This is a genomic window from Streptomyces sp. NBC_01296, from assembly GCF_035984415.1.
Classification (GTDB): Bacteria; Actinomycetota; Actinomycetes; order Streptomycetales; family Streptomycetaceae; genus Streptomyces.
In genome coordinates this window covers 1694342-1751395 of the sequence record NZ_CP130720.1, presented here as the reverse complement: position 1 = coordinate 1751395, position 57054 = coordinate 1694342, and the positions used below count along the sequence as shown (strand labels likewise).

At 73.7% G+C, this 57054-nt stretch carries 49 protein-coding genes and 1 tRNA gene (1 of these 50 running past the window's edge); 29 read left to right on the top strand and 21 right to left on the bottom strand.

Translation table 11 applies throughout. The features are described from left to right. Nucleotides 1–33: 33 nt before the first annotated feature. A complete protein-coding gene (locus OG299_RS08180) occupies nucleotides 34–954 on the top strand; it encodes a LysR family transcriptional regulator ArgP (protein ID WP_266635124.1) in 921 nt (306 codons plus the stop codon). Between the two features lie 46 nt (nucleotides 955–1000). Next, nucleotides 1001–1393 (top strand): TOBE domain-containing protein, encoded by a 393-nt coding sequence (locus tag OG299_RS08175; protein ID WP_266635125.1) that lies wholly within the window; start codon nucleotides 1001–1003, stop codon nucleotides 1391–1393. 30 nt (nucleotides 1394–1423) lie between these two features. On the opposite strand, the gene OG299_RS08170 is transcribed toward OG299_RS08175, so the two are convergent. Then, entirely contained in the window at nucleotides 1424–2026 is a 603-nt protein-coding gene (locus tag OG299_RS08170; protein WP_327361067.1) for a hypothetical protein, read from the bottom strand. A 110-nt stretch (nucleotides 2027–2136) separates the two neighbouring features. On the opposite strand from OG299_RS08170, the gene corA reads away from it, so the two are divergent. The 6 genes from corA (at nucleotide 2137) to OG299_RS08140 (ending at nucleotide 8996) form a co-directional block, all read left to right on the top strand. Next, the gene (corA, locus tag OG299_RS08165; protein ID WP_266635128.1) at nucleotides 2137–3219 is read left to right on the top strand and encodes a magnesium/cobalt transporter CorA; all 1083 of its coding nucleotides are present in this window, start codon (nucleotides 2137–2139) and stop codon (nucleotides 3217–3219) included. Between the two features lie 146 nt (nucleotides 3220–3365). After that, nucleotides 3366–4190: a chitosanase gene (locus OG299_RS08160; RefSeq protein WP_266635903.1), complete on the top strand. Its 825-nt coding sequence runs from the start codon at nucleotides 3366–3368 to the stop codon at nucleotides 4188–4190. 404 nt (nucleotides 4191–4594) lie between these two features. Beyond that, nucleotides 4595–4948 carry a DUF805 domain-containing protein gene (locus OG299_RS08155; RefSeq protein WP_266635129.1) on the top strand — a complete coding sequence of 118 codons (354 nt, stop codon included), beginning with the start codon at nucleotides 4595–4597 and terminating at the stop codon, nucleotides 4946–4948. 224 nt (nucleotides 4949–5172) lie between these two features. Beyond that, the gene (locus OG299_RS08150) at nucleotides 5173–7395 is read left to right on the top strand and encodes an NADP-dependent isocitrate dehydrogenase (protein WP_266635130.1); all 2223 of its coding nucleotides are present in this window, start codon (nucleotides 5173–5175) and stop codon (nucleotides 7393–7395) included. A gap of 162 nt (nucleotides 7396–7557) precedes the next feature. Continuing rightward, nucleotides 7558–8094, top strand: coding sequence for a GNAT family N-acetyltransferase (locus tag OG299_RS08145; RefSeq protein WP_266635131.1), 537 nt, complete (start codon nucleotides 7558–7560; stop codon nucleotides 8092–8094). 77 nt (nucleotides 8095–8171) lie between these two features. Further along, nucleotides 8172–8996: a hypothetical protein gene (locus OG299_RS08140; protein WP_327361066.1), complete on the top strand. Its 825-nt coding sequence runs from the start codon at nucleotides 8172–8174 to the stop codon at nucleotides 8994–8996. A gap of 53 nt (nucleotides 8997–9049) precedes the next feature. Here OG299_RS08140 and OG299_RS08135 read toward each other — a convergent pair whose 3' ends face one another. The 3 genes from OG299_RS08135 to OG299_RS08125 form a co-directional block, all read right to left on the bottom strand. Then, nucleotides 9050–9535, bottom strand: a complete 486-nt coding sequence (locus OG299_RS08135) for a hypothetical protein (RefSeq protein ID WP_266635133.1) — start codon at nucleotides 9533–9535, stop codon at nucleotides 9050–9052. A 209-nt stretch (nucleotides 9536–9744) separates the two neighbouring features. After that, nucleotides 9745–11958 (bottom strand): terpene synthase family protein, encoded by a 2214-nt coding sequence (locus tag OG299_RS08130; protein WP_327361065.1) that lies wholly within the window; start codon nucleotides 11956–11958, stop codon nucleotides 9745–9747. Between the two features lie 13 nt (nucleotides 11959–11971). After that, nucleotides 11972–13384, bottom strand: a complete 1413-nt coding sequence (locus OG299_RS08125) for a family 2B encapsulin nanocompartment shell protein (protein ID WP_327361064.1) — start codon at nucleotides 13382–13384, stop codon at nucleotides 11972–11974. Nucleotides 13385–13717: 333 nt separating this feature from the next. On the opposite strand from OG299_RS08125, the gene OG299_RS08120 reads away from it, so the two are divergent. The 5 genes from OG299_RS08120 to OG299_RS08100 all read left to right on the top strand — a co-directional run bounded on the left by OG299_RS08120 (nucleotide 13718) and on the right by OG299_RS08100 (nucleotide 20937). Further along, complete coding sequence (locus OG299_RS08120) at nucleotides 13718–15073, top strand: NsdA family TPR-like regulatory protein (protein ID WP_327361063.1); 1356 nt, start codon at nucleotides 13718–13720, stop codon at nucleotides 15071–15073. Nucleotides 15074–15182: 109 nt separating this feature from the next. Further along, complete coding sequence (locus OG299_RS08115; protein WP_327361062.1) at nucleotides 15183–16457, top strand: family 2 encapsulin nanocompartment cargo protein terpene cyclase; 1275 nt, start codon at nucleotides 15183–15185, stop codon at nucleotides 16455–16457. Continuing rightward, the gene (locus OG299_RS08110) at nucleotides 16454–17872 is read left to right on the top strand and encodes a family 2B encapsulin nanocompartment shell protein (RefSeq protein ID WP_327361061.1); all 1419 of its coding nucleotides are present in this window, start codon (nucleotides 16454–16456) and stop codon (nucleotides 17870–17872) included. Before OG299_RS08115 ends, OG299_RS08110 begins: the two co-directional genes overlap by 4 nt. 123 nt (nucleotides 17873–17995) lie before the next feature. Beyond that, nucleotides 17996–19666, top strand: coding sequence for a glycoside hydrolase family 71 protein (locus OG299_RS08105; RefSeq protein WP_327361060.1), 1671 nt, complete (start codon nucleotides 17996–17998; stop codon nucleotides 19664–19666). 101 nt (nucleotides 19667–19767) lie between these two features. After that, nucleotides 19768–20937, top strand: coding sequence for an aminotransferase class V-fold PLP-dependent enzyme (locus OG299_RS08100; RefSeq protein ID WP_327361059.1), 1170 nt, complete (start codon nucleotides 19768–19770; stop codon nucleotides 20935–20937). Between the two features lie 6 nt (nucleotides 20938–20943). Here the strand turns inward: OG299_RS08100 and cobF are convergent, their stop codons facing one another. After that, nucleotides 20944–21696: a precorrin-6A synthase (deacetylating) gene (cobF, locus tag OG299_RS08095; protein ID WP_266635149.1), complete on the bottom strand. Its 753-nt coding sequence runs from the start codon at nucleotides 21694–21696 to the stop codon at nucleotides 20944–20946. A gap of 18 nt (nucleotides 21697–21714) precedes the next feature. On the opposite strand from cobF, the gene OG299_RS08090 reads away from it, so the two are divergent. Genes OG299_RS08090 through OG299_RS08075 form a run of 4 tightly spaced genes read left to right on the top strand, consistent with a single transcriptional unit; the run spans nucleotide 21715 to nucleotide 24998 of the window. Beyond that, nucleotides 21715–22470: a (Fe-S)-binding protein gene (locus tag OG299_RS08090; protein WP_327361058.1), complete on the top strand. Its 756-nt coding sequence runs from the start codon at nucleotides 21715–21717 to the stop codon at nucleotides 22468–22470. Nucleotides 22471–22483: 13 nt separating this feature from the next. Continuing rightward, nucleotides 22484–23968 carry a lactate utilization protein B gene (locus OG299_RS08085; protein WP_327361057.1) on the top strand — a complete coding sequence of 495 codons (1485 nt, stop codon included), beginning with the start codon at nucleotides 22484–22486 and terminating at the stop codon, nucleotides 23966–23968. Then, nucleotides 23965–24603 carry a LutC/YkgG family protein gene (locus tag OG299_RS08080; RefSeq protein ID WP_266635153.1) on the top strand — a complete coding sequence of 213 codons (639 nt, stop codon included), beginning with the start codon at nucleotides 23965–23967 and terminating at the stop codon, nucleotides 24601–24603. The genes OG299_RS08085 and OG299_RS08080 overlap by 4 nt, the downstream gene beginning before the upstream one ends. A 5-nt stretch (nucleotides 24604–24608) precedes the next feature. After that, nucleotides 24609–24998, top strand: coding sequence for a VOC family protein (locus OG299_RS08075; protein WP_266635155.1), 390 nt, complete (start codon nucleotides 24609–24611; stop codon nucleotides 24996–24998). 141 nt (nucleotides 24999–25139) lie between these two features. On the opposite strand, the gene OG299_RS08070 is transcribed toward OG299_RS08075, so the two are convergent. Further along, nucleotides 25140–25691 carry a DUF309 domain-containing protein gene (locus OG299_RS08070; RefSeq protein WP_327361056.1) on the bottom strand — a complete coding sequence of 184 codons (552 nt, stop codon included), beginning with the start codon at nucleotides 25689–25691 and terminating at the stop codon, nucleotides 25140–25142. Between the two features lie 108 nt (nucleotides 25692–25799). On the opposite strand from OG299_RS08070, the gene OG299_RS08065 reads away from it, so the two are divergent. Continuing rightward, a tRNA-Pro gene (locus OG299_RS08065) sits at nucleotides 25800–25873 on the top strand. A gap of 155 nt (nucleotides 25874–26028) precedes the next feature. Here OG299_RS08065 and OG299_RS08060 read toward each other — a convergent pair. Next, nucleotides 26029–26619: a TetR/AcrR family transcriptional regulator gene (locus OG299_RS08060; protein WP_327361055.1), complete on the bottom strand. Its 591-nt coding sequence runs from the start codon at nucleotides 26617–26619 to the stop codon at nucleotides 26029–26031. 103 nt (nucleotides 26620–26722) lie between these two features. Here OG299_RS08060 and OG299_RS08055 point away from each other — a divergent pair, with 103 nt between their 5' ends. The 7 genes from OG299_RS08055 to OG299_RS08025 all read left to right on the top strand — a co-directional run bounded on the left by OG299_RS08055 (nucleotide 26723) and on the right by OG299_RS08025 (nucleotide 34572). Further along, the gene (locus OG299_RS08055) at nucleotides 26723–28330 is read left to right on the top strand and encodes a CocE/NonD family hydrolase (RefSeq protein ID WP_327361054.1); all 1608 of its coding nucleotides are present in this window, start codon (nucleotides 26723–26725) and stop codon (nucleotides 28328–28330) included. Between the two features lie 26 nt (nucleotides 28331–28356). Beyond that, entirely contained in the window at nucleotides 28357–29856 is a 1500-nt protein-coding gene (locus tag OG299_RS08050; RefSeq protein ID WP_327361053.1) for a long-chain-fatty-acid--CoA ligase, read from the top strand. A gap of 305 nt (nucleotides 29857–30161) precedes the next feature. Continuing rightward, nucleotides 30162–31817 (top strand): sensor histidine kinase, encoded by a 1656-nt coding sequence (locus tag OG299_RS08045; protein ID WP_266635232.1) that lies wholly within the window; start codon nucleotides 30162–30164, stop codon nucleotides 31815–31817. Then, nucleotides 31814–32221, top strand: a complete 408-nt coding sequence (locus OG299_RS08040; RefSeq protein ID WP_053790034.1) for a roadblock/LC7 domain-containing protein — start codon at nucleotides 31814–31816, stop codon at nucleotides 32219–32221. The genes OG299_RS08045 and OG299_RS08040 overlap by 4 nt, the downstream gene beginning before the upstream one ends. Further along, nucleotides 32218–32577 (top strand): DUF742 domain-containing protein, encoded by a 360-nt coding sequence (locus OG299_RS08035; protein WP_266635233.1) that lies wholly within the window; start codon nucleotides 32218–32220, stop codon nucleotides 32575–32577. Before OG299_RS08040 ends, OG299_RS08035 begins: the two co-directional genes overlap by 4 nt. Further along, nucleotides 32558–33178: a GTP-binding protein gene (locus OG299_RS08030; RefSeq protein ID WP_266635234.1), complete on the top strand. Its 621-nt coding sequence runs from the start codon at nucleotides 32558–32560 to the stop codon at nucleotides 33176–33178. The genes OG299_RS08035 and OG299_RS08030 overlap by 20 nt, the downstream gene beginning before the upstream one ends. A 5-nt stretch (nucleotides 33179–33183) precedes the next feature. After that, complete coding sequence (locus OG299_RS08025; protein ID WP_327364480.1) at nucleotides 33184–34572, top strand: cytochrome P450; 1389 nt, start codon at nucleotides 33184–33186, stop codon at nucleotides 34570–34572. A 2-nt stretch (nucleotides 34573–34574) separates the two neighbouring features. Here OG299_RS08025 and OG299_RS08020 read toward each other — a convergent pair whose 3' ends face one another. The 3 genes from OG299_RS08020 to OG299_RS08010 form a co-directional block, all read right to left on the bottom strand. Next, nucleotides 34575–35693 (bottom strand): terpene synthase family protein, encoded by a 1119-nt coding sequence (locus OG299_RS08020; protein WP_327361052.1) that lies wholly within the window; start codon nucleotides 35691–35693, stop codon nucleotides 34575–34577. Between the two features lie 3 nt (nucleotides 35694–35696). After that, nucleotides 35697–36608 carry an SAM-dependent methyltransferase gene (locus tag OG299_RS08015; protein ID WP_327361051.1) on the bottom strand — a complete coding sequence of 304 codons (912 nt, stop codon included), beginning with the start codon at nucleotides 36606–36608 and terminating at the stop codon, nucleotides 35697–35699. A gap of 178 nt (nucleotides 36609–36786) precedes the next feature. Beyond that, nucleotides 36787–37374 carry a hydrolase gene (locus OG299_RS08010; protein WP_327361050.1) on the bottom strand — a complete coding sequence of 196 codons (588 nt, stop codon included), beginning with the start codon at nucleotides 37372–37374 and terminating at the stop codon, nucleotides 36787–36789. Between the two features lie 130 nt (nucleotides 37375–37504). On the opposite strand from OG299_RS08010, the gene OG299_RS08005 reads away from it, so the two are divergent. Then, on the top strand, nucleotides 37505–38059 hold the full coding sequence (locus OG299_RS08005) for a DUF6434 domain-containing protein (RefSeq protein ID WP_327361049.1): 555 nt from the start codon (nucleotides 37505–37507) through the stop codon (nucleotides 38057–38059). A gap of 17 nt (nucleotides 38060–38076) precedes the next feature. Here the strand turns inward: OG299_RS08005 and OG299_RS08000 are convergent, their stop codons facing one another. Continuing rightward, the gene (locus OG299_RS08000) at nucleotides 38077–39228 is read right to left on the bottom strand and encodes an MFS transporter (protein WP_327364479.1); all 1152 of its coding nucleotides are present in this window, start codon (nucleotides 39226–39228) and stop codon (nucleotides 38077–38079) included. A 126-nt stretch (nucleotides 39229–39354) separates the two neighbouring features. Between OG299_RS08000 and OG299_RS07995 the strand changes: the two genes are divergently transcribed. After that, nucleotides 39355–40110, top strand: a complete 756-nt coding sequence (locus OG299_RS07995; RefSeq protein ID WP_266635239.1) for an AraC family transcriptional regulator — start codon at nucleotides 39355–39357, stop codon at nucleotides 40108–40110. A 12-nt stretch (nucleotides 40111–40122) separates the two neighbouring features. Here the strand turns inward: OG299_RS07995 and OG299_RS07990 are convergent, their stop codons facing one another. After that, complete coding sequence (locus OG299_RS07990; RefSeq protein WP_266635240.1) at nucleotides 40123–40689, bottom strand: dihydrofolate reductase family protein; 567 nt, start codon at nucleotides 40687–40689, stop codon at nucleotides 40123–40125. Nucleotides 40690–40716: 27 nt separating this feature from the next. Here OG299_RS07990 and OG299_RS07985 point away from each other — a divergent pair, with 27 nt between their 5' ends. Next, nucleotides 40717–41772 (top strand): enoyl-CoA hydratase/isomerase family protein, encoded by a 1056-nt coding sequence (locus OG299_RS07985; protein WP_327361048.1) that lies wholly within the window; start codon nucleotides 40717–40719, stop codon nucleotides 41770–41772. Nucleotides 41773–41805: 33 nt separating this feature from the next. Here the strand turns inward: OG299_RS07985 and OG299_RS07980 are convergent, their stop codons facing one another. After that, nucleotides 41806–42729: an SDR family oxidoreductase gene (locus OG299_RS07980; protein ID WP_266635242.1), complete on the bottom strand. Its 924-nt coding sequence runs from the start codon at nucleotides 42727–42729 to the stop codon at nucleotides 41806–41808. A 146-nt stretch (nucleotides 42730–42875) separates the two neighbouring features. Between OG299_RS07980 and OG299_RS07975 the strand changes: the two genes are divergently transcribed. Next, the gene (locus tag OG299_RS07975; RefSeq protein WP_266635243.1) at nucleotides 42876–43682 is read left to right on the top strand and encodes a hypothetical protein; all 807 of its coding nucleotides are present in this window, start codon (nucleotides 42876–42878) and stop codon (nucleotides 43680–43682) included. Here the strand turns inward: OG299_RS07975 and OG299_RS07970 are convergent. From OG299_RS07970 to OG299_RS07935, 8 genes are all read right to left on the bottom strand, one after another. Then, nucleotides 43669–44880, bottom strand: a complete 1212-nt coding sequence (locus tag OG299_RS07970) for an alkaline phosphatase family protein (protein ID WP_327361047.1) — start codon at nucleotides 44878–44880, stop codon at nucleotides 43669–43671. The two genes, OG299_RS07975 and OG299_RS07970, sit on opposite strands and share 14 nt — an antisense overlap. 78 nt (nucleotides 44881–44958) lie before the next feature. Then, entirely contained in the window at nucleotides 44959–45909 is a 951-nt protein-coding gene (locus tag OG299_RS07965) for a galactokinase (RefSeq protein WP_266635244.1), read from the bottom strand. After that, nucleotides 45906–47822 (bottom strand): class I SAM-dependent methyltransferase, encoded by a 1917-nt coding sequence (locus tag OG299_RS07960; RefSeq protein WP_327361046.1) that lies wholly within the window; start codon nucleotides 47820–47822, stop codon nucleotides 45906–45908. Before OG299_RS07960 ends, OG299_RS07965 begins: the two co-directional genes overlap by 4 nt. Further along, entirely contained in the window at nucleotides 47819–49009 is a 1191-nt protein-coding gene (locus OG299_RS07955) for a glycosyltransferase (RefSeq protein ID WP_327361045.1), read from the bottom strand. Before OG299_RS07955 ends, OG299_RS07960 begins: the two co-directional genes overlap by 4 nt. After that, complete coding sequence (locus OG299_RS07950) at nucleotides 49006–49881, bottom strand: alpha/beta fold hydrolase (RefSeq protein ID WP_327361044.1); 876 nt, start codon at nucleotides 49879–49881, stop codon at nucleotides 49006–49008. Before OG299_RS07950 ends, OG299_RS07955 begins: the two co-directional genes overlap by 4 nt. 7 nt (nucleotides 49882–49888) lie before the next feature. Further along, nucleotides 49889–50206, bottom strand: a complete 318-nt coding sequence (locus tag OG299_RS07945; RefSeq protein WP_266635248.1) for an acyl carrier protein — start codon at nucleotides 50204–50206, stop codon at nucleotides 49889–49891. Continuing rightward, entirely contained in the window at nucleotides 50196–54794 is a 4599-nt protein-coding gene (locus OG299_RS07940; RefSeq protein ID WP_327361043.1) for a polyketide synthase, read from the bottom strand. Before OG299_RS07940 ends, OG299_RS07945 begins: the two co-directional genes overlap by 11 nt. Beyond that, nucleotides 54787–57054 carry the 3' portion of an SDR family NAD(P)-dependent oxidoreductase gene (locus tag OG299_RS07935; RefSeq protein WP_327361042.1) on the bottom strand. The gene runs 4884 nt beyond the window's last position, so 2268 of the gene's 7152 nt are visible here — the last part of the coding sequence; its start codon lies beyond the right edge, outside the window; it ends in the stop codon at nucleotides 54787–54789. The genes OG299_RS07940 and OG299_RS07935 overlap by 8 nt, the downstream gene beginning before the upstream one ends.

Genomic DNA, 57054 nt, shown 5'->3' with positions numbered 1-57054 from the left:
GCTAAAGATTTTTACGTACCCTTAGCGCTCGTGATGGACGAACTTCCCCTGGACCAGGTACGGACCCTGCTCGCCGTGGTCGACGAGGGCACCTTCGACGCGGCGGCCGCGGCCCTGCACGTGACCCCGTCCGCCGTCAGCCAGCGGGTCAAGGCGCTGGAGCAGCGCACCGGGCGGGTGCTGCTGATGCGGACGAAGCCGGTCCGGGCGACCGAGTCCGGGCAGGTGGTGGTCCGGTTCGCCCGGCAGCTGGCCCGCCTGGAGCGGGACGCGCGCGCCGAGCTCGGGATGGCGCAGGAGTCGGGCGGCCCGGTGCGGCTGCCGATCGCGGTCAACGCGGACTCCCTCGCCACCTGGTTCCTGCCGGCGCTCACGCAGGTGCCGCAGGATCCGCCGGTCTTCTTCGAACTGCACCGGGAGGACGAGTCGCACACGACGGCGCTGCTGCGGGAGGGCCAGGTGATGGCGGCGGTCACCTCCTCGCCGGACCCGGTCGCGGGGTGCACCGTACGCAGGCTCGGGCTGGCACGGTACCTGCCGGTGGCGAGCCCCGGATTCGTGGCGCGGTACCTGGCCGGGGCGCTCGAGGACGGCCTGCGGGAGGCCCCGGTGATCGTGTTCGACCGGCGCGACGTGCTCCAGGACGTGTTCGTACGGTCGCTGACCGGCGATCAGGACGCCGGGGCGGGGCCGCTGCGCCACCACGTGCCGACCTCGGAGGGGTTCTGCGACGCGGTGGCGGCCGGGCTGGGCTGGGGACTGGTGCCCGAGCCGCAGGCGGAGCCCCTGGTGCGCGCGGGCGGGCTGGTGCTGCTGGTGCCGGGGCGGCCGCTGGACGTGCCGCTGTACTGGCAGCAGTGGAAGCTCGACTCCCCGGCGCTGTCGAGGGTGGCGGAGGTGATCGCGGCCGCGGCGGCCGAGGCACTGCGCCAGGCCGGGTCCCGGCCCGCTTAGGGGGTGTCCGGCGGATCGAGGTCGGGCGGCCCTCTAAGCTGCGGTCATGGAGTCCTACACGATCGGCCAGGCTGCGCGGCTGCTCGGCGTGAGCGTCGACACGGCCCGGCGCTGGGCGGATGCCGAGCGGTTCCCCACCCGCCGGGAGGGCACGCGGCGGATGGTGGACGGGCCGGACCTGGCCGCGTTCTGCGTGGAGGCCGCCCAGGAGGGCGGCGACGCCGAGGACGCCCCGTACACCTCGGCGCGCAACGCCTTCCCGGGCATCGTCACCGCCGTCAAGCTCGGTACCGTCGACGCCCAGGTCGAGATCCAGGCCGGTCCCCACCGCATCGTGTCGCTGCTGACGCGCGAGGCGGTGGAGGAGCTCGGCCTCGAGGTGGGCGCACGGGCCGTGGCCCGCGTGAAGTCGACGAGCGTGTTCATCGACCGGGTCTGACCGAGCGGCCCCGGCGGACCACGCCGGGCGTCAACGACCGCGGCGTCCCGCAGCGGTGAGGCGGCCCGCTGCCTCGCGGGCGGCGTCGACCGCCCCGGCCCGCGCGGCCTCGCGGTCACCGTCGGTGCGGGTGTAGGCAACGGCGACGACCATGTTGCTGCGCCGGAACGTGACTTGTGCGGTGATCCGCCCGCCGGACTGCTGCGCCTGGTAGCGGACGAAGGCCTCCTCGCCCACTCCGGGCACGTCCGCCACCGTGTCCTTCTCCCAGCCCGGCAGGTCGCCGCGCTGCTTGCGGAGGTCCTTGCCGGCCAGCTCCTCCGTGAGGCGGGAGGCCAGCAGATGGACACCGGCCCGGTTCGGGCCCTCTTCGCGCGGGGCGGACCAGCTGCAGGAGGCCGCGTCGGCGCGCCCGCCGTACGAGGTGGGTACCAGCCGGTGCACGGTCTCCGGCGTCAACAGTTCGCAGAACGGCGGATCGGCCGTGAACTCGCCCGGGTGCGCACGTTCCCACGACTTCCACGCGGCGAGCCCGGCGAAGGGTATGAGGAGCAGGGCGAAAGCACAGATCGCGATGATCACTGCAAGCGGCACCCGGGGGCGCGGCGCCGGCGAGGCGGGGGGTGTGGTCACCGCGGCAGCATAGGGGGCGCGCCCCGGTCCTGCGGTGTCCCGGCGTAGGGCCGATCGGCGACGGTGGCAGACTGGCCGCTGAACCGCCGAAGGGAAGTACCTCGTTGTCCATGTTCAGCAACTTGCGCCGGGCCGTGCGTCGCGGCTACCGGCGGGCCGTCGATCTGAGTCACCCGGCCCGCTCCCCACTCGGCAGCGCGGTGGTCAACTGCGTGGTCTACGTGGACGGTGCCCGGCAGGACGGCTGCGCCGAGGTCGAGGAGGCGCTGCGGCGGGTCCGCAAGGCGGGCGACGGGTTCGTCTGGATCGGCCTGCACGAACCGGCGAAGGAGGAGCTCGCCGGGCTCGCCGAGCTGTTCGGCCTGCACCCGCTCGCCGTCGAGGACGCCGTGAACGCGCACCAGCGCCCCAAGGTGGAGCGGTACGACGACATACTGTTCTCCGTCTTCAAGACCGTGCGCTACGTGGAGCACGAGGAGCTCACCGCGACGAGCGAGGTCGTGGAGACCGGCGAGCTGATGGCGTTCACCGGCGATGACTTCGTCATCACCATCCGGCACGGCGGCCACGGCACGCTCGGCCCCGTCCGCGAGAGCCTGGAGGCGGCGCCGGAGCAACTGGCCAAGGGGCCGGCGTCGGTTCTGCACGCGATCGCCGACCACGTCGTCGACGACTACGTGGCCGTCACGGACGCGGTGCAGAACGACATCGACGCCGTCGAGACCGCCGTCTTCAGCGAGTACGGCGGCCGCGGCGACGCCGGCCGCATCTACCAGCTCAAGCGCGAACTGCTGGAGCTGCGCCGGGCGGTGGCCCCGCTGAGCCGGCCGCTCCAGCACCTGGCCACGCAGCCGATACCGGTCATCCCGGCGGAGGTCCGTGCGTACTTCCGCGACGTCGCCGACCACCTGACCCGGGCCACCGACCAGATCGGCGCGTACGACGGCCTGCTCGACTCCATCCTGCAGGCGCACCTCGCGCAGGTGACCGTCGCGCAGAACGAGGACATGCGCAAGATCACGGCGTGGGCGGCCATCGTCGCCGTGCCGACCATGGTCTGCGGGGTCTACGGAATGAACTTCGACAACATGCCCGAGCTGCACTGGACGTACGGCTACCCGATCGTGGTCGGCGTCATGGCCCTCGCCTGCTTCGCCATCCACCGGGGCTTCCGCCGCAACGGCTGGCTCTGAGCCGCGGATTGACCCGCAGCCCCACCGGCCCACGGCGTGCATGGGTATTGAGCTGTCCCGAGCTCTGGTAGTAAAGTTTCCTAACGAAGTCGGGTAAGCCTCAACTCCCCCATGGAGGTCTTGTGTTCACCCCCCACCGCAAGAGAATGGCCATCGGCGCCCTGCTCGGCAGCGCCCTGCTCGCCGTGCCGGTGACCGCCCACGCCACCGCGGCACCCACCCCCGCTTCCGCCCCTGCGTCCGCCGCCGTGTCGGCCGCGGCCGTCGGACTCGACGATCCGGCGAAGAAGGACATCGCCATGCAGATCGTCTCCAGCGCGGAGAACTCCTCGCTGGACTGGAAGGCGCAGTACAAGTACATAGAGGACATAGACGACGGCCGCGGCTACACGGCCGGCATCATCGGCTTCTGCTCCGGCACCGGCGACATGCTCGACCTCATCGAGTACTACACCGACGTCAAGCCGGGCAACGTGCTCGCCAAGTACCTCCCGGCCCTCCGTCAGGTCGACGGCACCGACTCGCACAAGGGCCTCGACCCGAACTTCACCAAGGACTGGGCGAAGGCGGCCCAGGACGGCGAGTTCAAGAAGGCCCAGGACCACGAGCGCGACCGGGTCTACTTCAACCCCGCCGTCAAGCAGGGCAAGTCCGACGGGGTCGGCGCGCTCGGCCAGTTCATGTACTACGACGCCATCGTCATGCACGGCGACGGCAGCGACTCCACGAGCTTCCGCAACATCCGCAAGCGGGCGCTGTCCAAGGCCAAGCCCCCGGCCCAGGGCGGCAACGAGACGACCTGGCTGAACGCCTTCCTCGACGCCCGCGTCTGGGCGATGAAGCAGGAGGAGGCGCACAGCGACACCAGTCGTGTCGACACCGCGCAGCGGGTCTTCCTCAAGAAGGGGAACCTGAACCTCAACACCCCGCTCGACTGGAAGGTCTACGGGGACTCGTTCCACATCGGCTGAACCGGCCGACCAGTCCACGGCGTCCCGTGCCCGGCCCCCTGCCCGGCGCGGGACGTTGGTGCGTGCGGCGGCGGGTTCAGGTCGCAGAGCCGTAACGATGTGGTGGCGGAGGGGCCTGCTCCGGGAGTTGCGGCGGCTCGGGCGTGCCGGCGTCGAGTGCCTCGGGAGGCTCTCCAACCTCACAAATCGGGCTCCGTCACCCCTGTTTCGTCACCCCGGGTGACCTGACACCACCGGGGGGTCCCAAGTGGCGCCCGGTACCGATGTTTTTGGTCGATGAACCGAAGGAAAGCGGCACTTCTGGCGGCATGGGAACTGGCTTGACCGCCACATAAGCGGGGCATAAGTTCTGCCTCGGCTTGCTCCAGCAGGACGGGCCGACGAACCGTCCTCTGGGGGGACCCATGCACTACTACACCGACGTTCTGAAGAAGTACACCGTCTTCTCCGGCCGCGCCCGCCGGCAGGAGTACTGGATGTTCACCCTCTTCAACCTGATCGCCCTGATCATCGTTGCCGTCCTCGACAACGCGATCGGCACCTACCCGCTCCTCTACGCGATCTACGCGCTGGCCGTCTTCCTCCCGGGCCTGGCCGTCGGCGTCCGCCGCCTGCACGACACCGGCAAGTCCGGCTGGTGGCTGCTCATCGCGCTCGTCCCGCTGATCGGCGGCATCTGGCTCCTCGTCCTCATGGCGACCGAGGGCCAGCCGCAGCCGAACGAGTACGGCCAGAACCCGAAGGCCGTCCAGGCCTGACCAGGCCCGCAAGCCTGAACGCCTGAGTTCGCCCGAGCGCCGCCCCCGGCTGGAAACAGCCGGGGGCGGCGTTTCGCCGTTCCAGGGGGTCGCACGGGGCCGGGAGTGACGCGCGTCTCTCCGGGACTCGGGCAGGGGGCTGTCCGGACCGGCCCGATCACGAGATATCTTGATGTCGAGCAATGTTGCAGACGAGAGACGCAGACTGTGGAGCGGAGCATCCGGTGACTGACTCGACCATCATCTACACGCACACTGACGAGGCCCCGGCCCTCGCGACGTATTCCTTCCTGCCTGTGATCCAGGCCTACGCGTCGACGGCCGGTGTGAATGTCGAGACCCGTGACATCTCCCTGGCCGGTCGCATCATCGCCAGCTTCCCCGAGCACCTCGAGGAGGGCCAGCGGATCGCCGATGCCCTCGCCGAGCTCGGCGAGCTGGCGAAGACGCCGGAAGCGAACATCATCAAGCTGCCCAACGTCTCGGCTTCGATCCCGCAGCTGAAGGCCGCGGTCGCCGAGCTCCAGGGCCAGGGCTACGCGCTCCCGGACTACCCGGACGACCCGAAGACCGACGAGGAGCGGGAGATCCGCGCCCGCTACGACAAGATCAAGGGCAGCGCCGTCAACCCGGTCCTGCGTGAGGGCAACTCCGACCGCCGCGCCCCCGCCTCGGTCAAGAACTACGCCAAGGCCCACCCGCACCGCATGGGCGCCTGGACCTCCGAGTCGAAGACGAACGTCGCCACCATGGGGGCCGACGACTTCCGCTCCACCGAGAAGTCCGCCGTGATCGCCGAGGCCGGCACGCTCCGCATCGAGCACGTCGCCGCCGACGGCGCCACCACCGTCCTGCGCGCGTCCGTACCGGTCCTGGCCGGCGAGGTCGTGGACGCGTCCGTCCTGCACGTCGACGCGCTGCGCACCTTCCTGGACGCGCAGATCGCCCGCGCCAAGGCCGAGGACGTCCTGTTCTCCGTGCACCTCAAGGCCACGATGATGAAGGTCTCCGACCCGATCGTCTTCGGCCACGTGGTCCGCGCCTTCTTCCCGAAGACCTTCGCGAAGTACGGCGAGGTTCTGGTCGCCGCCGGCCTGTCCCCGAACGACGGCCTCGGCACCATCCTGAACGGCCTCGACGGAGTCCCGCACATCGGCGCCGAGATCAAGGCCTCCTTCGAGGCCGAGATCGCCGAGGGCCCTGCCCTCGCGATGGTCGACTCGGACAAGGGCATCACCAACCTGCACGTCCCGTCCGACGTCATCGTCGACGCCTCCATGCCGGCCATGATCCGCACCTCCGGCCACATGTGGGGCCCGGACGGCAACGAGGCCGACACCCTGGCCGTCCTGCCGGACAGCAGCTACGCCGGTGTCTACCAGGTCGTCATCGACGACTGCCGCGCGCACGGCGCCTTCGACCCGTCCACCATGGGCTCGGTGCCGAACGTCGGCCTCATGGCCCAGAAGGCCGAGGAGTACGGCAGCCACGACAAGACCTTCGAGATCGCCGCCGCGGGCACCGTCCGCCTCGTCGACGCCGCGGGCAACACGGTCCTGGAGCAGGAGGTCGCCGCCGGCGACATCTTCCGCGCCTGCCAGACCAAGGACGCGCCGATCCAGGACTGGGTCAAGCTCGCCGTCACCCGCGCCCGCGCCACCGGCGTCCCGGCCGTCTTCTGGCTCGACGAGGGCCGCGCGCACGACGCGCAGCTGATCGCCAAGGTCAAGACGTACCTCGCCGAGCACGACACCGACGGTCTCACCATCGAGATCCTCTCCCCGGTCGAGGCCACCGCGTACTCCCTGGAGCGCATCCGCCGCGGCGAGGACACCATCTCGGTGACCGGCAACGTGCTGCGCGACTACCTGACCGACCTCTTCCCGATCCTGGAGCTGGGCACCAGCGCCAAGATGCTGTCGGTCGTCCCGCTGATGAACGGCGGCGGCCTCTTCGAGACGGGCGCCGGCGGCTCCGCCCCGAAGCACGTCCAGCAGCTGGTCAAGGAGAACTACCTGCGCTGGGACTCCCTCGGTGAGTTCCTCGCGCTGGCCGTCTCCTTCGAGCACCTCGCGACCACCACCGGCAACGCCCGCGCCCAGGTGCTGGCCGACACCCTGGACCGCGCGACCGGCACCTTCCTCAACGAGGACAAGTCGCCGAGCCGCAAGCTGGGCGGCATCGACAACCGCGGCAGCCACTTCTACCTCGCCCTGTACTGGGCGCAGGAGCTGGCCAAGCAGACCGACGACGCCGCGCTGGCCACCGCGTTCGAGGCGCTCGCCAAGACGCTGGGCGAGCAGGAGGAGACCATCGTCGGCGAGCTCATCGCCGTCCAGGGCTCCCCGGCCGACATCGGCGGGTACTACCAGCCCGACGCCGCGAAGGCCTCGGCGGTCATGCGGCCGTCCGCCACCTTCAACCAGGCGATCGCGACCCTCGCGTAACGTCCGGACATGGTGTGAAGGGTTCCGCCCCGGTCGGCAGTCGCCGACCGGGGCGGACCCGTCTGCGGACCCGTCTGCGGACCCGTCTGCGGACCCGTACGCGGGCACCGTGCGACGGAAACCCGGTTGCAGGGCGGTCCCGCCGACGGCTAGGAAGTCCCCGTGATACAGGGAACCCTGGCCGGGCTGCGCGCCCGCCACGCCGATGACGTAGCCGTGCTCCACGCCGAGCTGTACGAGGACGTCGCGACGCGGTCGCGCGCCGGATCCGGGCCGTGGCGCCCGATCACCGCCGGCTCCGGGCACTCCCCGTTCGAGCCCGCCGCCCCGTCCGACGACGTGGCGGTCTTCTCGGTGGTCGACGCCGCCTCCGGATCGCTCGCGGGCGATGCCGTGCTGTGGGGCATCGACGCCCACAACCGCAGCGCCCACCTCGGGATCTCACTGCTGCCCGCCTGCCGGGGCCGCGGCTTCGGTGCGGAGGTCGTGCAGTTGCTGTGCCGCTACGGGTTCACCGTGCGCGGGCTGAACCGGCTCCAGGTGGACACCCTCGCCGACAACGCCGCCATGATCAGCGCCGCGACGCGCGCGGGCTTCACCCCGGAGGGCACCCTGCGGCGCTCCGCGTGGGTGTCGGGGACCTTCGTGGACGAGGTGGTCCTGGGGCTGTTGGCGGAGGAGTGGAAGCAGGTGGCCTGAGGAGGTGTCCGGCGGGCCACTGGTGGCCCCTGCGGCGGGTGCGTTAGCGTGCCGCCGGGGGTCTGGGGGGAGTGCGGGTGGCGCGTCGCAACAACACGTCCTGCGCGGGCATCGGCTGCGCGGGCTATCTGCTGCTCAACGTGGTGGGGCTCGTCGGCACCCTGCTCGCGTTCCCCGTGCTGATGCCCGACCTGATGGCCCAGCAGACTCCGCCGCTGAAGGTGGAGGGCGCCGGCCAGTGGGCCGTCGTGTACGGCATCCCGGTCGCCGTGGCGTGCGTGCTCGTCGCCGTCGCGGGCCGCGGCGGGCGCGTCGTCTGGTGGATGTTCCTCGTCCGGGTGGCCGTCATGCTCGCCGCCGTCGCCGCCGCGGTGACCTACGCCGAGGGGCGGGTCGCCGGGCAGCCCTGGAACGTCCGGATGGGCATCGAGGCCGGCGCCGCCGGGTTCGCGGCCCTCGTCGTCCACCTGGGCGTGCGCCGGTGGGACAGGTCGGCCGGGGCGCGGCCCCGGCCGGGCGAGGTCTGGCTGGCCATGGTGCCGCTGCGCGAGGACCCGAAACGGCAGCTGCGGCACTACTGCGTGGTCCTGGCGACCGGGCCGGACGGCGCCCGGGTCGCTCAGATCACCAGCAAGGACAAGGACGGCCGGCGCGACCACGTCCGGATCCCGAACCACGGCTGGGACGAGGTCTCGGGGCGCTCCCACTGGGTGGAGATCGGCCGCGAGCCGCGTGTGGTGCCCCACCGCAAGTTCCTCAAGTCCCGCCCCCAGGGCCCGTGCCCGGATGCCGTCTGGTCCCAGCTGCTGGACCGGCTGCCCGCGGGCGCCGCGGCCGTGCCGGCGCCGCGTTCCCCCGTCCCCCGGCTGCTGAAGCGGATCCTGCGCCGGCGCCACGGCTGACCGGACTGACGCCGGGGCGGGTGCCGGCCCGGCTCCCGGCTGCCGGCTCCCGGTCAGAGGCGGTGCACGCGTTCCCCCTCGAAGGCCAGCGGCGCCGGGCCCGCGGCCAGGATGCGCAGCCCCGGGGCCGCGGTGAGCAGGTTCCGCAGCCAGGCCAGCGTCTGCGGCGCGAGCCGGTCGGTGCCGTCCAGGACGAGGAGCATGTCCCGCTCCGCGAGCCACGAGAAGGCGTTCGCCGTCCCGCAGGGCAGGAAGGGCATGCCCGGTACGCATCCCAGCGCGGCCGTCAGCTCGCGCAGGCCGAACGGGCGGTCCACCACGACCACGGCGACGCCGTCGCAGAAGTTGGACGAGAGCCGCTCGGCGATCTCCCGCACCAGCAGGCTCCGGGGCTCCCGGAACCGCCCGGTGACGGTCAGGACCCGTCCCCGGCGGACGGCGGTCAGCAGCCTGGACAGCTCGTCGGACGTCGCCGGCAGTGTGCCGGCACTGCCTGAATCCCTCATCGGCACGATGCCCCCCATTGCATGCGTGTCCATGCGCGACCAAGGGTTCTTTCGGGCCGCGTAGCGATGATTATGCGCCAGTTCTGCCGGAAGGCCAGGGGAATGTCGCATTCCGGAGAAAGGCCCGGGCCGCCCCGGGCCGCCCGCCGATCATGGCACTTGTACAGCCGACATGCTTTTGTCCATTCAGCCAGGTGGGGCACCGTGACGCGCGCACGCGACCGTCCTGTGGTCGGATGCCCTCACGCCCACCCGGCCCGGTGCGGTGCCCGGGGCAGCGCCCCGGCGCCCGCCGCCGCCACCGCTTCGGTCCGCCGCGCACGGTGCCGTTCCAGGTCCTCCTCCCGGTAGCGCCGGGTCTGCGCGTGCCAGGTGGCGATCGCGGCCATCCACTGCTTGAGCTCGTCCGCATACCGGTCCAGTGCCGTGCGCGCCGCCGCGTCCAGCCCGAAGTCCCGGTACATGGCGGGGAACTCGTGCTCCAGCACGTGCTCGAACTGCTTCATCCGCGAGGTCATCAGATCGTTCACGATCCCGAGCGCCGTCGGGTAGTCGCAGCCGAAGAAAGTCTCCGTGACGACCAGGACGTTGAGCAGCTCGCCCTCGTACTCCACCTCCTTCTGGTACGAGTACACGTCGTTCATCATCCCCGAGTAGTCGAAGGCGGCCGCCTCCAGCGACTGCATCGCCGCGCTCTCGTACACGGCCTGCGGTACGACGTCCATGTGGGCCATCCGGGCCAGCGAGGCCGTCATGGGAGAGCCGAACGTCACCCGGCGCATCTCCAGGTAGTCCACCGGGTCCGGCACCCGGTGGGCCGCCTGGTTCTCCACCTCCCACAGCCAGCCGTCGAGCACGGCGTCCATCGCCGCCCGGAACATGCGCCGACCGGCCGGTGCCATCGGCGTGATCGTGGGCAGCCAGACGTCGGCGAGCGCCCGTTCCACCGCGTTCACCGGGGGAGGGGCGGGCGCCTCGGGCTCCAGCGGCATGAGCGCGCGCAGCCGGGCGTCCTGGGCCCGGGCCCCGGCCAGGTCGCGGGTGGCGCCGAATCGGAGCGGGTAGAGGTCGTCCGCGTACGTGCCCCAGCTCAGCCAGGCCGCGCTGACGTCGAGGTCCGCGGCCGAGGAATTCGGGTCGATGCCCGCCGAGCACAGCGCGAAGTCGTAGTCGACGGCCTTCTCCTCCCACCACAGGCCCTCGTCGAACATCCCCATCGCACGGTTCCACTCCACCAGCCGCCCGCGGGCACCCTCCAGATGCGGGTTGAGCCGAGTCGGGTACGGCAGGTAGAAGTCCGGGATCACGGACGGGCCCACCCGGTGGGGGGCGCGGGTGTGCCGCCGCAGGCGGTCCGCGCCGCCGGTGATGCCCAGCAGCGCCTTGAAGCCCGAGGTGGCGCTGCCCAGCCCGGAGGGTCCTCCGGGCAGGCCGGCCCGCCGGTTCATGTAGCGGCTGGAGCGCAGATGCCACTCGTGGCCGCCGGACTGCCAGTCCTGGAGCCCGCGGGCGTACGTGAGCACCGCCGTGACCTGCTCCGGGGTCAGGCCGGCCCGTGCGGACATCGCAGGCAGCTCGGCGAAGAAGGTGTGCTCGAACTGCTGGAGCCGCGAGGTCAGCAGCCGGTTCAGCTGATCGGCCGCCTCCTGGGTGGTGCACCCGAAGAACGTCTCCAGCACCAGCACCCCGTTGCTGAGTTCGCCCTCCTGGCCGACCTCCCTCTCGTACGAGAACAGGTCGTTGCGCAAGTGCACCGAGTCCGCGAAGCAGTCGCGCAGCACGCGCAGCGGCCGCTCGGCGGAGACGGTGGCGGGCACCTCGGCGCCCACGGCGTGCTCGACGAGCCCCGCCGACCAGGGCGCGCCGCCGACCTTGCGGCGCTGTTCCACGTACTCGAGCGGATTGGCGACCCGGCCGATGCTGATGTTGTCGAGCTCCCACAGGGACTCCACCAGGAGATTGCGGGTGCTGAGCGAGAAGCGGGCGATCCAGTCCGGCGAATGCCCGGGGACGGTCCGGGCCCACAGGTCGGCGAGCCCCGCCTCGACCGGGTTGCCGGGCTCCGGGGGCTGTACGGCCGCGTCGTGTGCGGGCGCGGCCTCGGGCATGAACAGGGCCAGCCGTTCCAGCGCCGTGCGCCCGCCCGCCCGGTCGCCGCGCCGCTTGAAGACCTCCAGGAACCAGTCGTCGAAGAAGAACACCCACACGTACCAGTCGGTGACCAGCGAAAGCATCGGAGCATCGCACTCGGGGTGGGTGTAGGCGCACAGCAGCGCGTAGTCGTGCGCCTCCAGGTCGGCCTGCTCCCATACGCCGGAGCCCTCCAGCATGCCCATGCCGCGGGCCCAGTCGAGGGCGTGCGCGCGGGCGCGGGCCAGGTGCGGATTGAGGCGGGCGGGGTGCGGGACGTAGAACTCGGGCAGTTCGAAGGGCTGCGCGCTCCCTGTGCTGCTCATGCGGCGGCCGCCCTCAGTCGTCGAAGCGCGAGATCTCTACGTTCTCCAGCACCCCGACGGCGTCGGGCACCAGGATGGCCGCCGAGTAGTAGGCGGTGACCAGGTAGGAGACGATCGCCTGCTCGTTGATGCTCATGAACCGGACGGACAGGCCCGGCTGGTACTCGTCGGGCAGGCCCGGCTGGTGCAGCCCGATGACCCCCTCGTTGTCCTCGCCGGTGCGCATGACCAGGATCGAACTGGTCCGCTCCTTCGTGACCGGGATCTTGTTGCAGGGCAGCAGCGGCACCCCGCGCCAGGAGGGCATCGAATGCCCCTGGAACTCGACGGAAGCCGGGTACAGCCCGCGCCTGCTGCACTCGCGGCCGAACGCGGCGATCGTGCGCGGGTGCGCGAGGAAGTACTGGGAGCCGCGCCGCCGGCTGAGCAGTTCGTCCATGTCGTCCGGGGTGGGCGGGCCGGTGCGGGCGTAGATCCGCTGTTCGTATGCGGCGTTGTGCAGCAGCCCGAACTCCGGGTGGTTGACCAGCTCGCTCTCCTGGCGCTCCTTGAGGGCCTCGATCGTCAGCCGCAGCTGCTGCTCCGACTGGTTCATCGGCTGGTTGTAGAGGTCGGCGACGCGGGTGTGGACCCGCAGCACGGTCTGGGCGACGCTCAGTTCGTACTCGCGGGGGCTCAGGTCGTAGTCGACGTACGTGCCGGGCAGCATGGCCTCGCCGGTGTGGCCGGCCGACAGGTCCACGGCCTCGCTGCCCTTGCGGCCCACGCGCTCCGCCTCCAGGTAGGCCTCGGCGTGCCGGCGCAGGGCGGGGGAGCGGTTCAGCGCCTCGTCCCAGTTGCCCCGGTTGTACGTCATGGTCACCACGTCGGTCTGGGCCCGGGCGGTGAACTCCCAGCGGGCGTCCGGCAGCGGGTGGTGGCCGAAGTGGTCGCCGTCGCTGAGGACGCCGAGGCTCGCCTCGTCCCCGTACGCGCCGGCGCCGAGCCGCTCGATGCGGCCGTGGGCGATGAGGTAGATCTTGTCGACGGGTTCGCCGCTGCGGACGATCACGTCGCCCTTGCGGAACTCCTCCTTGACGAACCGGTCCGCGATCGACTTGACGACCGCGTCGTCGGGGAAGTGCCGGAGCATGCCGAGCTCGCGCAGCATGGGCGGGATGACCCGGAGTTCGGACCCGGTCTTGACGAAGCTGATGCGCCCGTCGCCGAGGGTGTAGCTGACCGTGCGGTTGACCCGGTAGGTGCCGCCGCTGGTCTGGACCCACGGGAGGATCTTCAGCAGCCAGCGGGAGCTGATGCCCTGCATCTGCGGGGCGGACTTGGTCGTGGTGGCCAGGTTCCGGGCCGCATCGGTGCTGAGGCTCTGGCGGGCGCCCCGGGTCGGGTGTGCGGCGGCGCTCTCTTCGGTCGTCGGGTCGACAGACATGACGGAACGTCCTCTCGGTCGGTCTTCCTTGGTCGGCCGGTCTTCCGGGCTCCGGATGCGGCGTCGGTGACCGTCCTGCGCCGCGGCCCGGGTGCGGGTCGCGCACGTCGCGTGCGTCGCGTACGGGGGCGATCGGAAGGAGCGATCCCGCTTGTGCGTGATCCGCTGTGCTCCCGCACGCCACGCACACCCGGTGTGACCGGGTGCCACCGTGTGCACACGTCTTAGTTAGAGGCAGGGCGGCCCCACCCGGTACACGGGTCCCTGTCCCACCCTGTTGAATCTCCGACCGTGTTGAAGCGCTGGACACACGTACGAGTTGGGCGGTTCTGGATGGCGAAGCGTGACCCCAACGGACGACTGCGCACCCTCCTCATCGAAGCCCGCTGGAGCGGGCAGGACTTCGCACGGGCCGTCAACGGCATCGCAGCCGAGGCCGGCCTCACCCTCAGCTACGACCGGACGTCCGTCTCCCACTGGCTCGCGGGCACCAGGCCGCCCGCCCACGTCGTCGACCTCGCCGCCGAGGCGCTGAGCCGGCGCACCGGCCGCCGGATCGCCGCCGCCGACACCGGGCTCGCCCGGCCCGCCGGGGCGAGGGCGCGCGACCGCCCCGGCGGCGGGGCACACGACGCGGACGTCCTCGCCGCAGCCGCCCTGGCCGGGGCGCAACTGCCCGACTGCGGGCCGGACTTCGGGGTGGGTGCGCTGGGCGAGATCCCGGTCTACTCCTCCGCGTGGCGGCCCCCGGAGGAGCAGCAGCCGGACCAACCGGGGCAGGCCGGCCCGCGGGCCGGGGTACGGATCGGGCAGGACCACGTACGGGCCGCCGAGGCGGTGCTCCCGGTCTTCCGCAACGCCGACATGATGTTCGGCAGCGGGCTCGCCCGGCCCGCCCTGACCGCGTACCTCGCCACCACCGTCGCCCCGTGGCTGCGCGCCGACGCGCCGCCCTCCGTACGCCACCGGCTGCTCGGCGCCACGTCCCGACTGGCCTACACCGCAGGCTTCCTGTGCTTCGACAGCAACCAGCACGGAGTGGCCCAGGCCTACTACCGGGCGGCGCTGCGGCTGGGCCGGGAGGCCGGAGATCCGCAGTGCCACGCGCCCGTGCTGCGGGCGATGAGCGTGCAGGCCCACCACCTCGGCCACCGCACGCAGGCGCTGGAGCTCGCGGAGGCGGCCGCGCGGGAGGCGGGGCGGCTGCCCACGCTCCAGGCGGCGTTCGTCACCGGGCAGCTGGCCGTGGCGGAGGCCGCCTGTGGGGACCGGCGGGCAGCGGTCTCCCATCTGGCGGGCGCGCAGCGGCTGCTGGACCGCTCGGCGGGGCAGAGCGCGCCGATCGGCGACTACCACCAGGCTGCGCTGTGCCACCAGCAGGCGGAGGCGCTGGCCGCGCTGGGCGACGGCCGGGGTGCCATCGCCGCGCTCGGGGCCTCGCTGCGCCACCGGCCGGCGGCGGAGCGGCGGGCGCGGGCGGTCACGGCGGCCCGGCTCGCCGAACTCCACCTGGGCCAGGGGCATCTGGAGCGGGCCTGCGCCGCCTGGCACGAGGTGCTGGACGTCGTACCGCAGCTGGAGTCGGCCCGGGTGACGGACGCGCTGCGCCGGATGCGGGGGCGGCTGCGGGCGGTCCGCGCGAGCGGGGTCGTACGGCCGCTGCTGGAGCGGGTGGCGGCCGGGACGTAGGGGGTGTGTTGTCGTACATCCGTTCAGAGCTTCAACTGCGCGGGATTTTCAACAGGGCCGGTGCAGGGGCGGCTACCCGTGCGCCGGGACCGCATCGCACTGTCATGCCATGCAGAAGCATCCGCCCGCTGCCGACCCCGCCCCTCCCGTTCCGGCCCGCGCCGCGCTGCTGGCCCGGCTCCGCGGGGGTCCCGGCGGACCGGGCACCAGCACCCTGCGCATCCGTCCCGCCCTCCCGCCCCCGCTCCCGGCCCCGGCCGCCGTCCCCGCGCCGGCCCCTGCGGCCGTACCGGCCCCCGCGGCGCCCGGGCGGTCCCGGGGGAACCCCGCCGTCCCCGAGCTGTACTGCCCGCCCCCGCAGCGCGACGATCCGGCCCTCGCGGAGGCGGTGGAGGACCGGCTCGTCGCCTGGGCCGAGGAGACCGGGATCTACGCCGGCCGGCTGGACGAGGTACGGGCGCTCTCGCTCGGCCGGTACACCATGCTCACCTACGCCCACGTCGAGGACCCGGACCGGCTGCTCGCCCCCGCCAAGTGCACCCTCGCCCAGTGGGCCACCGACGACTACTACTGCGACGACGAGAGCGCCGGCGCCGTCCCGCTGCAGATCGCCACGCACCTGTCCCAGGCCCTGGCCGCCATCGACCCGGCCCATCTGCCCGCCCGCTACGCGCCCCTGCTGGAGCAGGCCATGCGTGCCGACCCGGTCCTCGTCGCGCTGCGCTCCGGCACCGAGCACCTGTCCCGGTACGCCACCCGCTCCCAGCTCACCCGCTACCGGCACGAGATGGCCGCGCTCTTCTGCGGCTACACCGCCGAGGCCGGCTGGCGGGTCTCCGGTCGCACCCCGCCCGTCTGGGAGTTCCTCGCCGTCCGCCAGGACAACAGCTTCCTCCCCGCCATGGTGATGCTCGATCCGGCGGGCGGCTACGAGCTCCCGGTCGAGGCGTACGCCGACCCGCGCGTGCGGGGCGCCGTCCTCAAGGCCGCCTCCGCCAGCGTCATCGTCAACGACCTCTACTCCATGCACCGCGAGGACGAGAGCGCAGCCGTCAACTACAACCTGCCCGCGCTGATCGAGGCCGAGGAGGGCTGCTCGCGGGCCGAGGCGGTGCGCCGCTCCGCCGAGCTCCACGACGAGCTCGTGCACGCCTTCGAGGAGGAGTCGGCGCTGCTCGCCGCGGCCGGGTTCCCGCCGCTGATCCGCTTCCTGGCCGACGTATGGGCCTGGCTCGGCGGAAATCTGGAATGGCACCGCACCACCGCCCGCTACCACCCCGCGGGCCGGGCCCCGGCCCGGGACGGCAGCCCGGAGCACGGCTCGACGCAAGGCCCGGAGCAAGGCCCGGAGCACGGCCCGACGCACGGAGGGACCCCGGCATGACCACCCCCGAAGCCCCCACCCCCGAGGCCGAAGAGGCGGCCCGGCAGGCCGCCCTCAGCACCGCGGCCGCCCGCAACCTCGCGACCACCACCAAGTCCGTCCCCCAGATGCAGGGCATCAGCTCCCGCTGGCTGCTGCGCGTACTGCCCTGGGTGAACGTCGGCGCGGGCACCTACCGCGTCAACCGGCGCCTGAGCCACGCCGTGGGCCGCGGCCGGGTCTCCTTCGTGCAGACCGGCGCCGACGACGTGCGGATCCTCGCCCCCACCCTGGGCGAACTCCCCACCCTCAAGGGCTTCCAGGACCAGGAGGTCCTCGAGGACCTCGCCGTGCGCTTCGTCAAACGGGACCTGCGCGCCGGCGACACCCTGGTCGAGGAAGGGGCCCCCGTCGAGGAGGTCTTCGTCATCGCCCACGGCCGCCTCGAGAAGCGCGCCCGGGGCAAGTACGGCGCGCCGGACGTCCTCGGCGTCGTCGCCGACGGCGACCAGCTGGGCGACGACGCCCTCGGCCGGCCCGAACCGCGCTGGGACTACTCCGTGCGGGCCGCCACCGCCGCCGCCGTGATGGTGCTGCGCTGGCGCGCCTTCCAGGAGGTCCTGGAGCGCTCCGCCGCCCTGCGCGCCCACCTCGGACAGTACGTGGAGAACGGCCGCCGCCCGGTCAACCGGCGCGGCGAGGCCGACATCGAGCTCGCCTCCGGCCACGCGGGCGAGACCCTGCTGCCCGGCACCTTCGTCGACTACGACCTCAGCCCGCGCGAGTACGAACTCTCCCTCGCCCAGACCGTCCTGCAGATCCACACCCGCGTCGCCGACCTCTACAACGAGCCGATGGACCAGTTCGAGCAGCAACTGCGCCTGACCGTCGAGGCGTTGCGCGAGCGCCAGGAGTGGGAGCTCGTCAACAACCGGGAGTTCGGGCTGCTGCACAACGCCGTGTACGAGCAGCGCATCAACACCTGGTCCGGGCCGCCCACCCCCGACGACCTCGACGAGCTGGTCACCATGCGCCGCGGCACCAAGGTGCTGCTGGCCCACCCCAAGGCCATCGCCGCCTTCTTCCGCGAGTGCAACAAGCGCGGGCTCGTCCCCGAAAACGCCGAGGTACAGGGCAAGTCGGTACCCGCCTGGCGCGGGATCCCGCTGCTGCCCTGCGGCAAGATCCCGATCGTCGGCGGTCACACCAGCTCGATCCTCGCGCTGCGGACCGGCGAGGAGCACGAGGGCGTCATCGGCCTGCGCCCGACCGCGATCCCCGAGGAGTACGAACCCGGCCTGAACGTCCGCTACATGGGCATCGACCAGCGCTCGATCATGTCCTACCTGGTCAGCGCCTACTACTCGACGGCCGTTCTCGTCCCCGACGCCCTCGGGGTCCTGGAGAACGTGAACGTCGCGGCCGCCCGCTCCTGACCTCCGCCCGGCCCGGCGCCGGTTGGTGCGCGCCCCTGCGAACGGTTGTCCGGAAGCCGCCGATCGGCTCTACTGCTGTGCACGTCCCGCATCCGGGACACAGCGCAGGGGAGGGCATCCACGATGAGTTCGCACCGCCGCCGCCGGAGGTTCCGGGGCCGGCCGCTGCTGACCCTGCCGGCCGCCGCCCTCCTCCTCGTCGGCGTCTGCGCCGCCGCCGGCATCGCCTGGGACCCGTTCGCGCGGGCCTCCGGCCAGGAGGGGGCCTCCGCCGCCGCAATCGGCACGCCCTGGTCCGCAGGCCCCGAAACGAGCTCCGGGGGCCCCGCCCCGAGCCCCACCGCTCCGGCCTCGCCCGCCCCCGGCGGGAGCCCGGGCGGAGAGGGCCCGGGCAGCGCCGCCGGTGCGGGGGACGCCGGCGGCCAACGGCCTGCCGGAGCCCTGCCCTTCGACCTGCCCGGGCCGGCCGCCCTGCGCAGCGGCGGCGCGGGCAGGAAGCTGGTCTTCGCGCACTACTTCACCCCGTACCCGCTCTCGCTGGACAACGCGAGCGCCGACGCCGACTACTACACCCGCAACTACCTGAACCCGGGCGGGGAGAACGGCAAGCACGAGCGGTACGGCGGCCTGCTGCGCGACCGGCCGCTGCCCGTCCGGCCCAAGGAGGGCAACTGGGAACGCGCCAACCTCGAACAGGAGGTGCGCACCGCCCGCGCCGCCGGCCTCGACGGGTTCACGCTCGACATGCTCTCCCTGTCCGGGCCGAACCGGGACCGCGCCCACCTCCTGATGGAGGCCGCCCATGCGGTCGACCCCGCGTTCAAGATCATGCTGATGCCGGACATGACCTCGCTGAACACCGACGACCCCGGCGTGCTCGCCGACGCCGTCGCCGCCCTCGGCAAGGCCCCCGCCGCGCACCGCCTCGGCGACGGCCGGCTCGTCGTCTCCCCCTTCAAGGCGGAGGCGAAGGACGTCGCCTGGTGGACGCAGTTCCTCGACCTCCTGGGGACCCGGCACGGCATCCGCACCGCCTTCGTCCCGACGTTCCTCGACTTCGACGCCAACAGCGCGCGGTTCGCGCCGATCAGCCACGGCTTCTCCGAGTGGGGCAGCCGCAGCTACGTCGGCCAGGAGAGCGCCACCCGCGACGTGCAGCGGGCCCACGGCATGGGCAAGATCTGGATGCAGCCCGTGTCGGTCCAGGACGCCCGCCCCAACCAGGGCATCTACGACGAGGCCGGCAACACCGCCACCCTGCGCTCCACCTGGACGCACGCCATCGACGACGGCGCCGACTGGGTGCAGCTCACCACCTGGAACGACTACTCGGAGGGCAGCCAGTTCGCGCCCTCCCTGCACAACGGGTACGCGTACCTGGACCTTTCCTCGTACTACCTGACCAAGTTCAAGACGGGCAGCTGGCCGAAGATCGTCCGCGACACCCTGTACGTCTCGGCCCGCACCCAGTTCGCCGCGGCCGACCCCACCGGCGCCCAGTCGCTCGTGATGTCCCTGCGCAAGGGCAGCGCGGCGCCGCGCGACTCGGTGGAGGTGCTCAGCTTCCTGACGGCCCCGGCGACCGTCCGTACGGCGGTGGGCACGGCCCAGGACGAGTACGAGGCCCCGGCGGGCATCCACTGCGCACTGCTGCCGCTGCGCCCGGGCACCAGCTCGGCGGTGGTGGTCCGCGACGGCAAGCCCGGCACGGAGGTGAAACTGCCCTACGCGGCGGACCGCACGGTCCAGGTCCAGGACCTGCAGTATTACGCCGTCACCAGCGGGCGCGACTAGAACGGGGCGGGTACCGGCCACCTCGGCCGCATTGGCCCTTCCGGGCCGTCCGGCGCGGCCCGCATCATCCGGGCAACCGCACACCACCCCTCGGAGGACCCGTGACCGACCCGACCGCCCCCGCCGCTCCGTTGCGTCCTGCCGCCCCCGCCGTGTTCCCCGCGGGACCCGGGCTGTTCCGGCTGGATCCGGAGGTCGCCCACCTCAACCACGGGTCCTTCGGCGCCGTACCGCTCCCCGTGCAGGAGGCCCAGGCCGCGCTCCGGGCGGAGCTGCACGCCGATCCGGACGCCTTCTTCATCGGCGCCGCGGACCGGATCGCCGGGGCCCGCGCCCGTGTCGCACGGCACTTCGGCGCCGACCCCGACGGCATGGCCTTCATCGCCAACGCCACCGAGGGCGCCAACCTCGCCCTCGACGCCGTCCCGTTCGCCGACGGTGACGAGATCCTGGTCACCGACCACGGCTACGGCACGGTCGTCGCGGCCGCCGCCCGCCGCGCGCGGGTCAACACCGTCGCGCTGGACCCGTACTTGCCCGACGAGGAAGCCGTACGCGAGACCGTGCTGGCCGGGCTGACGCCCCGTACCAAGGTGGCGCTGCTCGACCACATCAGCTCGCCCACCGCCCGGCTCATCGCCTCGCCCCGGCTGCTCGCCGACCTGGCCGCCCGCGGGGTCACCACCATCGTCGACGGGGCGCACGTCCCCGGCATGGTCGCGGACCCGCTCGCCGGGGGCGCCGACTTCTGGTTCGGCAACCTGCACAAATGGGGGTACGCCCCCTCCGGCAGCGCCGTCCTCGCCGTCGCCCCCGCACACCGCGGCCGGGTCCGGGCGCTGGTGCCCTCCTGGGAGGACGCGGACGGGTTCCCCCGCTCCGTCGAGAACCGCGCCACCGCCGACTACACCGGATGGCTCGCCGCCCCCGAGGGCCTGGACCTCCTCGACCGGCTCGACGCCGCGAAGGTACGGGCCCACAACAGCGCCCTCGCCGCCCACGGCGCGGCCCTGCTCGGCGAGATCCCCGGGCTCACCCCGCTCCCGTACACCGAGGGCCTCGCGATGCGCTCCCTGCGGCTGCCGCCCGGCACCGCCGAGACCCCGGAGGCCGCCCGCGCCCTGCGCGAGCGGATCGCGGCGGAGCAGGGCATCCGGGTGCTGGTCTGGCCCTGGCCGGGCGGCGGCGGCATCCGCGTCTGCGGGCAGGTCTACAACCGGCCCGAGGAGTACGAGCGCCTCGCCGCCGTACTCCCCGGCTACGTGGGATGACGGGGCTCAGCCGCGCCGGAGCAGGTACGTGTCCATGATCCAGCCCTTGCGGGCGCGGGCCTCGGTCCGGAGCTCCTCGATCCGGCCGGCGACCTCCGCCAGCTTCCCCGAGACCAGGATCTCGTCCGGGGTGCCGACGTAGGCGCCCCAGTAGATGAAGAGGTCCTGGTCGAGGTGGGCGGTGAAGGCGTGCCGCGCGTCCAGCATCACCACCACGTCGTCCACGTCCTGCGGCCAGCCCTCGGCGAGGCGCCGCCCGGTGGTGATCTGGACGGGCCGGCCGACCCGGTTCAGGTTGGTCCGGTGCCGGGCCAGCAGCGAGGAGATGCTGCTGATGCCGGGCACCACCTCGTGCTCGAACGCCACCCGCCCCCGCTCCAGCACCTCGTCCAGGATGGCGAGCGTGGAGTCGTACAGCGAGGGGTCGCCCCAGACCAGGAACGCCCCGGTCTCGCCGTCCGCCAGGTCCTCGGCGATGAACCGCTCGAAGATCTCGGCCCGCGCACTGCGCCAGCCGTCCACCGTCGGCGCGTACCGGTCCGGGGTCCGGTCCCGGTCCGGGTCGCGGCCCTCCACGAGCCGGTGGCCGGGGCGGGCGTGCTCGTCGAGCATCGCGCGCCGCAGCCCGGTCAGATCCGCCTTCTCCTCGCCCTTCTCCAGGATGAGGAATGCGTCCGCCGCGCCGATCGCCCTGACCGCCTGGAGGGTCAGGTGGTCCGGGTCGCCCGCGCCTATGCCGATCACTGAGAACTTCTTCACGCCGCTATTCTGCCCGTCATGCGTGCCGCCCTGTTCGTCACCTGCGTCAACGACGCGCTGTACCCCCGGACCGGCATCGCCGTCGTACGCCTGCTGGAGCGGCTCGGCGTCGACGTGGACTTCCCGGCGGCCCAGAGCTGCTGCGGCCAGCCGCAGTACAACACCGGCTACCGGCGCGAGAGCGAACCGCTGCTGCGGCGCACCGCCGAGGCCTTCGCGGGGTACCCGTACGTGGTCACCCCGTCGGGTTCCTGCGCCGCGATGGTCCGCGCCCACTACCCGCGCATCGCCCGCCTGGCGGAGCAGGAGGGGCGGGGCTCCGGGCTGGCGGCGCTGACCGGGGACCTCGTACCGCGCGTCCACGAGCTGACCGAGTTCCTGGTGGACGTACTCGGGGTGACCGATGTGGGCGCGTACTTCCCGCACACCGTCACCTATCACCCCTCTTGTCACGGCTTGCGGGGGCTCGGGCTGGGGGACCGGCCGCGGCGGCTGCTCGCCGCCGTCAAGGGCCTGGACCTGGTCGAGCTGCCCGGCGCCGAGGAGTGCTGCGGCTTCGGCGGCACCTTCGCCGTCAAGAACCCGGACGTGTCCGCGGCGATGGGCACCGACAAGATCGACAGTGCGGTGGGGACGGGCGCGGACGTCCTGTGCGGGGCCGACAACTCCTGCCTGGCCCACCTCGGCGGGATCCTGCGCCGCAGGGGAGAGGCGATGCGGGCCCTGCACCTCGCCGAGATCCTGGCCTCGACGGAGGAGGAACCGCTGCGATGAAGGGGGCGTTCGGATGACGGGCACGTTCATGGGCATGCCGGCGTTCCCGGAGGCGGCGCGCGAGGCCGTCGGGGACGGGGCGCTGCGCGCCAACCTCCGCCGCGCCACCCACACCATCCGCGACAAACGGGCCCGGGCCGTCGCCGAGCTGGCCGACTGGGACCGGCTGCGCGCGGCGGGCAAGGCCGTCAAGGACCACACGCTGCGCCACCTGGACCGCTACCTGCTCCGGCTGGAGGAGTCCGTGACGGCAGCGGGCGGCACCGTCCACTGGGCGGCCGACGCCGACGAGGCCAACCGGATCGTGACCGGGCTGGTGCTGGCCACGGGCCACCGGGAGGTGGTCAAGGTCAAGTCCATGGCCACCCAGGAGATCGGCCTCAACGAGGCCCTCGAGGCCGCCGGGATCGCCGCGTACGAGACGGACCTGGCCGAGCTCATCGTCCAGCTCGGCCACGACCGCCCCTCGCACATCCTGGTCCCGGCCATCCACCGCAACCGGGCCGAGATCCGGGACATCTTCGAGGCGGAGATGGGGAGTTGGGGCCTCCCGGCGCCGGACGGGCTCGGCGACGACCCGCGCGAGCTCGCCGAGGCGGCGCGCCTGCACCTGCGCGAGAAGTTCCTGCGCGCGAAGGTCGGGGTCTGCGGCGCCAACTTCATGGTCGCCGAGACGGGCACGATGGTCGTCTTCGAATCCGAGGGCAACGGCCGCATGTGCCTGACCCTGCCCGAGACCCTGATCTCGGTGGTGGGCATCGAGAAGGTCGTGCCGACCTTCCGGGACCTGGAGATCTTCCTCCAGACGCTGCCGCGCTCGTCCACGGCCGAGCGGATGAACCCGTACACGACGATGTGGACCGGGCTGGGCCCTTCGAGGGGGGCTGACGGCGACGGACCCTCCGCCTTCCACCTCGTCCTCCTCGACAACGGCCGCACCGACACCCTCGCCGACGCGGTGGGCCGCCAGGCCCTGCGCTGCATCCGCTGCTCCGCCTGCCTGAACGTCTGCCCGGTGTACGAGCGCGCCGGCGGCCACGCCTACGGCTCGGTCTACCCCGGCCCGATCGGCGCCATCCTCAGCCCCCAACTGCGGGGTACGGGCAGTGAGATCGACGCCTCGCTGCCCTACGCATCCACCCTGTGCGGGGCCTGCTACGAGGTCTGCCCGGTCGCGATCGACATCCCCGAGGTCCTCGTCCACCTGCGCGAACGGGTGGCCCAGGGCGGCCCGGTGACCCGCGAGGGCATCCGCGTCCGGATCCGCCCCGCGCACGGCCACACCGCCGAGCGGGCCGCGATGCGGGCCGCCCGGCTGCTCCTGGACCACCCGGGCGCGCTGCGCGCGGGGGAACGCCTCCTGGCCAGGGCCCGCAGACTGCGGCCCCGCCGCCTGCCGGGCCCCGGCCGGGCATGGACGGATACCCGGGACCTCCCGGAGCCCCCGCCGCAGCCGTTTCGCGACTGGTGGGCCCGCGAGCGGGGAGGCCGGGCATGAGCAGCAGGGACCGCATCCTGGGCCGGATCCGCCGGGCGGTGGCGGACGGCGCACCCGACCCCGCCATCCCGCGGGACTACCTCCCGGTCCACGGCACCCGCACCCCGGCCGAGACGGCGGACCTCCTCGCCGCCCACCTGTCCGAGTACCGCGCCAAGGTGCACCGCACGGACGAGGACGGGCTCGCGCCGCTCCTGATGCGCCTGCTGGCCGAGCGGGGCGCGCGGACGGTGCTCGTCCCGCCCGGCCTGCCCCCGAACTGGCTCGCGGGGGCCGACGCCACCCGCGTCCACGACCGCGCCGCCTCCACCCTGTACGAACTGGACGCGGTGGACAGCGTGGTGACCGGCTGCGCCCTCGCGATCGCCGAGACCGGCACGATCGTCCTCGACGGCGGCCCCGGGCAGGGCCGGCGCCGCATCACCCTGATCCCGGACCACCACATCTGCGTGGTCCGGGTTCCGGACCAGGTGGTGGACTCGGTCCCGCAGGCGCTGCCCCTGCTGGACCCGACGCGGCCGCTGACCTGGATCTCCGGCCCCTCCGCCACCAGCGACATCGAGCTCGACCGGGTGGAGGGCGTGCACGGCCCGCGCACCCTGGAGGTGGTCCTGCTGACCGGACCAGCAGAATGAGTGCCATGCCCGCATACATCGCGCTCACCGCCCTCGTCGTCCGCGACTACGACGAGGCCATCGACTTCTACACCCGCGCCCTCGGCTTCACCCTCGTCGAGGACACCGCACGCCCCGACGGCTCCCGCTGGGTCGTGGTCCGCCCCGACGGCGCCACCGAGGCGGCTCTGCTGCTGGCCCGCGCCAAGGACGAGGCCCAGCGCTCCCGGGTCGGGGACCAGACGGGCGGCCGGGTCGGCTTCTTCCTGTACACCGACGACTTCGCCCGGGACCACACCCGGATGACCGCGGAGGGCGTCCGCTTCCTGGAGGAGCCGCGCCACGAGGCGTACGGCTCGGTGGCCGTCTTCGAAGACCTCTACGGCAACCGCTGGGACCTCCTCGAGCCCGCGTAGCCCACTGCCGCGACCACCCGCATCGGCCGCCTCCGGGGCCTGGGCCGACGGTCGGCCGCCGCCCCCCGGCCCCCGGTCGGAGCCCTGGCGCGCGCCCGCTGCCCCGGTCGGCCGCATCGGCCGGCACCGGCCCGCCCGAGGTCAGGCGGGGTTCGGCTGATTTGGCCGGGAGGCGAGGCGCGGAGCCTCGGCCGCCGCGTCGACCACCGCCCCGGCCTCCACCCGCCCGGCCAACCCCCGGGCCCAGCGGACCAGCCCCGGCACATCGATCCCGTAGGGCTCCCGAGCCCCGGCGCTTCCGCCCGCCCCGTCCCCCGCCCCGTCCCCCGCCCCGTCCCCCGCGTCGGGCCCGGCCAGGGCGGTGGCCCCGCGGCGCAACAGGCGGGCGCCGCCGACGGCGTTCCCGCGGGCGGCGTGCGTGAGGCCGACCGCCAGCTGCGCGAGAGCCCGCCACAGCGCGGCCTCGGCCGGCGGGCCGGACTTCCAGGCGTCCTCGAACACCTCGTGCGCGTGGAACGGCATCCCCGCGTCCAGCAGCCGCTGCGCCTCGGCCAGTGTCTCGGCGGGCGTCCGCACGACCCCCTCGGGCTGCCGCTCCACCCCCGGCTCCCCGTAGGGCAGCGGTCGCCCCAGCCCGTCCCGGGGCCGCGCGCTCCGCGCCCGCCCCTCACCGTCCCGATCCCGTCCGTTCACGCGGCCATCCTCCCTCCCGCCGGAAACCCGTGCATGCGCACCCCTCTACGTGGGGTAATGTTCTGCATGTGCCGCAGGGACGGGGGAAACCCCAGATCAACAGCACAACGGGACGTGGCGCAGCTTGGTAGCGCACTTGACTGGGGGTCAAGGGGTCGCAGGTTCAAATCCTGTCGTCCCGACATAAAGTCGGATATGAGAACTTCTCACGATGGCCCGCACTTGGCCCTGCCAAGTGCGGGCCATCGTGTTGTGCGTGGCCTGATGCGACCGGTCCGGCCCGTTGTGCGCCGGGTAGTCGCCCGAACTCCCGCGGGGCGTGAAGCCGGTGCCGCCGCTACGTCGGCAGGGGGTCGGCGAGGTAGCGCTGGATGGTGGGGGCCAGGAGGTCGGTGACGGTATCGGCGGGGAGGGCGGCGATGTCGCCGACCTGCCAGATGTACCGGTTCATGGCCAGGCCGACCATCTGGGTGGCGATCAGGCTGGCCCGCAGGGTGCGTTCGGCGTCGGGCAGGCTGTGGGAGACGACGGCCAGGACGAGTTCGGAGAACAACTGCCGCAGGCGCTGCATGGCGGCGGGTTCCTGGGCGGCGGTGAGGATGACGGACCGCAGGATCTCGGCGGAGACCGGGTCTTCCCACAGGCGCAGATTGGCCTGCACGAACGCGCGCCCCCGCAGCGGCAGCGGTTGTTCGGCAGCGGCGGTCACGGCCGCGCCGAACGCCTCGGGCGGCTGCATGACCGCTTCCAGCAGCGTGGTCTTGGTGCGGAAGTAGTAGGTCACCAGACCGGGGTCCACGTCGGCCTCCTGGGCGACCGACCGGAGTGAGGTCGCGGCGTAGCCGCGGGTGGCGAAGGCTCTGCGGGCGGCGGCGACGATCCTGTCCGCCTGCTCTCCGCGTTCTCCCTTGGGGCCTCGCCCTGCCATGACCGATCACCTTCCGCAACGGGTCGGGACGCCTTGCCGTCCGCCGTAGTTTCAGCATACGTTGAAATTAGTTTCAGCGCGTGAGGAAATTGGGAGGCTGGCCATGCGTACGATCAAGGATGAGTGGATCACGGTGTCCGACGGTGTCCGCATCTGCGCCGATGTGTACCTGCCCGACGGGGACGGCCCGTTCCCGGCGCTGTACGCGGTGGCGCCGTACCAGAAGGACCTGCTCCACCTGCCGGCCGTGCCGATGTTCCGGTTCATCGAGACCGGCCCGATGGACTACTGGACCGGCCACGGCTACGCGGTCGTGATCGGCGACCAGCGCGGCACCGGGAGGTCCGAGGGGGAGTTCGAGCTGTTCGGGCCCGCCGAGCAGCGCGACTTCCACGACACCATCGAATGGATCGCCTCCCGGTCCTGGTCGACCGGGAAGATCTCGATGATCGGCGAGAGCGCGTACAGCCTGAACCAGTGGCTGGCCGCGGCGCAGCGCCCGCCGCACCTCACCTGTGCGCTGATCTACAACGGGTTCACGAACCTCTATCAGGACGCGGTCTACCACGGCGGGATCTACTCCATGGGGTTCCTCAACTCCTGGTCGACCGACCTGGTCCGCGCCGGCGCCGCGATCGGTGGTGGCGTCCCGCCCCGGCCCGGCGGCGTCACCGCCGACATCATCGGCATGACCCTCGACCGGCCCGTCGCCGACGACTGGTGGGAGCAGCGGGCGGTGAAGGTGGAGGACATCGACGTCCCGGTGCTCAACATCGCCTGGTGGTACAGCGTCGGCCTGCACCTGCGCGGTCAGCTCGACGGCCACGAGAGGCTCACGCGCTCCGACAAGCGCCTGCTCGTGCTCGCCGGCACCGACAGCCAAGAGCGCTACCACCGGACCGAGTTCCTCGACGCGTACGTCCGCCCCTGGTACGACCACTGGCTCAAGGGCGTCGACAACGGTGTCATGGACCAGCCGCCGGTCCGTATCCAGGTCGCCAACTCCGGGCGCGGGCCGCGGGAGGAAAGCGAATGGCCGCCCCGGCGGGCCGTGCCGACCAAATTCTACCTGCACCCCGAACCCGCACGCGCCGTCCGGTCACTGAACGACGGCAGCCTCACCACCACCCCGCCCACCCACCCGCCCACCCATCCGGCCGGGCAGCCGACCGCGTACGACTACCCCCACCCCGAGTGGACGGTGGGCACCACCGTCGTCGCCGACGGCATCCCGCAGCCCACCCGCGGCATCCTCACCTTCACCACCCCGCCCCTGGAACAGGACACCGAGGTCACCGGGAAGATCACCCTCGTGCTGTACGCGGAATCCGACCGGACCGACACCGACTTCCACGTCAAAATCTCCGAGCAGAAGGCCGTTCCGAGGCTCAAGGCGACCCTGATGCGCAAGGTCGCCAAGAATGTGCCGCCGCCCTCCGCGATGGTCACCCGCGGCTGGTTGAAGGCCTCCCACCGCACCCGTCCGCCCCAGCCGATCGAGCCGGGCGCCGTCGTCCGCTACGAGATCGAGGTCTGGCCGACCTCCTACCTGTTCCCCAAGGGCAGCCGCATCCGCCTGGAGATCGCCAACGGCGACTCCGCGGTCGCCGACGGCCTGTTCCACCACTACTACGGCCACCAGGTGGGCCGTGACGCCGTCCACCACGACGCCGACCACGCCTCGTACCTCGTCCTGCCCGTCATCAGCTGACCACAGCTCCCACCCGAGGAACCGCCATGACCAATCTCGCCACCCTGCTGACGGCCTCCGCATCGGCCCACGGGGACCGGATCGCAGTACGCCACGAGACCACCGCGCTGACCTACGCCCGACTGGACGACCTGAGCGCGCGGACCGCCGCGCTGCTGCAGACCCGCGGCGTCCGCCCGGGCGACCGGGTGGCCGTCATCATGCCCAACGTGCCGCACTTCCCCGTCGCCTACTACGGCATCCTCCGCGCGGGCGCCGTGGTCGTGCCGCTGAACCCGCTGCTCAAGGCCCGCGAGATCGCCTTCGCCCTGCGCGACTGCGGCGCCCGGACGGTGCTGACCTCGCCGATGTCGGCGGCCGAGGCCGCCGAGGCGGCCGCCGACACCGAAGCCGACTGCCTGGTCGTCGAGCCGGCCGGCTTCGACGCGCTGCTGGACGCCGCCGTACCGCTGCCCGGCGTCGCCGAGGCGAAGGACAGCGACCTCGCGGTGATCCTCTACACCTCAGGCACCACCGGCACGCCGAAGGGCGCCGAACTGACGCACCGCAACCTCCTCGGCAACGCCGCCACCGCCGTGCAGACGCTGTTCCATATTCGCCCCGACGACGTGCTCTTCGGCGGACTGCCGCTGTTCCATGCCTTCGGCCAGACCTGCGCCCTCAACACGGCCGTGGCCGCGGGGGCCACGCTGACCCTCCTCACCCGCTTCGATCCGGCGGCGGCGCTGGAGACCATCCGCAGGGACGCCGTCACCGTTCTGCTCGGCGTCCCGACGATGTACGCGGCGCTCCTGCACGCCGAGCTTCCCGAGGGCTTCGACGCCCCCCGCCTGCGCCTGGCCGTCGCCGGCGGCGCGTCGCTACCGGTCGAGGTGCTGCACGGCTTCGAGAGCCGCTTCGGCGTCGACGTGCTGGAGGGCTACGGCCTGTCCGAGACGTCTCCGGTGGCCACCTTCAACCCGCCGGACCGCCCGCGCAAGCCCGGTTCGATCGGCCTGCCCGTCCGCGGCGTCGAGCTGCGGCTGGTCAGGGAGGACGGGACGACGGCCGGGCCCGGCGAGGTCGCCGAGATCGCGATCCGCGGCGAGAACGTGATGGCCGGTTACCACAACAGGCCGAGTGCCACCGCGGAGGCGATCCGCGACGGCTGGTTCCACACCGGCGACCTCGCCCGGGTCGACGAGGACGGCTACCACTTCATCGTCGACCGGAAGAAGGACCTGATCATCCGCGGAGGCTACAACGTGTACCCGCGCGAGGTCGAGGAGGTCCTGTACGCGCACCCGGCGGTCGCCGAAGCCGCCGTCGTCGGCGTGCCGGACGCGGTGCTGGGGGAGGAGGTCGCCGCAGTGGTGGTCCTCAGGCCCGGGGCGCACACCACCGCCGAGGAGATCCGCGACCACGTGAAGGCGGAGGTGGCCGCCTACAAGTACCCGCGGGTCGTCAGGCTCGCCGATGCGCTCCCCAAGGGGCCGACCGGCAAGATCCTCAAGCGGGAGATCGCCGTCCCCCCGGACACCCCCTAGCCGCATGGCGAGGGGGCGATGAGCGACTCGGCCGCCAGTGGCGGGATTCGGCCGATCCTTGGGTGGCGGGTCGGGGGCCTCGGGCGGGGGGTGATCGGGGCGGGCGCGTGCGCGGACCGGGATGCCGCGGGCTGCTCGAGGCATGTCGCCTGAGCGACGGGGCTGCAGGTTTCGGCCAGATCGCGGAGCGTCAACCCGCTTGCTGCGTCCGGATCATGACCTGCTGTCAAGGGCCGTGCATATAGACGCTAAGATTCCGGGCCGTTGTCATATGATCATTCACTTTCGATCGTTTGAGGGTTCTGATGGTTCGCGTGGGATCGTCGCCCGGAAGTCCAGGGCCCACCTCACCCGTCGCATGGGCGCTGCCCGCCCTGCTGACCGCCGCCGCTGCGGCGATCGCCGTGGCGCAGGTGTCCGCACCTGCCCGCACCCCCGTCGCCTGGATCGGCGCCGTGGCCTTCGTGGCCGTGGCCCTCTCCTGCGGTGAGGCCGCCCGGCGCGGCAAAGCGGTGGCCGCGCTGCGGCTGACGGTCGCCGCGCACGAGGCTGCCCTGCACCGGCAGCAGGCCGAGACCGTACGGCTGGCGCAGGAGCTGCTGCCCGACGTCGTGGAGCGGCTGCGCAAGGGGGAGTTCCCCGAGGAGGTGCTCGCCTCCCTGGAGGAGCCCGAGACCCATGGGCCCGGCCTGACACCGGAGTTCAGGGCGGCGCACCAGGCCGTGCTGCGCTCGGTGCTCGACGCCGTCGTCGCCGAGGAGGACCTGCGCGACTCCGCGCAGCGCGCCTTCGTCAACATCGCCCGCCGCGTCCAGGCCATCGTGCACCAACAGGCCCAGGAACTGCGGGAGATGGAGGACCGCCACGGCCGCAGCCCGGACGTGTTCGGCGACCTGCTGCGGCTCGACCACGGCACGGCCCTCATCGGCCGTCTCGCCGACTCCATCGCCGTGCTCGGCGGGGCGCGGCCCGGCCGCCAGTGGAGCAAGGCCGTCCCGCTGTACAGCGTGCTGCGCGGTGCCATGTCGCGGATCATCGACTACCAGCGCGTCGAGCTCCACTCGGTCTCGCAGGTCGCCGTCATCGGACCGGCCGTCGAACCGCTCATCCACGCGCTCGCCGAGCTGCTGGACAACGCCACCCGCTACTCGCCGCCGCAGACCAAGGTCCATCTGACCGCCGTGGACGTGAACTCGGGCATCGCCGTCGAGATCGAGGACGGCGGCGTGAGCATGAGCGAGGAGGCCCGCAAGCGGGCCGAGCGCATGCTCCGCCAGGCGCAGCAGGGCATCGACCTCACCGACCTCGGGGAGACCCCGCGCCTGGGTCTCGCGGTGGTCGGCCGGCTGTCGCAGGCGTACGACTTCCAGGTCTCGCTGCGCTCGTCGGCGTACGGCGGCGTACGGGCCGTTCTGGTCATCCCGCAGCAGCTGATCACCACCGCGTCCGCCGCGACCGGCGTCGCCCACGGCATCGGCACCGCCTCGGGCCCCCGCGCCGCCCTCCCGCCGGCCGGCGCGGCGACGACCGGGGCCGCCACCGCAGGGGCCGGAGTCCCGGCCGCCCGCCCGGAGCCGCCCGCCCGCCCGGTCACCGGCCCCCGGATGCCCGCAGCCGCCGACGAGGTACCCGCCGTGACCGAGCGGACCCCGAACGGCCTGCCGCAGCGCCGCCGCAAGACCCGCGCCGTGGCGCCGGAGCCGATCGCCACCGGCGACCGGATCACGGCGGCGGCCGAGGCGGCCGCGGAGCGCGCCGGATACGGGTACGGAGCCGTGCCCGAGCCCGCGCCCGATCCCCAGCCCGAGGTACAGCCCGGGATGTGGCTGGCAGCCTTCCAGGGCGGCCTGTCCGGGGAGAGCCAGAGCGCCGCGAGTCAGAGCGCCGTGAGCCGGAGCGGCGCAGCAAGCCAGAACACAGACGCCTCGCCGGCCTCGGCGAGCAAGGGGGAACAGCCATGAGCCAGCAGCAGACCAATATGGACTGGATGCTCAAGGACCTGGCCGAGAGCGTTCCGCAGACCCGCCACGTCGTCGTCCTCTCCGCCGACGGCCTGCGCATGGCGCAGTACGGGGCGGAGACCGACACCGCGGACCGGCTCGCCGCCGCCTGCGCCGGACTGCAGAGCCTCGCCGGCGCCGTCGCCTCCGAACTCCCGGGCAGCAGCGGGCGGATGCGGCTCGTCGTCATCGAGATGGACGGCGGCTTCTTCTACCTGATGGCGGCCGGGGCCGGCGCCTTCCTCGCCGTACTGGCCGACGAAGGCGTCGACGCCGGCCTGATGGGCCAGCGCATGCGCGACCTCGTCGCCCGGATCGGAGAACACCTGAGCAGCCCGCCGCGCCGCGACGGGCAGCCGGCGTGAGCAACCCCGGCGGCGACTGGGAGGACGGCACTCCCGAGCGGCTCTACGTGATCACCGGCGGCCGCAGTGGCGGGTTAGTCCCCGCCCAGGTCGACCTCGTCACGCTGATCATCGCCAAGTCGGGGCCCAGGCCCGGGATGCAGCCGGAGCACGCGGCGATCATGCGGCTGTGCCAGTCGCCGCTCTCGGTGGCCGAGATCTCCGCGTATCTCGGCCTGCCGGTGAGCGTGGTCACCGTACTCCTCGGTGACCTGCTCGACGCCGGACACGTGCTCTCCCGCCCACCCGTCGCCCCCGCCAAACTCCCGGACCTGGCACTGATTGAGGCAGTCATCGATGGACTTCGAAAGCTCTGACCGGGCCACCGCGCCCCGGCGCGAGGACGCGCTGCCGGCCACGGCCGCAGCCGCAGTCAAGGTGGTGATCGTGGGCGGCTTCGGGGTCGGCAAGACGACCCTCGTCGGCTCGGTCAGCGAGATCCGGCCGCTCACCACCGAGGAGACGATGACCCAGGCCGGGGTCGGCGTCGACGACACGGCGGGGGTGGAACGCAAGACCTCCACCACCGTGGCGATGGACTTCGGCCGCATCAGCATCAACGAGGAGCTGGTGCTGTACCTCTTCGGCACGCCCGGCCAGGAGCGCTTCTGGTTCCTGTGGCGCGGCCTGTTCGAGGGCGCGCTCGGCGCGGTGGTCCTGGTCGACACCCGCAGGCTGGAGGTCAGCTTCGACGTGCTCGGCCGGCTGGAGGAGCGCGGTGTGCCGTTCGTGGTCGCCGTCAACTCCTTCCCCGACGCGCCCGAGCACCCTCTGGAGGACCTGCGCGCCGCGCTCGACCTGCCCCCGTCCGTACCGCTGGTCTTCTGTGACGCCCGGCGGCGCGACTCCAGCCGCGACGTCCTGATGACGCTGATGCGCTACCTGCACTCCCTCGCCGCGACCCCGGAGGCACTGTGAGCACCATCCCCACCCCCCAGCCGGGTCCGGCCGCCCCGCCGCCCGGCTGCCCGGCCCACCGGCTCTACGGCCCCGAGGCCGAGGCCGACCCCATGGGCCTGTACGAGAAGCTGCGCGCCGAGCACGGCGCGGTGGCTCCCGTCCTCGTCCAGGGTGACCTCCCGGCCTGGCTGGTGCTCGGCCACCGCGAGAACCTGGACGTGGCGCGCACCCCGTCCCGGTTCGCCCGGGACCCGCGCCACTGGCGGGACCAGCAGGAGGGAAACGTTCCCGCCGACCACCCCCTGACGCCGATGACCGCGTGGCAGCCTGCGTGCCACCTGGTCGAAGGCGTCGAGCACGAGCGGCTGCGCGGGGCGATCACCGAGTCGCTGGAGCGTTTCGACCGGCGCGGCATCCGGCGGTACGTCAAGCGCTTCGCCGACCTGCTGATCGACGCCTTCGCCCAGTCCGGAAAGGCAGACCTGGTCGAGGACTTCGCCGAGCCGCTGCCGATGCTGGTGATGACCCAGCTCGTCGGGGCGCCGGAGTCCTACGGACCCCGTCTCGTCGAGGCCGCCCGCGACATGATCCAGGGCACCGAGACGGCCGTCGCCAGCTTCGAGTTCGTCTCGGTCACCCTGCGCGAGCTCGTGGAACGCAAACGGGAGCTGCCCGGCAGGGACTTCACCACCTGGCTGGTGGAGCACCCCACGGGACTCAGCGACGACGAGGCCGTGGAGCACCTGCGGCTGGTGTTGATCGCGGCCTTCGAGACGACCGCCAACCTGATCGCGAACACCCTGCGCATGGTGCTCACCGACCGGCGCTTCCGCGCGAACCTGTCCGGCGGCCACATGACGCTCCCGGACGCGCTGGAGCAGGTCCTGTGGGACGAGCCCCCGTTCATGACCATGCTCGGGCGCTGGGCCACCGGCGACACGGAGCTGGCCGGAACGCCGATCAAGGCCGGGGACATGCTGCTGCTGGGGCTGGGGGCGGGCAACGTCGACCCCGAGATCCGGCCCGATCTGACGGAGCCCGTCCACGGAAACCGCTCCCACCTGGCCTTCAGCAGCGGCCCGCACGAGTGCCCCGGACAGGACATCGGCCGGGCCATCGCGGACACCGGCATCGACACCCTGCTGACCCGGCTGCCCGACCTGGAGCTGGCCGTTCCCGAGGACGAGCTCCAGTGGACGTCCTCGCTGCTCTCCCGTCACCTGGTGGCGCTCCCCGTACGGTTCACCCCGCGCGGCAGCACCGTCACCGGCTCCACGCCGGTACCCGCTGCGGGCCGGCCGGCCGCCGAGGCGCCCTGGACGACGCCGGCGGCCCCGCCGGCCGCCCCCGTTGCGGGGGAGCGGCGGGCGGGCCGGGGCTCCTGGTGGGCGCGCCTGCGCGGCCGCGGCTGACCTCAGCGTGACGAGTCGTCGAGCTGCTGCCACCACCAGGCGAGAGCCGGGACCGGCAGCGGCTCGACGCTCGGGTCGCTGGGCGTGCCGGTCCAGGTGATGCCGTACGAAGCCCCCTCGACGGGCAGCGCGTTGCGGTTGCGCGGACTGGCGTAGCGCGGCGCACGGTCGTGGTACTCGGTGTCCCCCGCGATCCAGTGCTCCAGCGCGACGAGGTACCGCCCGAGCTGCACGTCGGCGCCCTGCGCCAGCTGCTCGCGCAGCCGGACGAACAGCGTCACCGACCGGTCCCGCAGCGCGTACGCGGCGGGCAGCGCCTCGGCGGGCGTACAGCCGTCCTCCAGGGCAAGCACGTTGAGCAGGTTCTGCTCCAGCGGCTCGTGGTGGTCGTCCTTGTTGTACGAGAACAGGTCGTTGTCGCACGCGACGATGAACCCGGCGGCCTCGGTCAGGGCCTGGACGGGCGCCGAATACAGGACCTCGGCCGGTACTTCGATCCCGCTCGCCGCTTCGCACCAGGTCAGCAGGAACCGGGTCCCGCCGATCCAGCTCCGCGTCGCCGCGAAGTCGTTCAGGCTCGGCATGGTGCCCCGCTCGGCGTGGGCGGCCTGCGAGGCGGCACCGAGCACCCATTCCTGTATGCCCTCGGTGAAGCGGCGCAGCTGGAAGGGGGTGAGCATCACCCGGGTGCGGGCCGCCAGGTCCTCCAGTGCGGCGGTGTGCGGCCCCGGTGGCAGCAGGCCGGAGCCGGGCGATTCGAGCGCGCGGATGACGCGGGCACCCTGGTCGACGACGGATGCCGTGCGCCCCGCGCCGGTGCCGGAGTCCTGCCAGTCGTCGGCGGCGAAGGCCCAGTAACACCACTGGGCGAAGAGCAGCATCTGCTCCACGTCACCGTAGGGGACGATCCGGCTGACGAGGTCGGCGCTGCGCGAGGCCAGTCCCCAGGCGCGCTCGGTGGCGTCGGGGTACAGGCCGAAGGCATCGATCCAGGCGATGGAGCGCTCTTCGAGCTCGGCCGCCTTGGGGTGGATCAGGCCCCTCTCGAACGGCCAGTAGAACGGCGGCAGTTGCCAGCCGATCCGGGAGGGGCGGGCGTTGTCGCCGTACGCGGGTGCCATAGGTCAGCTGCCCCCGCCGAGACGGAACAGCAGCAGCCGGGTCTCCAGCGCGTGGTCGCGCCAGATGCGGAACAGCTTGCCGTGCGTGATGGCGGACTCGCGGAGCCGCTCGGGCGACCAGTGGGACGGGGCGCCGGGGCCCTCCACGCGGTCCAGCTCGGCGGTGTTCCAGGCCATGGACTGCACCCAGAACTCGGCGACGCGGTCGGTGACGTCCTCGTCCTGCTCCAGTTCAAAACCGGCCGCCTCGGCGGCGGCGAGGTACTCGGTGAGGGTGCCGAGGCGCGTCTTGTAGTAGCCGTCGATGAACTCGGTCCACTCGGGCCGGCAGATGAAGTGCTCCTGGATCCCGAACCAGCCGCCGGGTTTCAGGGATTCGGCCACGACCTGGAAGAGTCGCTCGCGGTCCATGTAGCCCGAGCTCTCGTTGGCGTACGCGGCGTCGTATTTCCGGTCGGCGGTGAAGGCGTGCACGTCGGCCAGGAGGGGGGTGACGCGGTCGCCGACGCCGGCCTGGCGGGCAAAGTCCTCGATCACGGGTATGTGATCGGCCGCGACGGTGAGCCCGGTGACCGTCGCTCCGTGCTCCTGGGCCCAGTAGAGCGACCCGCCGCCGACCCCGCAGCCGATGTCGAGGACGCTGCCGGGGGGATTGGAGTACGCCCCCCAACTGCGGGCCGCGTGCTCGACGATGGCCTCCTGGGACTCCACGACGCGGCGCTTGAGCACGCGTTGGGCGACCGTGGTGTTCGGTGTGGCACCCGGGACGAAGAGGCCCATGTGGAAGTGGACCCGGGGTCCCGGGCCGTACTTGTGGAGGATCTCCACGGTCTTGCGGCTGTAATAGAGCGGCACTTGGCTCTCATCGAAGTCCTGGCCACCAGCGGGGGTCTGGATGACAAGGTTGCTGTCCATCGGTTCTCCGGTCCTGCGGTCGCGTGGGGGTGTCAATCGGCCGCCCCACTCTGCCCATAAGTGATCGATAAAAGTCCTCGTTCACTTGGGTGATGAGCATAACCACAGCTGAAACGGCATCAATTCAGGCCATTTGATGTCACGTCAGATGAAGCCATTCGCGAATGGCCGGATATCGTCAGGCGTCGAGTGCGGAGATGATCTCGGCGGTCGTGCTGACCTTGCCGATGCGCGGGAAGATCCTGCCGAACGAATGGGCGTGGGACGCGGGGTCCGTGTCGGCGGTGGCGTCCTCGGCGAAGACCAGGCAATAGCTGTGCTCCCAGGCCGTGCGCGCGGTCGACTCGACGCCGACGCTGGTCGAGATGCCGGCCAGGACGATCCGGTGGATGCCGCGGCGGCGCAGCTGGAGGTCGAGCTCGGTCCCGGTGAAGGCGCCCCAGTGGCGCTTGGTCACGACGACGTCGCCGAGGGCGGCGAGCTCGGCCGGGATCTCCGAGAACGCGGCGGGCGGCGCGGCGGCCGGGCCCGGGCGGTCCACGTCGGTGGTCGGCAGGTCTCCACCGTCGGGCGACCAGGCGACCCTGACCAGTACCACCGGCAGCTTGTGGGCGCGGAACGCCTCGGCGAGGGCGACGCCGTTCGCGAGGATCTCGGCGGCGGGCCTGGTGGCGGGCAGCCCCAGGATGCCCTGCTGGAGGTCGATGAGGACCAGGGCGGTGCCGCCGTCGAGGGTCAGGCGGGTGCGGTCGGCTGCGGCGTTCATCGGGTCTCCTTCGGTGGATCCGGGTGTCACGGGTCCCGCCCATGAAACCCGGGTCGCGCCTGGTCGGCCTCCTGGTCCGTGCCGACCGGCGTGGCGGCCGCAGGGTGACCCCCGCTCCTAGAATGGGAACGTGAGTACGAACATAGGGGAGTCCCGGCCCGACCTGACCCCGGCGCTGACCGGGGCGGAGCTGACGCGCTGGTACTGGACGCTGGCCGAACTGTCCGTGCTCGCACGGGAGATGGGCCTGTCCGCCGGGGGCGGCAAGGTGGCGCTGACGGCCCGGCTGGCCGCCGCACTCGACGGACTCCGGCCACCGGAGCCGGTCCGGGCCCCGCACCGCGCAGAACGGCAGCTCACGGCCCCCGTCGACGGCGGCACCGTGATCCCGCAGGGCCAGCGGTGCAGCCAGGTGCTCCGGGAGTACTTCGTCCGGGAGATCGGGCCCGGATTCCACTTCGACGCCTACATGCGGGACTACGTCGCCCAGCACGCCGGACACACCCTCGCCGAGGCCGTCGCCCACTGGCACGGCACCCGCGCCCGGGCTGCCGAACCCCAGGAGGTCGCCGCCCAGTTCGAGTTCAACCGGTTCCTGCGCGACTGGCACGCCCGCCACCCGGAGGGCGCCCGGCAGCAGGCCCTGGCCGCCTGGCAGGCCCACCGAGCCCTCCCGAAGGACTGACCCCGGCCACCCGCCGCTCAGGGGCCCGGTGCGGGCTCCGGGGTGGCGGGCTCCGGCAGCCGCCGGGCCAGGGCCCAGGCCAGCAGGGGGAGAACGGCCAGGGGGAGCAGGGCCGTCCGCACGGAGGTGGCGTCCGCGACGGCGCCGATGAAGGGGCTCGCCACACCGCCCACGCTGACCGTCAGGCCGAGGGTGACCCCGCTCGCCGTGCCCATCCGGGCCGGAAGGTAGTCCTGGCCCAGCGTGACCTGGAGCGAGAACGGCACGTACAGAGCGGCGGCCGCCAGCGCTGCGCAGACGTACACCAGGGGCAGCGGAAGGAAGAGCACGCCCGCGATGGCCGGGGCGGCCGCCGCGTACGCCCGGTGGACGGTGGTGACCCGGCCCCATCGGGAGGCCAGCCGGCCGCCGAGCAGGGTGCCGGCCGCGCTGCCCGCGAACAGCGCGAACAGGGCCACCGCCCCGGCGGTTTCAGCGCCGCCGCGCTCCCGCACGTACAGGGCGATGAACGTGCTCAGCCCGATGAACGCGACGGACCGGACCACCACCACGAGGGAGAGCCGCAGGAACGCCCGGCGGTCCTCCGGTCCGGCTGCCGCGTCCGCGTCTGCCGCCGGCTGCACTGCCGCCGGTCCGGCCGTCCGGTCCGGCGCCCGCCGGGGGAGGTTCAGCACGACGCCGAGCGCCGCGGGCAGGGCCAGCAGCCCCCAGCCCGCCGGCCCGGGCACCGACAGGGCCCCGACGACGAGCAGCGGCGCGCACGCGAAGCCGATGTTGCCGCCGAGCGCGAACCAGCTCATCGCCGTGTGCCCGGGGCCGCCGGCGCTCGTGCGGACCAGCCGGGCGGCCGCCGGGTGGTAGGCGGCGACACCCAGCCCGGACAGGGCGACGGCGGCGACGGTGGCCGGATAGCCGGCGTCCGCGCCGACCAGGGCGATGCCCAGGCCGGCGGCGGCCGTGCCCAGCGGGATCAGCCACGGCATCGGCCGGCGGTCGGTCAGCGCCCCGAACAGCGGCTGGACCACGGAGGACAGCAGCGAGGCCGCCAGCACGATGCCCGACGCGGCGGCGTAGCCGTACGCGCGCTCGGAGACCAGGAAGGGGACCAGAGCGGCGACGGCGCCCTGGTAGACGTCCACGCAGGAATGGCCGGCCGCCCGGGCCGCCATGCGCCGGCGCCGTGCGGACGGAGCTGCGTCCGGTTCGGTGAGCTGCTCTGCAGCGGTCTTCGATGGGATCACCGGTCGAGGATCGCCCCTGTCTCAGGCGGCCCGCTTCCGATAAATTGCCGGGTGATGCAGAAAATCCGCCACACGCCCCGGGCCGCGACGAGCATCCGCGAGCTCGACACCAACGTCGGGATCGACCCGCACCGGCACGACGACCACCAGATCGCCTACGCCGGTTCCGGGGTGCTGTCCATCACCACCGACGCCGGCACATGGGTGGCGCCCACCACCCGGGCGCTGTGGATCCCGGCCGGGACGGTGCACGAGCACCGCGCGTACGGGCGTACCGACCTGCACTCCGTCGGCCTGCCGACGCACCTCAACCCGCTGTCCCTCGACACCCCCGCCGTGATCGCCGTCGGGCCGCTGCTGCGGGAGCTGATCCTGGCCTACACGCGGGCCCCCGAGGACGACAGCCCCGAGCGGCGCCGGATGCTCGGGGTACTGCTCGACCAGCTGCGGGCCTCCCCGCTGCAGCCGCTGCACCTGCCCGCGCCCGCCGACCCCCGGCTGGCGGCGGTGTGCGCCCTGCTGCACGCCGATCCGGCGGATTCCCGCGGGCTGGCCGCGCTGAGCGCGGCCGCCGGCGCAGGGGCGAGCGAGCGGACGCTGAGCCGCCTCTTCCGCTCCGAACTCGGCATGACCTTTCCGCAGTGGCGCACCCAGCTGCGGCTGCACCAGGCGCTGCGGCTGCTGGCCGTCGGCACCCCAGTCACCGCCGTCGCGCACCGCTGCGGCTGGTCCTCCGCGAGCGCTTTCATCGACGTCTTCCGCCGCGCCTTCGGCCACACCCCCGGGACCCATCCCGGCCGGCTGCCGTAAGCCGCGCACCCTCTACGGTCGTCCGTACCGCAGCTGGACCACGCCGTTGCCGAACGTGCGGGTGCCTTCGAGGTGCAGCGGTCCGGGGCCGGCGAACGGCGGGAACAGCGGTGTGCCGCGGCCGATGCGCACCGGGTGCACGCAGATCCGGTACGCGTCCACCAGGTCGTGGCGCAGGAACGTGGCGGCGAGGTCGGCCCCGCCCACGACCAGGTCGCCGCCCGGGGCCTCCTTGAGCGCGGCGACCTCCGCCGGTACGACGTCCCGCACGAGCGTGGAGTTCCAGCCGAGGTCGTCCTGGCGCAGCGTGCGCGAGTACACGTACTTCGGCATGTCCCGCCAGATGCCCGCGAACTCGGCCTCCTCCGCGGAGGCGGACGGATCGGCATCGGCGGTCGGCCAGTACGCCGTCATCAGCTCGTGCGTGACCCGGCCGGTGAGGAAGCCGCCCAGCGGGCGGATCTCGTCGTTCATGAACCGGTGCAGTTCGTGGTCGACCATGTGCCAGGAGATGTCCCGGTCCGGCCCCTCCATGAAGCCGTCCAGGGACATTCCCATCATCAGAATGATCTTTCGCATGCCGGACGACGCTACATACTGGCCGGTGTGAAGACCGAAGACGGCGCAGACGACACGGCCCTGTTCACCAGGGAGGGCCACACCGGGGTGATCACCCTCAACCGCCCCAGGGCGCTCAACGCCCTCACCCACCCCATGGCGCTACGGATCACCGAGGCGCTGGACGCCTGGGAGCAGGACCCCGCCGTCGCCCAGGTCCTCCTCCGCGGCGCCGGCGAGCGCGGGCTGTGCGCCGGCGGGGACATCCGGGCCATCCACGACGACGCGAAGGCCGGCGGGGACGCCTCCGAGGGCTTCTGGCGCGACGAGTACCGGCTGAACGCGCGGATCGCCCGCTACCCGAAGCCCTACGTGGCCCTCATGGACGGCATCGTGATGGGCGGCGGAGTCGGCCTCTCCGCCCACGGAGGCGTGCGCGTCGTCACCGAACGCTCCCGCATCGCCATGCCCGAGACCGGCATCGGCTTCGTCCCCGACGTGGGCGGTACACACCTCCTCGCCGCCGCCCCGGGGGAGCTCGGCACCCACCTGGCGCTGACCGGTGCCGCCGTGGGCGCGGCCGACGCGCTGCTGTGCGGACTCGCCGACCACTTCGTACCCGCCGCCCGGCTGCCGGAGCTGACCGCCGCGCTCGCCGGCGCACCGGCCGAGGAAGTGCTGCCGCGCCACACCGAACGGCCCGCGCCGGGCGAACTGGCCGAGCAGCGCGCCTGGATCGACCGCTGCTACGCCGCGGACACCGTCGAGGAGATCGTGGAGCGGCTGCTGGCCGAGGGCGATCCGGCTGCCAAGGAGACCGCCGAGACGATCCTGGCCAAGTCCCCGACCTCGCTCAAGGTCACCCTGGCCGCCCTCCGCCGGGCCCGCGGACTCGGCTCCCTGGAGCGGGTGCTGGAGCAGGAGTTCCGCGTCTCCTGCCACGCCCTGCGCGCGCCCGACCTGGTGGAGGGCATCCGGGCCCAGGTCGTCGACAAGGACCGCAGCCCCCGCTGGTCCCCGCCCGCGCTCGCCGATGTCTCGGGCGCGGACGTGGAGCGGTTCTTCGCCCCGCTCGGAGAGGCCCGCGAACTCCGGCTGCCCTGAAGGCCGCCAAAGTTGCCCCGGCCGGTCGTGCGGTCAGCGGTAGCCGGTCACATCGGCCGGGCGGCCCGGGTCCTGGACCTCGACCATGTACCGCCACGCGTCCGGCCGGCTGCCGTCGAGATCCGTGAACCCGTAGACCCGGGCCAGCTGCCCGCTGGAGAGCGACTGCCCGTTCCAGCGCGACACCTCCGGGTCCGCGGCGAGCGCCGCGACCGCCCGCCCGACGTACGACGGCGTCTCGGAGATGGCGAAATGCGGGACCTTCTCCAGCGCGTCCCGCCAATTCGCCTCGGTCACCCCGAAGTTGTCCAGCATCATCTCCGAGCGCAGCCAGCCCGGCGTCAGCGCCACCGCCGTCGCCCCGCGCGTCCCCAGCTCGTGCCCGAGCGCGAACGCCATCCGCAGGACCGCCGACTTGGCGAGGTCGTAGAAGAACGAGACACGGTAGTTGGTCGCGTTGTACTCGGCCGTGCCGTCCGTCATCTCCACCACCAGCCCGCCCGGCGCGCGCAGCAGCAGCGGCAGCGCGAAATGGCTGGTGACGGCATGGGTGTCCACGGCGAGCCGCAGCATCCGCAGCCCGTTGTCCAGATCGTGCTCCCACACCGTGCTGTCCCACTCGAAGAGCCGCTCGCCGCCCCAGACGTCGTTCACCAGCACGTCGAGGCGCCCCTGCTCGGCGTCGATCCGCCCGACCAGCGCCTGCACCTGTGCCGGCACCAGGTGGTCCGCGACCACGGCGACGCCCTGCCCGCCCGCCGCCGTGACCAGCTCCGCCGTCTCCTCGATGGTCTCCGGCCGGTCGTACTCCGACCGGCTGCCGCGCGTACTGCGGCCCGTCACGTACACCGTCGCGCCCTGCGCGCCCAGCTGGACCGCGATGCCCCGGCCCGCGCCCCGCGTGGCCCCGGCCACCAGGGCGACCTTGCCTTCGAGGGTCCGCCGTGCTTCCGCCATGGCCCGACCCTACGCGGCGAGGGCCGGCCGGGCACGCAAGCGCGGACGCGCGCCGCTGGCCGGATCGGCGGTCTTTCAGGCACCTCGTTCGGCGGGATACGACTGACCCGCCGGACCCCGTCCCGGACAAGGGAGACGCCCGACCGATGACCACAGCAGACATGACCAGCTTCGACGACGTCTACGTGCTCCCGGACCCCCGCGGGTACTTCACCGGCCTCGGGCCGTACGGGTATCAGACACCCGCCCACGCCCAGCCCGTGTTCCGCGCCCTGGCCGGCGAACTGGAGGCCGGGCGGGGGACGATGCTCGACCTGTGCTGCTCGTACGGGATCAACGCCGCGCTCGTGAACCACGACGTCACCCTGGACGAGCTGTACGCGCACTACACCTCGCCCGAGGCGGCCGGGCTGACCACCGCCGAACTGATCCGCCGCGACCGCGAGTTCTACGCCGCCCGGCGCCGCCCCGAGGCCGTACGGGCCATCGGCGTCGACGTCTCGCGCCCCGCCGTGGACTACGCGGTGGCCGCCGGACTGCTCGACGAGGGCTACTGCGTGAACCTGGAGACCGCCGAGCCGGGGGAGCAGCTGCGGCGCTCCGCAGCCGGCGTCGGTCTGATCACCATCACCGGTGGCACCAGCTTCCTCACCGAGCGCACCTTCGCCCGGCTGCTCACCGCCGTCGGCCGGCCGGTGCCGGTGGCCGCCTTCGTCCTGCGCACCCACGACTACCGGCCGATCGCCCGCTGCCTGGAGTCCTACGGGCTCACCGTGGAGCGCGCCGAGGGCACGAACCCCCAGCGGCGCTTCACGGATCACGGCGAGCAGCAGCGCGCGGTCGTCGCCGTCACCGCGCTGGGCGAGGACCCGGCCGGGAAGGAGTCGGCGGGCTGCTTCCACACCCGCCTGCACCTGGCCCGGCCGGTGTCCGCGCCGGTCAGAACCAGGTGAGGGTCAGCGCGAACGAGGTGCTCGCGCTCGCCCCGGCCGAGTCGGTGGCGGTGGCCGTCACCTGCACGGTGCCGCTCGCCCACGGCTTGCCGCTGATACGGCCGGTGCCCGCGTCGATGGTCAGGCCGAACGGCAGACCGGTGGCGGAGTACCGGATCGGCGGCCTGCCGCCGGCCGCGGTGAGCCGCACGGTGCAGGACTGGTTGAACTTGCAGCTCTGCGGGCCGGGGTCGGCGAGCTGCAGAGCACCGGCGGTCGCCGTGGGCGTCGGGGTCGGCGTGGGCGTAGGGGTCGGTGTGGGGGTCGGAGTGGGCGTGGGGCCGGTGGAGCCGCCGAACACCTCGCCGATCGGCTGCACGTTCGCCGCGTTCCCGGCGTGCGTCGCCGTGCCGAACAGGTCCTCGAAGGTGCGCAGCAGATGGTGGTGGCTGTAGGCGGTGGCGTACGTGCCGCTCTTGACGTTCGCCCCGGAGAACACGGTCGCGATCTGGTTGGAGCCGAGGTAGTTGTCCTCGTCCCACGTCAGCACCAGCAGGCTGTTGTTGGCCTTCGCCCACTGGGCATAGGCGTCGATGTTGTTCTTCGTCCAGGTGTCTCCCGTGGCGACCGAGCAGGAGTGCATGTCGTTGCACTGGTTCGGGACGACGAACGACAGGTTCGCCAGCGCCGAGAAGTTGTTCTGCGGGAACTGCGCCCAGGTCTTCCCGGTGTCGAGCGGCACGTTCTTGAACGCGAACCACGGGTTGTGCTTCTGCGCGTACTGGCCGTTCGTGCAGGCCGTGGACCCCTCGGCCGGCAGGTCCTCGTTGTACGTCGCGAACGTCTTCCCGGCCGCGATCAGCTCCTGGCCGAGGTTCGCGGCGGTCATCGACTGCGGGGTGTAGCAGCCGTCCCCGGTGATGCCCTGGGTGGCGCCGGAGAACAGGTTGAAGTAGTTCGGCTGGCTGGGGTGGGTCAGCGCCTTCATGCCGGTCAGGCTCGCGCCGCCGTTCGCCAGCTGGTTGATGTACGGGGCGTTCGCGCTGCCGATGATCTCGCCGTACTGCTTGTTCTCGTAGACGACGACCACCACGTGGTCGTACGTCGGCAGCCCCGCGGCGGCGGCCGCCGTCCGGGTCTCCTGAGCACTGCCGTCCGCCGCCTGCGAGTTGGCCACGGTGAAGGCGCCCAGCAGGCCGAGCGCGCCGGCTGCGGCCACGAGCGCGGACCTACGGGTCCGTCGTCTCGCGACGGCCTTGGGTGAGGGCATGAGCGGTTCCTCCTCGAGATCGGTGGTTCATTCCTCCCGCCGGGCCGCACCGGCCACGGCGATGTTCAGGAAGCGGGGTACCGGCCGCCCCCGGCCGCGGAAGTCCTCCGCGACCGCGGCCCGCACCGCCGCCAGCCGCTCTTCGGGCAGCAGCACCAGGACGCTCCGCCCCGGCCGCGCCCCGGGCGGCCCCGGCGGCCAGGCGCTCAGCGCCCCCGCCCGGCTCGCGCACGCCACCGCCCGCGCGAGCGCCGCCCGCAGGTCCGGGTGGTGCGGATCCGTGCGTACGGCCAGCAGTACCAGCCGCGCCCCCGAAGCCGCCGGGTCGAAGGCGACGTACCGGTGCGGCCGCGCCGGATCCCGGTCCGCCCGCAGGGCCTCGCCCGGCCGGGCGAAGAGCACCGCCCGGCGCAGCGCCCGGTCACCGTCCGGCAGCGCCCCGGCCAGCAGCCGGGCCAGCTCGGCACGGTCCGGGTCCGTGCCCGGCGGCGTGTGGGCGTCGGCCACCGCGAGCGCCACCGCGCAGTCGGCCGGCTCCGCGGTGGCCAGCCCGGCGGCGGCCGTGAGCGAGCCCTGCACGTGCAGATCGCTCCCGCCGCGGCCGTACCCGGCGCGGGCCAGGGCCCGCAGAACCGTGTACGGCCGGGCCGCCCAGGCGGGCATCGCGGGCGCCGGCCCGGACAGCACCAGCGGAACGTCGCAGCCGTCGGCGGGGTGCCCCAGGGAGCTGAGCCGCACCAGGCCGTCGCCGCGCGGCGCCGCGGCGGCCGCCACCGGCCAGCCGGCCGCCGCCACCAGCCCCGGCGATCGCAGGTGGAAGGCGTACGGGGCGCTCCAGACGGCCGCCGGGGGCCGGCCGTGAGCGGCCTCCAGTGCATAGGCGACGAGCCGGAACAGCGGGTCGGCGGTGGCCCGCCGGGCGATGTCCTGCCCGGCGGGGGCGCCCGGCCCGCCGGCGCGGGCGGCAGCCGCGGTCACGCTCCCTCCTTGCGGGCCAGCATCCGGTAGGCGTTCCCGCCGTCCGTGCGCCGGGCCGCGGCCGTGCGCACCGCGTCGAGCACCGCCGCGCCGGCGAGGCACGGCAGCGCCGCCACCCGTACGGCCCCGGCCAGGACCCGACTGCGCGGCGTGGCCGGGGGACCCCACGGGCGGTCCGGATCCGGGGCCAGCCGCGTCGCGGTCAGCGCCACCGCGCCGAAGAAGTCGTTGCCCTGGTGGGCCGCGCCGTGCTCCTCGGCCAGGACGCTGAACCCCCGATCGGCCAACGCCTCCCGCAGGTTCGCGGCCGGGATCAGGTGCTGGTGCTGCGGCTGGAACCAGGGCAGCCAGGCCGGTCCCAGCAGCCGGGCCATCCGCGACTCCGGATCGGGGAGTTCGATGGCCAGGTGCCCGCCGGGGGCCAGCACCTCGGCCGCCGTGTCCAGTTCGGCGAGCGGGTCCCGGGTGTGCTCCAGGTAGTGGTACATGCTGACCACCTCGTACCGGCCGGCCAGCTTCGCCGCGAACTCCGGGAACTGGCCCTGGAATCCGGTGGCCACCCACCCGCGCCGCTCGGCCTCGAGCACCCCCTCGCCCATGTCCAGCCCGTCGAAGCGGGTACCGGGCCAGACGGCCCGCGCGGCATTGCAGAAGTGGCCGTGCCCGGTGCCGACGTCCAGCCAGGAAGCCGGAGCCCCGTACGGGCGGAGCATCTGCGCCCGCGCCCGGTACGACGCGCCGAGCCGGCCGAAGACCGTCCCGGCGCCCTCCCCGCCGCGGCCGTCGTAGAAATCGCGGTAGTAGAACTCCAGCCCCTCCAGCGTCAGCCGGGGGTTCTGGAAGACGTGCCCGCAGTCCCCGCACTGCTCCAGGGTGAACCGGCCGGGCTTGCCCTGGAGCAGATCGGGTACCCGGACCCGGACGGTGAGCCGCCGCGACCCGCACCATGGGCAGTCCGGGCGGCGCGGCTCGAAGAACCGGTCGGTTCCGCCGGCCAGTTCGGCCCGGTACGAGGCCGCCCGCGCGGTGTCCGCCGCGCCGCGGGCCGTACGGGCGGCCGCAGCGGCCGTACGCAGGCCGGCGCCGAGGGAGCGCACCGGCCGCAGGGCGGTCGCGGCGGCCAGGTCGGCGGGGTGCAGCGGGCCGCCGCGCCCGCCGAGGGCGAGGTACGGCTGGAGCCAGTACAGCCCGGCCGCCGCCGCGCCCCACCGGCCCTGGCGCAGTACCGCACCCGCCAGCACCGCCAGCCCGGCGAGCTGTGCGGCGGCCAGCCCACCCGGCGGCAGACCCTGGGCCTGCAACGCGGCGACCCGGCCCGGCCCGGTGGTGCCGGGGCCGCAGCGCCCGGGCCGCCCGGAGCTCAGCGCCGGGGCGACGGCCAGACCGGTGGCGTCGGCCGCGAACTCCTTCAAGCGGCGGACGAGCGCCAGGAGTTCGGCCGGGTCGCGCCGGGGCGTGTCGGGATCCACCCCGGCCCGCGCGAGCACCTCCTCGGCCACGAGCACGGCATACCCGGCCCCGCGCCCCTCGCCGAGCCGGTCCTGCCGGTAGCCGGCCGGGTCGACCAGGCGGAGCAGCCCCAGAGCACGCTCGGCGGCGAGGTCGGCCGGGATCAGGTCCAGCACCCGCAGGCCCTCCCGGTCGGCGTACGCACAGGCGGTCAGGAACGTCGCCGCGTCGGGTTCCACGCCCTGCGCGGTCAGCAGCCGCCACCCGGCGGCGCGCGGCAGACCGGCCGATGCGGCCGGGGCGATCGGGGGCGCGGGCAGCACGGGCAGGGCCCGCAGCCGCCGCCGGGCGCGTACGGTGCCCGCACCGAGCGCGGCCAGCAGCACGGCAGAGGTCCACGGCACCTCGCGGAGGGCGAGCCGCGCCGTCGGCATCGGGGCTGTCAGGGGTGTCAGGGGTGTCACAGGAGTTTCTCCAACCGGTCGGCCGCGGCGCAGGCTCCGCCCGCCGCGGCGAAGGAGGCCTGGATCCGCCGGGCGGCCCGGCGGGGGCCGGGATCGTCCAGCACGGCCGTGAGCGCGTCCCTCAGTTCCTCGGCCCGGGTCCTGCCGAACCGGACCCGGACCCCGGCCCCCGCCCCGACGACCTGCCGGGCCACGATCGGCTGGTCGTCCCGGATCGGCGCGACCACCAGCGGCAGCCCGTACGCCAGTGCCTCGCAGACGGTGTTGTGGCCGCCGTGGCAGACCACCGCGTCCAAATGGGGCAGCAGTTCCAGCTGCGGCACCCGCTCCAGCAGCAGCACGTTCTCGGGCACCGCCCCGATCAGGGCCGCGGGGGCCACGAGCACCAGCTGCACCTCCTCGGCCAGCTGCTCGGCGGCGCCCAGCACCGCCCCGTAGAACCGGCCGCCGGCCTCCTGGTTGAGGGTGCCCAGCGACACGAGGACCCGGCGCCGCTCCGGGTCGAGCCGCTGCCAGGGGAAACCGGGCGGGTGGGGTCGGGCCCCGAAGGCAGGGCCGACGAAGGCGTGGTGCGGCGGGAAGTCATCCACCGCGCCGATGAGTTCGGGGGTCGAGAAGACCAGGACGAGGCGTTCGGAGAACCGAGGGTCCCAGCCCGTCCCGTCCGCCCCCTTCGCTCCCGCCGCCCCGTCCGCCGCGTACGCGGCGAGGAACCCGGAGATCTGCCCGTCGACCCACTCCCCGACCTTCGGGAAGTCCGCGAACGGCCGGGTCAGCTCGGCGGACGTGCTCGCGGAGGTGGCCCAGGGAATCCCGAGCCGGCGCGCGACCACCGGCCCGGCGAGGGCCTGTTGATCGGCGACCATCAGGTCCGGTGCGAAGCCGCGGACCGCATCCGTCACCCCCGGCACCATCGCCCGGGCCAGCGGCACCAGCGCCTCCTCCCACAGGAAGCGCAGCGCCCCCACCCCGCGCAGATCGCGCCAGCGGTCGTGCAGCGCCGCGTAACCGCCGCCCGCCTCCTCGCCGGCCGGCAGGATCCGGGCGTGCGCGGGCAGCAGCCGGGCCAGCGCGCCGGCCGGCCCGGTCCAGGCGACCTGGTGTCCCCGGGCGGCGAGTTCGGCCCCGAGGGCCACGGTCGGATTGACGTGCCCGGCCAGCGGCGGCACCGTGAAGAGGACCCTCATGGCACCAGCGCTCCCGCCCGCGCGGCCGTCACCACGGCCGTCGCCTCGAGATGGGCCAGCACGGCCTTCCGCAGGGAGCCGCTGCTCTCCTTCAGTACGTCGTGCCCGAGGCCCGGCAGGATCCGCAGCGTGGTGCCCGCCTGCGTTGCGTGCCGGGCCAGTTCCCGTGCCCCTGCGACGAGTTCGGAGTGCTCCCCGCACACGATCAGGAGCGGGGAGCGCAGCCGGGCGTAGTCGGCGGGCGTGAAGGTGCGACTGGCCGCGATGTCGTCGATCAGGCTGGTCCGGTTGAGGAGCTCGTCGGCGATCGCCGTCAGATGGGCGGCCTTGCGCAGCCGGAGGCCGAGCAGCTCGGCGGGGACCGGACTGTCCTCCAGGCTCAGGGCGGCTGCGGACAGCGTGTCCACCATGTTCTCCACCCAGGCCCCGCTGAGCGGGGGTTCGAGCAGGGTCAGCCCGGCGACCAGGTCCGGCCGGGCGAGCGCGGCGTGCAGGGCGAGGGTGCCGCCGTGGCTGTTGCCGACCAGGTGCACCCGGCGGTGCCCGAGTCCCAGGGCACCGAGCAGCGCGAGGAGGTCCCGTACGGCGGTGCGGCTGTCGTAGCCGGTGGCGGGGCGTTCGGTGCGGCCGTGGCCGCGCAGATCGTAGAGGACCGCCTCGTGGCCGGCGAGCGCCGTGGGCAGGGCGAGGGGGCAGTAGAAGGAGGAGAGGTTGTCGACGACCAGTCCGTGCAGGAACACGACGACCGGCCGATCGGTGCGGTCGGTCCCGTCGGTCCCGTCGGTCCCGTCGAGCAGGTTTCGGCGGTCGGGGACGGCGGCCGGGAGCCGCTGGACGTGGAAGCGGAGCGAGTTCGCCCGGACGAAGGCCATGGCGGGCTCAGCCGGCCGAGGCGGTCGGCGTGGCCGCCGCCCGGGCGAGGGAGGCGTGGGTGACCCGGCCGATGTGCGTGACCAGTTCACCGACGGACATCGCGAGGATGGCGTCCATGTCCTTCTCGGCGAGGAAGCCCATGAGGTCCACCTCGGCGCCGTAGCGATGGTGGAGCAGCTCGGCGAGGGCGACGAACTCGATGCTCTCCAGGGCGAGATCCTCGTTGAACCTGGTCTTCATCGTGACCTCCTCCGCGAGCAGGAACTCGTCGCCGACGATCTCCACGAGCATGCCGGTGATCTCGGCGAGGATGTCAGTGGCCATGGCTGGTCTCCGTGAGGGTGAAGGGGACGGGGGCGCGGTCGGGCGCCGCGGGGTGGGCGGTCCAGGCGACGACGTGGCCGTCGGGCAGGAGGGACGTACGGAGGGTGTACGGGTGCCCGTCGGGGGAGAGCACCCGCAGCCCGCCGGAGCCGGGGTCGTACACCGCCCGCCAGGCGCGCGGGCGGCCGCCGAGGCCGGTGCCCGCCGCCTTGGCCGCGGCCTCCTTGGCGCACCACAGAGCGGTGAGCGCGCCCGGCAGGCCGGTGCCCTCGCGGGCGGACAGGGTCTCGGCCAGGGAGAGTTCGTCCGGGGTGAGTGCGATGCGGACCAGCGCGTCGGGGTCGGCCGTGACCGGCTCGACGTCGATCCCGACCGCCAGGGACCGGTGCGCGACGGCGACGGCGATCCGGTCCTTGTGGGCGAGGGAGAGCCGGAAGCCGGAGGCGAGTGCCCCCTCGGGCACGGGCCGCCCGTGGGGATCGTTCCCGACGGGGACCTCCGCCGGGAACACCGGCCCCGCACCGCCGTCCCACAGCAGCTGCCGCAGCGCGTCCTTGGCCGCGATCCGGCCCAGCAGCCACGGCGCCCTGGCGCGGGGAGGCAGTTGCCCGTACGCCGCCCGCTCGGCGGCGCCGAGGTAGCGGCGCATGACCAGTTCCTGCGACGCGGGGTCGGTCCACCGGCGCCGGGCCAGGCACCAGCCGGCGGGCTGCGGTTCGCCGATGCCGCACACCTCGGGGGTGAACTTCATCGGCCAGACCCGCTCGTCGGCGCCGAAGCGGCGGTACGTCCAGCCCTCGACCCGGGCCCACACCTCGCCGGTGGTGCGGCTGAGCTCGAGGTCGCCGCGCACGGTGACGTCGCGCACCTCGCGGATACGGGCGGTGGCGTCGACCTGCTCGCCGGCGGCGGGCGGTGGCCCGAAGAACCGGATGCGGTCGACGGCGGCCGGGAACACCAGCCTGTCGACGGGCAGTTCGAGCTGCATCCAGTGCCCGAACAGCTGCCCGGCGGCGTCCAGCAGTGCCCCCGGGTCGGGCAGCGCCCGCAGGACTCCGCGGATCCCGTCGGCGCCGACGGTCCGGACCTCGTGGACGCCGGCGAAGCGGGGGCCGTGGAACATCCACCGGTCCCGGTACAGGGCCTCGGCGCTGACGGGGGCGGGGCGCGGATCCCGCAGCGGGGTGGCGTCGGGCGGGGGCGGCTGCCCGTGGCCCGGGCCGAGCAGGACGACGACGGAGGCGTACGGGCCGAGTCCGATCCGGATCCGCCCGGGCCCGTCGCTGCGGGCGCTGACCTCGACGTCGACGGCGGGCGCGGCGGGGAGCCACCGCAGGGCGCGTACGTCGTCGTAGCCGATGAGGGCGGCGCCGGGCGGGGCGTGCCGGCGGGCCGCGTCGGCGGCCAACTCCAGCATGGTCGTCATGGGCACGACGGGGAACCGGTCGGAGTCCTCGGGCCAGCCGTCGGGCTGCAGGTACACGCAGTGGTCGCGTACGTAGGGCATGGCATCGAGGGACACCCGGAGCCGGGACGTGCCCGTGGCCCCCCGCGCGCCCGCGCCGGGCTCCCCGCGCGGGGTGGGGGGCTCCGGCGAGGGACCGGCGGCGGCGCGGAGGCCCGGCGGCGGACCGGCAGCTGCGGTGCCGGCCGCCCCGCGGACGGTCGACCAGGCCTCGGTGACGGCCTGCGCGGCCGCGCGGGTGTCGGCGAGGACGGTGTCCAGCGCGGACAACAGCCCCGGCCGACCGCCTTCCTCCGGCCGGGGAGCCAGACCGCCCAGCGCGGCGCGTGCCGTCTCGCCGAGCCGGACCAACGGCGAGCCGAGGTCCAGCGCGACGGCCCGGTTCGGGGCGGCCTGGCCCGCGGCGGTCTGGTCCGGGAGGGCCTGGTCCGGGGCGGGCGGCGTGGCGGGAGCGGGGTGCGGCGACAGGCGGGCCCAGTTCGGGGCGTGGCCCTCGGTCCAGAGCGCGGCGCAGGTGCGGCGCAGGGCCGGCAGGCCCGCGAGCCGGGGGGAGGACGTGGCCACCGAGAGGTGGGGGCGGTCCCGGAGGGTGTCCTCGACGAAGCCGGGCAGGCTGCCCGGGCCCAGCGCGACGAAACTCCGCACGCCCGCGTCCTCGTACAGCCGCAGCGTCAGCTCCCTGAAGCGGACCGGCTCCAGAAGGTGCCGCACCACCAGCTCCCGGACGGCATCCGCGTCGGCGGGGAACGGGGCGAGCGTCGTCGCCGACCACACCGCCACCGCCCCCTCCCGCACCGGCAGCCGGTCGAACGCGGAGCGGACCTGCCCGAGGTACGGCTCCCACATCGGCGTGTGGAAGCCCGAACGGAACGGCAGTTCCTGCCCGAGCACCCCCTCCGAGCGCAGCCGCTCCAGGACCCGGCCCACCCCGGCGGGGTCCCCGCAGACCACCGACTGGTGCGGGCAGTTGTCATGGCTGACCACCACCCCCGCCACGCCGTGCAACGCAGCCTCCGCCCGCGCCGCCCCGCACCCGAGCGCCGCGTAGACGAGATCGGGGACCTTCAGCGAATCCGGCCGCAGCGAATCGAGGAAGGAGTCCGCCGCGTCCTGCGGATACATGCCGGCAGCCACCATCGCCGCCCACTCGCCCAGGCTGTGACCCGCCAACACATCGGCCCCGATGCCCAGTTCCGCCAAGACACAGGCGAAGAACCGTCCCGCGGCGATCGCGTCGAGGGCCCGTTCCATCAGCTCCCCGCCGCGGCTCAGCCGTGGTGCGGGGAGGCCGAGCCGGACCGCGACGTCGTCCACCACCGGCGCGAACTCCGGTTCCAGGCCCGGGAACAGGAAGGCCACCCGGCCGCCCAGCGGCTCCGGGGTGAACCAGACGTCCCCGCGGCCCCGCCAGGCCCGGCCGCGCGCCACGGCCTTCGCGGCCAGCGCGAGCCGCTGCGGGGTCGGCCCGACCACCGCCAGCCGGCACGGCCCGTCGCCCGCGGGCCCGGGACCGGCGCCCGGTCCGGCGGTCCGTGCGGCGAGCAGTTCCGCCAGCTCCGCCGGGCCGTCCGCCGCGAGCAGGAGCACCTCGTCCCGCCCGCCCGGGCCGGCCACCGGTGCGGCCGCGGCCCCCAGCGGCAGGAAGCGGCGTACCGCAGGCGCCGGGCGGCCGGCTCCCGGGGCCTCCTCCAGCACCACGTGGGCGTTGATCCCGCCGAAGCCGAAGGCGTTGACGCCCGCCCGGCGCGGCTGCGGCCCGCGCTCCCACGGCTCCGCCTGCGTGATCGGCCGCATCCGGGTCCGGGCCAGGTCCGGGTGCGGATCCGTCAGGTGCAGGGTCGGCGGCAGCGTCCCCCCGTACACCGCGAGGGCCGCCTTGATGAGCCCGGCCATGCCGGAGGCCTGCATCGTGTGCCCGAGCATCGACTTCACCGAGCCGAAGCCGATGCCGCCCGGCTCGGCGGCCTCCGGTGGGCCGAACACCTGCGCCAGGGTGTCCAGTTCGGCGGCGTCGCCGACCGGGGTCCCCGTACCGTGCGCCTCCAGCAGGCCCAGCGCGCCGGGCGCCCGCGGGTCCAGGCCGGCCTCCCGCCAGGCCCGCTCCAGGGCCCGTACCTGGCCGGCGACCAGCGGGCTCATCAGGCTCGCGGCCCGGCCGTCCCCTGCCACGCCCGTACCGCGGATCACCGCGTAGATCCGGTCGCCGTCCCGTTCCGCGTCCGCCAGCCGCTTCAGCAGCACCACCCCGGTCCCCTCGGAGAGCAGCGTCCCGTCGGCCAGCCGGTCGAACGGCCGGATCCGCTCGCTCGGGCTGAGCGCCCGCAGCTGGGTGAACACGCTCCACAGCGTGGCGATGTGGCAGTGGTGCACGGCCCCCGCGACCACTGCGTCGCAGCGCCCGCCGGCCAGCAGCCCCACCGCCTGGTCCACCGCCAGCAGCGAGGAGGCGCAGGCCGCGTCCAGGGTGTAGGCGGGGCCGCTGAAGTCCAGCCGGTTCGCCGTCCGGGCGGCGGTGAAGCTCGGCACCAGCCCGATCGAGGCGTCGGGCCGCTCCGGACCCAGCGCGTCCTGGAAGGCGGCGCGCACCGCGGAGATCCGCCGCTCGCCCAGCTCGGGAGCCAGCTCGCGCAGGGTCTGCGCCAACTGGTGGGCCGTACGCACCCGTTGGTCCAGCCGGGCCGTGGCCACGCCCATGAACCCGCCGCGCCCCAGCACCACCCCGATCCGCGAGCGGTCGGCGGGCAGCCGGTTCTCGCCGCCCGCATCCGCGATCGCCTCGGCCGTCGCGTGCAGGGCCAGCAGCTGGTCCGGCTCGGCCCCCTCCACCGCGGCCGGCATGATCCCGAACCGGGTCGGGTCGAAGACGGCCGGACCGTCGATGAAACCGCCCCGCCGGCAGTAGAACCGGTCGCCGGCCGCGGGACCGGTCGCGCTGCCCGGGTCGTAGTACACCTCCGGATCCCAGCGCCCGGGCGGTACCTCGCCGATGGCATCGGTACCGGCCAGCAGGTTGCGGCGGTACGCGGCCAGGTCCGGTGCCCCGGGGAACACCGCGCCCATCCCGACGATCGCCGCGTCGGTCGGCCGCGGGCCCCGCCCCGCCCCGTGCCCGCGCTCACTCATCGCCCTCGCCCTCCCCGGCCGTCAGGACCACCTGTACGTCGGTCCCGTACGCGAGCTCGGCGAGGAACGCGGCGGTGGCGGCCTCGGCGGAGAGCAGCGGGACCCCGCGCCGGGCGTACGCGCGCTCCAGCTCCGGCGTGACCATCCCGCCCGCCTCCGCGGCCCAGGGGCCCCAGTCGACGGACAGCACCCGGCCCGGGAGGAACGCCGACCAGGCGTGCGCGAGGGCATCGAGCGCGTCGTTGGCGGCGGCGTAGTCCGTCTGGCCGCGGTTGCCGTACACCCCGGAGACACTGCCGAACAGGGCCAGGAACCGTGGCGCGGGCCCCGACCCGTGCTCGGCGGCCGCGGCCGCGAGGTTGCGGGCGCCGGTCACCTTCGTGGTGAACACCTCGGCGAAGGCGTCCGGTTGCTTGTCCCGCAGCAGCCCGTCGCGCAGCACCCCGGCGCCGTGCACGATGCCGTCGAGCCGGCCGTGCCGCTCCCGTACGTCGTCCACGACGGCCCGTACGGCCTGCTCGTCGGTGACGTCGGCGCGGTGGTAGCGGACGGAGGCCGCCACCGCGCCGATCGCGGACAGGGTGGCCCGTACCTCGCGCTCGGCGAGGATCCGCGAGGCCGCGGCCTCGATCTCGGCGGGCTTGCGCAGGCCGTCGGCGATGAGGGCGGCGCGCAGTGCGACGCGGTCGGTGGCCCGGGCGAAGCGGTCCGCCTCGGCGGCGGGCCGCGGTGTACGTCCGACCAGCTCGACGTGGCATCCGGTGGCGCGGGCCAGCGCGAGGGCGGTCCGGGCGGTGATCCCGCGGGCCCCGCCGGTCAGCAGGACCACGCAACGGGCGTCGAGCGGCGGGGCCCCGCCCCCGCCGGCGGCAGCGGGCAGGGGAGCGGGCACCGGGCGGCGGGCGATCCGGACCCCCTCGGCGGTGTACCCCACGGAAGAGCCCTCGCCGTGGACGTCGCCCAGTTCGGCGAGGAGCTGCGCCGCGACCCGCTCGGGGTCCTCCTTGGCGCTGACCTCCACGGCGCGGACCAGGCTGCCCGGGAACTCGAGGGCCGCGCTGCGGGCGAAGCCGTGCAGACCCGCGCCGGGGGCTCCGCCGGGTGTGGTGGCGAGCAGGAGCCGGCGGACCCCGCCGGTGAGTGCGCGCTGCAGTGCGGGGAACGCGCCGGGCAGCGCCGGCTCGGCGCCGGCCCGCAGCCCGGACAGGTCGACGATCCCGTCGAGCCCGGCAGCGCCCCCGGCGTCCGCCTCGGTGAGGACCCGCACCTCGGCGCCGTGCTCCCGCAACGCCGTGCCGAGCGCGGCCGACACCCCCTGCCCGTCGTCGACCACCCCGACCCGCAGCCTCCGCAGCCGTTCCGGCTCCACGGCCACGGCCGGCACGGGCACGTCCTCCACCCGCAACCGGCGCACCGCTCGCCCGGTGCCCGCGGACCCCACGGGCTCGGCTGAGCCGGCCCCGGGCCCGTGGGCCGCCGCCCCGGCGGGCCCGGCAGCGCCGGAGCGGGCGCCGCTTGTGGATCCGGCCGGTTCGGATGCCCTCGGCGAGTGCCCGCCACCGTTCGTGCCGGCCCGGTCGGCTACACCGCCCGTGAGGCCGCGGGCCGCGGATGCCGCGGACTCGCGTGCGCCTGCCGGGAGGCCACGGGCAGGGGGCCCTGGCGGCTCGGCTGCGCCCGCCGCGAGGCCGTCGCTCCAGCGGGCTGCGGCAGGCCGTGCGGCCGGCGCCGGCGACGTACCGGCGGCCGGGGCCCTCGTGTGGGACGTGACCCAGCCGACGATGCCGCTCAGGGTCTTGAGACGGGAGAGTTCCTCGACGGCGGACTCGGCTGAGCCGTCGGGGTCCTGCGGGAGCCCGATCCGGTCGGCCAGCGCGCCGATGATCTCGACGCGCTTGATGGAGTCGATGGACAGGTCGGCCTCCAGGTCCAACTCGGGGCCGAGCATGTCGCGCGGGTATCCGGTGCGGGTGTGCACGATGTCCAGGACCACGTCCATCACCTCCTCGGCGGAGCTGGGCCCGCCGCCCCGCCCGCCCGCGCCGGCCCGGTCGCCGGTCGCCGGTACCGGCGCTGCGCCCGCGTCGGCCCGGAGCCCCGGGCGCGTCCGGCCGGCCCACACCGTGCCGGGCGCGGGCGGCGCGTCCGCCGGCGCCCAGCCCTCGGCCGGCTCCGCGAAGCCGTTCGTGCCGGCCCGGCCGGGCATCGCAGCGGGCCAGTCGCTCCCGGAGGGCACGGCCCCGCCCGGAGCCGCGGCCGA

Bases quoted from the DNA above. Each gene is read 5' to 3' on its own strand.
- OG299_RS08180 (WP_266635124.1), top strand. From the start codon at position 34: ATGGACGAACTTCCCCTGGACCAGGTACGGACCCTGCTCGCCGTGGTC.
- OG299_RS08175 (WP_266635125.1), top strand. From the start codon at position 1,001: ATGGAGTCCTACACGATCGGCCAGGCTGCGCGGCTGCTCGGCGTGAGC.
- corA (WP_266635128.1), top strand. From the start codon at position 2,137: ATGTTCAGCAACTTGCGCCGGGCCGTGCGTCGCGGCTACCGGCGGGCC.
- OG299_RS08160 (WP_266635903.1), top strand. From the start codon at position 3,366: ATGGCCATCGGCGCCCTGCTCGGCAGCGCCCTGCTCGCCGTGCCGGTG.
- OG299_RS08155 (WP_266635129.1), top strand. From the start codon at position 4,595: ATGCACTACTACACCGACGTTCTGAAGAAGTACACCGTCTTCTCCGGC.
- OG299_RS08135 (WP_266635133.1), bottom strand. From the start codon at position 9,535: ATGGACACGCATGCAATGGGGGGCATCGTGCCGATGAGGGATTCAGGC.
- OG299_RS08130 (WP_327361065.1), bottom strand. From the start codon at position 11,958: ATGAGCAGCACAGGGAGCGCGCAGCCCTTCGAACTGCCCGAGTTCTAC.
- OG299_RS08125 (WP_327361064.1), bottom strand. From the start codon at position 13,384: ATGTCTGTCGACCCGACGACCGAAGAGAGCGCCGCCGCACACCCGACC.
- OG299_RS08120 (WP_327361063.1), top strand. From the start codon at position 13,718: ATGGCGAAGCGTGACCCCAACGGACGACTGCGCACCCTCCTCATCGAA.
- OG299_RS08115 (WP_327361062.1), top strand. From the start codon at position 15,183: ATGCAGAAGCATCCGCCCGCTGCCGACCCCGCCCCTCCCGTTCCGGCC.
- OG299_RS08110 (WP_327361061.1), top strand. From the start codon at position 16,454: ATGACCACCCCCGAAGCCCCCACCCCCGAGGCCGAAGAGGCGGCCCGG.
- OG299_RS08105 (WP_327361060.1), top strand. From the start codon at position 17,996: ATGAGTTCGCACCGCCGCCGCCGGAGGTTCCGGGGCCGGCCGCTGCTG.
- OG299_RS08090 (WP_327361058.1), top strand. From the start codon at position 21,715: ATGCGTGCCGCCCTGTTCGTCACCTGCGTCAACGACGCGCTGTACCCC.
- OG299_RS08085 (WP_327361057.1), top strand. From the start codon at position 22,484: ATGACGGGCACGTTCATGGGCATGCCGGCGTTCCCGGAGGCGGCGCGC.
- OG299_RS08080 (WP_266635153.1), top strand. From the start codon at position 23,965: ATGAGCAGCAGGGACCGCATCCTGGGCCGGATCCGCCGGGCGGTGGCG.
- OG299_RS08075 (WP_266635155.1), top strand. From the start codon at position 24,609: ATGCCCGCATACATCGCGCTCACCGCCCTCGTCGTCCGCGACTACGAC.
- OG299_RS08060 (WP_327361055.1), bottom strand. From the start codon at position 26,619: ATGGCAGGGCGAGGCCCCAAGGGAGAACGCGGAGAGCAGGCGGACAGG.
- OG299_RS08055 (WP_327361054.1), top strand. From the start codon at position 26,723: ATGCGTACGATCAAGGATGAGTGGATCACGGTGTCCGACGGTGTCCGC.
- OG299_RS08050 (WP_327361053.1), top strand. From the start codon at position 28,357: ATGACCAATCTCGCCACCCTGCTGACGGCCTCCGCATCGGCCCACGGG.
- OG299_RS08045 (WP_266635232.1), top strand. From the start codon at position 30,162: ATGGTTCGCGTGGGATCGTCGCCCGGAAGTCCAGGGCCCACCTCACCC.
- OG299_RS08040 (WP_053790034.1), top strand. From the start codon at position 31,814: ATGAGCCAGCAGCAGACCAATATGGACTGGATGCTCAAGGACCTGGCC.
- OG299_RS08030 (WP_266635234.1), top strand. From the start codon at position 32,558: ATGGACTTCGAAAGCTCTGACCGGGCCACCGCGCCCCGGCGCGAGGAC.
- OG299_RS08020 (WP_327361052.1), bottom strand. From the start codon at position 35,693: ATGGCACCCGCGTACGGCGACAACGCCCGCCCCTCCCGGATCGGCTGG.
- OG299_RS08015 (WP_327361051.1), bottom strand. From the start codon at position 36,608: ATGGACAGCAACCTTGTCATCCAGACCCCCGCTGGTGGCCAGGACTTC.
- OG299_RS08010 (WP_327361050.1), bottom strand. From the start codon at position 37,374: ATGAACGCCGCAGCCGACCGCACCCGCCTGACCCTCGACGGCGGCACC.
- OG299_RS08000 (WP_327364479.1), bottom strand. From the start codon at position 39,228: ATGGCGGCCCGGGCGGCCGGCCATTCCTGCGTGGACGTCTACCAGGGC.
- OG299_RS07995 (WP_266635239.1), top strand. From the start codon at position 39,355: ATGCAGAAAATCCGCCACACGCCCCGGGCCGCGACGAGCATCCGCGAG.
- OG299_RS07990 (WP_266635240.1), bottom strand. From the start codon at position 40,689: ATGCGAAAGATCATTCTGATGATGGGAATGTCCCTGGACGGCTTCATG.
- OG299_RS07980 (WP_266635242.1), bottom strand. From the start codon at position 42,729: ATGGCGGAAGCACGGCGGACCCTCGAAGGCAAGGTCGCCCTGGTGGCC.
- OG299_RS07975 (WP_266635243.1), top strand. From the start codon at position 42,876: ATGACCACAGCAGACATGACCAGCTTCGACGACGTCTACGTGCTCCCG.
- OG299_RS07955 (WP_327361045.1), bottom strand. From the start codon at position 49,009: ATGAGGGTCCTCTTCACGGTGCCGCCGCTGGCCGGGCACGTCAATCCG.
- OG299_RS07950 (WP_327361044.1), bottom strand. From the start codon at position 49,881: ATGGCCTTCGTCCGGGCGAACTCGCTCCGCTTCCACGTCCAGCGGCTC.
- OG299_RS07945 (WP_266635248.1), bottom strand. From the start codon at position 50,206: ATGGCCACTGACATCCTCGCCGAGATCACCGGCATGCTCGTGGAGATC.
- OG299_RS07940 (WP_327361043.1), bottom strand. From the start codon at position 54,794: ATGAGTGAGCGCGGGCACGGGGCGGGGCGGGGCCCGCGGCCGACCGAC.